Raw genomic sequence first — 55439 nt, 5'->3', positions numbered from 1 at the left:
GGCCGCATGCCTCGACGTCGGAGACGGCGCGACTGCACCTTGCCGCCATCCGCGCTGGGCTCAAGCAGGGGCGGTTCGGGCAGGCTGGAGCCGGCCATGCGTGACTTGTGTCTCTCCCGCCTGTCGCAAACAGCCGCCTGTGCTCGTGTTACCCCGGGTAACGCTCCGCAGTCCCGGCGTCTGTCCGTCGATCCTGCGAAAGGCTGTTTTCGGCCGGGATGCACAAAGCGCACGCATCGCTCCGTCTTTCTCCGCGCAGCCCGGCAATTGCCGCTGTTACCCTGGGTAACAGTCGTTGCGCGATTCGCGACTGCCGTACTGGAGGAATGCCTGTTACCCGGGGTAACAGCCCGGTAGCGACCCTGTTCCGTCGATTCTGAATCTGCTCATGAGGAGTTTACTTATGGACACGCAGCCAGCCGGCGTCGACCCGTCAGTCGATCCGTCCGTTGACGCCTTCGCCCGTTCATCCTCGTCGCCGTTTGCCGACGGCTACGACCTGGAATCCGAGCGCGCCGCGCTCGCCCATCTGATCGCTTCAGATGACCCCGACCCGGCCGATCCGTTTTTTGGCCGGTACGAGCTCTTTCTCGAACGCGAGGAATCGCTCGATCACCAGCAGCAGGAGCATGCGCTGCGTCAGGGTGGCGATGCCCTTGTCAGGCCACACGAGGCCAACGAGATCAACCGGATTGGTCAGCTCACAAGCGAGGGCGGCGACCGGATGCGGCTGCATACGCGCGATGCGATGCGCCTGTTCCTGGGGGCGCGCTGTCGCTCCGGGTGAAACCGGTCATGCCATGGCGGGCGGGCGACGCGTGGCGGCGGCGCTGCGCGCGCTCTGGTCCCTGTCAGGCAACGACAATCCCTATGCCGACTGGAAGCTCGTCGAGATTGCCGAACGGATCGCCGGCATCCGCCGCGCCAACGAGCTGGAACAGCAGCACGCACGGCAACTGCTGGATGCCGCGCGCGAGAAGGGGCTGGACTTCGCGGTGTTGCAGTCGCGCGAACCCGCACAGGTGTCGCTGGGATTTGGCTCTCCCTACGGCTACATGATCGTGATGCTGCTGGTCGAGATCGACTGGCTGGTGCGGCTCGTGCGATCGACCGTGCTGCGGGACCTGATGGCTTCCAGTGAGGGCGTGCGGCGGATTGGGTCGGCGAAACACCGCTGCCTGTCAGTGTTTCATTTCGCGGTGCACTGCCAGCGCGTGCTCACCAGCCCCGAGCTGCTGCCGCTTTCACGCGTTGATTTCCTGCCCAATGCGGATACTGCCGCAAGCCAGCGGGTCGAAGCGGCGGGGGCGCTGCTCGGTTTGATGCCCCGGGACGTCTTCACCGGCGAGCGCGAACCCCGCCACAGCCGCCGGCGTGTGAGGCGGCTGTCGGAAGCGGAACTGCGCCTGCTCGACAGCGTGCCGCTGTCCGGGGACGACGCCGGTGCGAAAGCTGCGGCAGACGCTCTGGTGCGATGACAGGAGGACTGCGGCAATGACAGACCGGCCTTCCCATCTGGATCGGCGTTCAAAGGCCTTTAAGGGTAAGGGGGAGCCTCTGGCCGAGCTGCCCGCTTTGCACGTCTCGCGTGTGTCCGGGCGAACCGCCTTCCGTGTGCTGCTGCGCTCGTACGAACACTGGCTCGATGAGACGGTGGCCGAGATGGACGCGCTCGCACGGGAGAGCGCGACCGCGGGGCTCGATGTGTCGCTGCGCTGCGTGCGCGTCGTACTGCCGAGCAGCGCGATGCGTCATCGTCTCGACTGGTTCATGCGAGGCGAGCCGCACACGGTGCCGTACCCGCGGGTGCAGTCTTGTTTCAGCCGGATACCGGCACCGTTGCGCGCCTACCTGCAGCAGTGCCATTCGCGCGCGAAAGAACTCAATGCGCTCGAATCGGTATTCCGTTATGCGGCCAGCCAGCTCGCAATGTATCTGGAGCACGGCACGGTCAAGGTTCGCAGGATGGACGACACCTGAGCCGTACGGCGACATTCGCCGATGGAATAACCGCGGGACGTTCAGGCTGACGCAGAGCAGCCGTTGACAACAGCAGGCGCGCGTTCGATTCACCGGGGCTACCCATGATGAACGGAGTCCGCAATGGGCATCTACGCAGAACTGGTCGGCAACGTACTCGCATCGCCGACGATGAAACAGGTTAACACCGCTGGTGGCGCGCGACGCATCGTCGAATTGCGCGTCATGTCGGCAAGCTATCGGCGCCTCGAGGATGGCAGGCTGGAACAGCGTGACGGGCGCACCTTTCCCGTCGACGTGACAATCTGGAACGAACGTCTCACCGAGCGCGTCCTGCAGCATATTCGCACCGGCGCGAGTGTCGTCGTGCGTGGCGATTTCTATGTGAGCCCGTGGGTCAACCGCGAGAATGAGGCCGATGCCGGTGCTCACATCGACGCAGAGTCCATCTCGCTGAACCTCGTACGCATCGATCAGGTGGTGTACCGGGCGCGTCAATCCCGGGAAACTGGGGAGCAGTCCCAGGATGGTGATGCATCGGGCAACCAGGACGACGATTCCGCCGAAAACGCCCACCTCCCGGAACCCGATCCGCCACAGGGCGATGCAACAGGCGAAGAGGCGAACGCATCCGGCCAGTCTGCTGGCCGGCGATCGCGTCGCGCGCCCAGTGCCTCGGCCCGGTAGTCCACGTGGCTATTCGTTGTCATTGCGCGCACGGCGGCTGAACGCTGCGTGCGCGGCTACCCCGCAGGAGGATGACGTGGAGCACACGAACGTGGCGTGGCCGGTCTGGCCGGACGCGCAGGAATTCAGGATGTTGCGGGCGCTGGTGCGCGAGGGTGTCGCCCGTATGGCTGCGGCCCGGTGTGGGCCGTATGCGGTTCAGTTTCATGGCTGGCGCATACGGGTCTGGCGGCGTGACGACGCTGTCCGGAATTCGGCCTATATCGACATCCGCTCCCGTGAAGGCGAGGTGTGGGTGCGCTTTGCCTGGGAGATCGCGTGTCAAGTTGATGATGAGGTGGCGTGATGGGCGGCATACGCTGGATCGATGCCTGTCACTTCGGCGACTGCCGAATGCTGATGACGCGCATGGCGGCGGGACGGAATACGCGTGCGGACGGTGGTGCCGAGTCCCTCATATTGCGGACTGCGATCGTATTTACCTGAGAATGAGTCCGCGAGGCAGTACGAGCTCGGGCTGGAACGCACGCCGCGCGAATATGTGACCCTGATGGTGGATGTCTTCCGGCATGTCCGCGCGTTGCTGGCCGACGATGGTACGGTTTGACTGTCAATTACCGACAGCTATGCGGCTACGGGAACGCGATCGTCGTCGCGGTGGCCGCCATCTTCATCGAAGCTTCGGACGACGCGGACGCAGAGCAATATGGACGACAGATATAAATCATAAGGATTCCATACCGAGTCGTGACGTAGAGGGATGGACCAGCCGGTCCGGGCAATCACAAGAACGATAACGACCGTTCAGAGAGGCGCGCGCGACCAGGGGAGCAGACCTTGTCCATCCGGAGGTCTGCATGAAGCTGTTCATTTGCGAAAAACCGTCCCAGGCGAAGGACCTTGCGCCGCATGTCGGCGCGCGCGGGCGCATCATCGGGGCGTTCACCGGCAACGGCGTGACGGTTACCTGGTGCATCGGACACCTCGTCGAGCAGGCGAAGCCAGAGCAGTATGTGCCCGCACTGGCGAGGTGGAATCTTGACCTGCTACCGGTCATTCCGCGGCAGTGGGCCGTGCAGGTCAAGCCGTCGGTCAGCGCGCAGTTCGACATTGTCGTGCGGCGGATCCGGGAGGCGCAGGAAATCGTCATTGCCACCGACGCGGATCGCGAGGGCGAGGTGATCGCGCGGGAGATGATGCAGATTGCCGGCTACCAGGGACAAGTTTCCCGACTGTGGCTCTCGGCGATGGATGCCGCGTCTGTGCGCAAGGCGCTCGCCCAGTTGTTGCCCGGCGCAAAGACAGTGCCACTGTATTACTCTGGGCAGGGTCGCGCGCGTGCAGACTGGCTTGCCGGCATGAACCTTACGATGGCGCTCACGACGGCGTTCGGTACGGGTGGGCGTGAAGGTACCTGGCACGTCGGTCGTGTCCAGACGCCGGTACTCGCGCTGGTCGTGCGTCGCGAGCGGGCGATCCGGGCATTCGTCCCGAAGACCTTCTACGATCTTCATACGGTTTTCAGTCTCGCGGGCATGCAGGTGCCGATGCAATGGGTCGTCCCACAGACACTGGCGGACGACGCAGGGCATGCGACGGACGAAGCGAAGGTGAAGGCGGTCGCTTCGCGTGTCGGGGAACGTACGGGGCAGGTCGAACGCGTCGAGACCACGCCGGAGCGTGAGCTTGCACCGCTGCCATTCAGCCTCGGCAGCCTCCAGCGTGAAGCGTCAGCCTGTTACGGTCTGAAGGCTGCCGCCGTACTCGATGCCTGCCAGGCACTCTACGAAACGCACAAGGCGGCAACCTATCCGCGTACCGACTGCGAATATCTTCCGGTATCGATGTTCACCGGCGCCCAGGCGACGCTGTCGGCTATCACGTCAATCGATGCAATGCTGCGGCCGCTCGCGGACCACGCGACGTTCGACAGCCCCGGCCGTGCATTCAATGACGCAAAGGTCACAGCGCATCATGCGATCATTCCGACCGCCAACAGCGCGGTCAGGCTCGCGGCCCTCAGCCGTACCGAGCGCATCGTCTACGACCTGATCTGCCGCCGGTATCTCGCGCAGTTCCTGGGCGACTACAAATATCTGAAAACCGTGATCAAGGTGACCTGCGAAGGTGAGCTTTTCCGCGCGACGGGTGCGACGCCAACGACCCAAGGATGGCGGCAGGCGCTCGATGCCGGGAAGGGCAAGCCTGCACCCGATGATGAAGTGCAGGAACCGCAGAAAACGGAAACGTCTGCATTGCCCGTCGTCGCGGACGGTCAGTCCGCCCCAAATGTCTCGTGCGAGGTGGCGCGCCGACAGACGAAGCCGCCGAAGCGCTACACAGAGGGTACGCTTCTCGCTGCGATGGAGTCGATCGACCGCGAAATCGTCGATGAGCGGCTGAAGAAGATCATGCGCACGAAAGAGAAGGCGGGTATTGGCACCGACGCGACGCGTGCCGGCATCATCGAAAACCTGTTTCACCGGACCTACATCGGCAACCATACGAAGCAGAAAAAACAGATCGTGCCGCTTGAGCGCGGCGATGCGCTGATCGCGCTGCTCGAGCGCGTGGCACCGGAACTGGCCGACCCGGTCCTGACTGCCGAGTGGGAGGACCGTCTGATGCAGATCGAGTCTGGGCAGCTTGAACTCGGACAGTTCGAGGCGGACGTCGGCACGTGGGTCAGGCAACTCGTCGCGCGTATTCGCGACCAGCGCGGCACCGTCGTCGATGGCGTTTCGCTCGGAACATCGACCGCGGGTGTGGCGTGTCCTGCCTGTGGCGCTCCCATGCGCCGGATCAAAGGTGCGCATGGCTATTTCTGGGGTTGCACGGCGTTTCGTGAGGGGTGCCGGGCCACATTGCCTGACGCTGACGGCGCGCCGGTGCCACGGAACACAACGACAGGGAACGCGAGATCAACGGTGGCAAGGACTGGGAAATGACTCTTGCCTGGAATGTGCTGCTACTTACGGGCGATCGGTCTCCTCGTTTTCAGACGGTGGGCGGGATGGTAATGGCGATGGATTCGTACCGCGGATGAAGCGCATCAGCGCATCGTCGGCCTCGATGATGGCGTGGGCGGGCGCGGTATCCAGTTGCCGGTCGTGCAGCACGAGAATCCGCTCGAAGAACGGATACCCGTCTTCGTCGAGATGCCAGGCGTCGGTGCCCACGCCGCGCCGGTTAGCGACCTCCATATATTTCTCTGCCTCGTGAAACTGTGCCAGCGACAGCTCGCCATATCCGGCGCGCTGGAGAAACCACGTGACGTACATCGCACGCGCCAGATCGACAAGATTCTCCCTGCATCCCGCGCCGAGACGAACCGTTACCAGGGCAGCGTGAAACTTCAGCGAACGGGCACGGGCCGCTTCACACGGCAGAGGAAGCAGCAACGCGCGCGAATGGCGACGTCGACTGCCGTTTCGATTGGGGATAGATCTGGAAGTGCGGGACATGCGAAGGGAACTGTGAGCGTACTGCGTTTCGTGGCGTGTGCAATATTACGCCAGTCCGATATTGCCGTTCCTGAAAGCCGAAGCGAGCCCGCGCCGGCCAGGCGCCATTCCGCTTCGCCTCACAGCGTCTGGCCGGGGCTTGCGCAGCCGGCCCGCTTCGCGGTACGGTACGCGCTTGCACGAAGATCCGTCAACCTTCAGGTAACCGTCTGTGGGATCACGGCTGGTCATTATTCATCGAGAGAGGAAGCAGGACATGAACAAGCAGGAACTCATTGATGCCGTCGCGTCGTCGACGGGCGCAAGCAAGTCCATCACGGGCGAGGCGATCGATGCGGTGATCGGGGCGATCACGAACGCAGTGGTCAAGGGCGACACCGTACAACTGGTCGGATTTGGCTCGTTCAGCCAGGGCAGCCGCGCAGCACGCACGGGCCGCAATCCGTCGACCGGCGAGGAGATCAGCATCGCCGCCACGAAGACGGTGAAGTTCACCGCGGGCAAGGCGTTCAAGGATGCGGTGAACGGCGCCCGCAAATAAGCGATGCGCCTAGCGATCCCTTTAGCGGATCATTCATCGGTTCGTGGCGCGCAGGAGTGGGGCGCCTGCGAGACGCGCCACTGACGCGATACCCTGCTGCTGGATTTCCGGGAGCGCCAGACCGGCGTCGAACCATCCGTTTGACAGGCTGATCACGATGTCGGGCTGGTCCAGCAGCATTCGCCAGTGTGGCCACCAGAGCAGGTCCTCATAGCAGAGCGACATCGCAGCACGCCGGCCGGCGATCGTGAGAAAGTGCTGGGTGAAGTCGCCTCGGATTGCGCTGATCTGTCCGCCGGGCTGCCATAACGCGACCGGGACAGGTTGCCGGCTGTCCATCCGGCCGCGTCCGGCACCCGTCACCACCGCGCTGTCGGTGTAACGGAAGGGCGTTGTGCTCACGCCAATATCCATTCCTATCAAGAGCGTCTGTCCGGCCGCGCGCATGCGTTCGATATCTGGGCGCCACCATAAAGTCATGGCCGGGCGCCACAAGCCCGCGATCTCTTCGGGCAGGATCACCACGCGGGCGCCCCCCGCGAATGCACGCTCAACGACGGCCCGTAACCACAGCGTTCGCGCGTAGAGAGACGGATAGGTGGACTGATCGAAGCGACCGAGCGCTGTATTCACAGCGGTCCATCGGACGGGTGAGTCGGGTGGCGTCCATTGCCAGTGAGCACACATGGACAGCGCAGCGAGCAGCGCGCCTGCGAGCCACACTTTGCGGGTCCATCGCGGCATGCCAGCCACTCCGAGCGCAGCCATACCGAGGACCATTCCAGCGAGCCGCCAGCCTGGATACAGCGCACTTGCCACATGGAGCGGAGAGAGCCACCCGATGACGCCAATGGGGGGGACGGTGACCGCCAGTGCTGCGAGCGCCACGCGCCACGCATGGTTCACTGCTGAAGCGGTCGGACCGCGTTTCAGTATGGTCCACGGAAGTGCCAGCACGAGGGCCTGCAGTAACCAGCAGGCGATACCGAGTGCGAACGCAACGGGCGCTTTGAGGTCGTGGTAGCCCGCGAAGAACCGCTCGCATACAACCGGAATATCACGTGCGCCTGTGAGGTAGTAGGCGGCCCAGAGCGTGAAGCAGGCAAGACGGCCGCGCGATTTCGACCAGGCGGCGGGCAGTGCGAGCAGCACGAGGGCGTCATGTCCCGGATACCACGCCAGAAACGCAACCATGATCCCGGTGGCGGCTGCGACCCCGCAACGCGAAAGCGGTATTCCGGCTTGCAATACGACTACGGCCTGAACCCGTAACAACAACGGAATCTTCTGCATGACGGTCAGCTCGCGGCGTAATGAACTGGCGACAGGTGCTGTCGCAGTCTCGGGTCGCGCTGCTGCCCGGTGAGCTGATCAAATGATTGTCAGCATCCGGTATCGTTGTGGCGTGCAACCTCATCTTAGGACATCCGCCTGCAGCCTGAGCGAGCTTTGCCTGGCGCATAGTAAAAAATGCCCCTGTCTCTTTCGAGGACAGGGCAGCACACCTTCCTTTGGCGGGCGATAGCGGACCAGGTCGTCATGTTCCCGGTCTGACCGCATTCAGATACAGATGACTCGCGTCGGCTCGAATTTCCAGATTGCACCGGTCATGGATGACCCGGTCAAAGACGGCGTCGTCCTGATCAAGGTACTCCGCGAAATCGTCACCGCCGAACTCTGTGCGTCCGCGATGCCACCACTCATCGAATGGACCGTGTCGGGGTTACATCCGACGGCATACGCGATCAGTCGCGGCTGACCATTGGCTGTGGCGTCGCTCTTCTCGGACATCATGTAGACACCCTGGTCCTTGACGAGAACGACGGAACAACCCTGGGACCTGGCTTCGATGAGCACAGGACGCAGATCGGAAGCGTTGAAACAGATCATGATGATGACCTCCAGAAGTTGGGGAAAGCGAAGCGGGTCGTCGGACCCGCATGCAGACAATGCGAGGGCTGCCACGTCACCGCGCCACATGGAATGATGAGTGGCCGCGGAGCCTGTGGTACCGGCTATTCCTGATTGATGAGCTGACGGGCGAGGGCGACTTCGATGCTTTCACCGCCCTGGTTGAGGATGTCGAGACCAGATTCCGGCATGTCGCCGGAAGTCGACTGCGAGACCGCGATTTTCTGTGCCATCAACTTCAGGCAACGCATCTGCGCCGTGCCTTCGTATCCGAGGAAACGCACCGTCACGTCGAGGGTCTGGCCAATTCGCCAGCTTCGTCGTGCCGCCTGTTGCAACGTGTAGACGTTGTAGCCCGACTGGAGAAAGGCGATGGTCGGGAATTCGAGCAGATCGAGCCCGGTCTTGACCAGCTCGGGGTTCGTGATGATGACCTCCGCACCACGCTCCAGCTGATCGGCGACCCAGTCCTCACGTTTCTCTGCGGCAACACTCGCGCGAAGCACCGAGGCCCTGACACCGGCGGCATCAAGCAGGTTCTTCAGCCGTACCGATGTATCGCGGGTGCCGGTATAGGTTGTGTAGACCAGCGTACGCCGGCGATTCAGCAGTTCGCCGCGAACAAGCCGCAACAGTTCGGCTTCCTTCGGACCGGGTTGGTCGTCACGCAGCAGGGCCGGGACACTGGCGAGAATCCGCTTCGTGCGTGGGTGTCGCACCAGCTCTGGACGAAAGCAGCATTCCGGCCACGCGAGCAGTGCGTTAAGCACGACACCCAGCAGGCTCTTGTCGCCGCAGCGCAGCGCGGCACGCAGTTCCGTCGTAAGCGTCGATTCGAGCGATCGATACGCTGCGGCCATCTCTTCCGACAACGCGACCGGCAGCAGGGACTCGTCGTAGGGCGGCAGAACATTCTGACCAATCTGCGAGAGCTTCAGGAAGGCGGTATAGGGGACGACGTACCGCATGATGCCCTTGGGGCCGAAGCCCGGGCCCTTGATCGTCGAGACGCTCTTGCGATCGCCCTTCGCGGTGCGGTGCGAACCTTCGTCGACCTGCCTGTGAATATCGATGAGCACGCCATGTTCACGCATGAAAGCCATCGTTGCGGCAGCCATCGAGCCGTTGCTGTTGTAGTTGAAGCCGTCCTCGATCAGCATTGACGGATTCAGGCGATAGAGCAGGTGATACAGATCATCCGCGTAGCCGCCCATCAGCGTGCCGGTGAGCAGGAGGGTTTTCGACGCCTTGCGGGCAAGGACGCCCATTGCCTGACCCTGGGCGGAATTCTCATTCTTGTACTCATGGCCTTCGTCGGCGATTAGCAGGCCGAAGTAACCCTGCGGGAGATAGCGTTTGACGAACTCCGACGCCTGATAGCCACCCTGCCCGAACGAGATTTCCGTGTGGGCCAGCGCGCGCTCCATGCGTCGGGCCTGCCGGTCGGAGAAGACGAGTTCGCCGCTGTCGTCCATCAGGTTGATGAACTCGAACACATTGTCCTGAAGCATGTCAGCGAGCATCGATTCGCCGAAACGCGAGAGCAGGCGTTCGGCGGTTTTCTCACCAACGGTGGGCATCTGCAGCAAGGCGCCTTTCACGAGCTCGCGCATCGATCGCGTGCCCTGGCTTTTGGGCGCCAGCGTCCACAGTCTCTCGCCGCAACCGCATGCGCGGCGCTTTTCGTTGAGCGCGGTACGGGCGAGGGTAGGTGTCAGCGGATTGCCGTCTTCATCGCAGACGAATTCCCCGCATGAAGGGCAGCATGCAAAGACGCGCGTGATCGCATCGGTTTCCATATCGAGTGTGGCAACACGGCGCGCGAAGGCAGGCTTCCAGTCGAATCCCATGCGCATGCGCACGCGGCCGAGGATAAAAAACTCCGGCACCGAAGGTTTCGAGTGCATCACGCGCAACTGCAGGAGCTTGCGCAACGTATCCGGGCCGTTGAGGATCCAGACGCGTGCACCGGGCACTGTGGCCTTGATTTCGCGTCGCCACTTGTAGACAAGGTGGGGTGGCGCGATGACGAGCGTGCGCGGAAAGCCGCAGTGATGCAGCAGGACGGCCACGCCGATGCCCATGAGCGTTTTGCCGGTTCCCATTTCCGCATTGATGACACCACCCGGTGCGTGCTGCGTGAGCAGTGTCGTGATCGCATGAATGACCTCACGTTGTGCCGGAAAAGGCTGGCGTGAGAGGCCATTGAGCAGGACGTCCCAGTGTGCGGGCCGTTGGCCGTCGTAGATGGAGGGATTCTGCTCACGTACGGTGTCAAGCAGGCCAGCACCAAAGTTCGAAATGAAATCCGGCAACGCGATGATGGACGTTTCGCCGGTTGAGGCTTCACCGGCCGATACTGCATCATCGGTCCCAGCGGAATTGCTGGCCGGTTCGGTTGCTAACTGGAGGGTTTCCATGAGAGACCTCATCTGGAGAAGAGGCGCCGGAAAACATCTCCCTGCGGGGGCGATGTCTGCCCGCGCCGGGTTGAGAAAGGAAAGGAGAGCGGAGCCCACGTTGGGCAGTAGTTAATCAGGATTGCTACTGGTATCCTGAAGCAATGTGTCCAACTGGATGGTTAGCGTTTCTCGCGCAACGTCGTCGCCTATACCGGCAAGCGTTTTTCTCACCATCGTGGCGAGCATCGTCGTGGCGCTGTCGATATCATCGGCAACCAGTGCTTCACGAAACCCACTTCCGAATTCGATCGGCTGGCGGCTGTCGCCGTAGAGGATCACCTCGCGACTGATGAACGTGCCGTTTCCACCGAATTCGAAGAGGCGGGGCTTGCTGCAGTGCCAGCAGCCTTCGAACTGAATAGCGCGCAGACCGTGGCCATCGTCGAAACAGAGCGCTATCGTGAATAGCGCTTCGAGGTCTGCTGTGTCTTCGAATGCATGGTGGTCGACGAGGTTGTTGAGCTCCCCATCGTTATCGACGCGGAAACGCCCAGCCAGCAGTTGCAGCAGGGTGGCCAGGGGGACTTCATCTTCCTCCGGGCAGGGAAGGTCGAGCTGCGCAGCGAGACCCATCAGCCCGTTGCGAATGTCGCTCCATGTCGCATCACTGGTTTCCGAAATCCGGGCGATGTAGGCCTGGCCGTTGCCAGGCCAGTCGGGGTCGAGCAGGAAGGCACCGAAGAGCGCGGAGATGACAGGGGTGACATGATCGAGCATGAGGACGCCCGTGCCGTCGTAGTAGTTGTTGGCCATGATGTGCTCCATAAGGCGCGGGCGACGCGTCTCGCCTGGGAGACGCGCACGTTCCGCAGGTTGAAAAGAAAAGACCGGCCGGCGAAGGCCGCCGGGATCACGCCCGGGCGGGTCAGTCAAGCCCGAGCGAGCCGTTGCGAACGAAGCCGGAAATCGCTTCGGCAAACGAGTCCGGAAGTGAGATCCAGGAGGCGTGGATACGCCCGATGGGCGCGTGGGGTGTCTGGTCGAGGCTATTGACCAGCCGTTCTCCGAGTGTGCCGAGGACCAGTGCACGCCAGTGCGGCAGCAGCGGTAGCGGGCTGAGCTGTTCGATCAGAGACCAGGTGCGGACTTCGAGTGACCCGACGTCGTGCGCCTGGGTTTCGCGGTCGATCAGCTGCCACGCTGAGCCGGTGGCCTTCGACGGATTGAGAAGCGCTTCGTCATAGATCCACGTGTGAACGAGATTGCCGAACAGGTTGTCCTTCGGTAGGCGGCCGCTGTACTTGTCGAGCCGCCGTGGATCGCCGACAGGAACCTCGGCCAGTGTCTGACCGGTGTCGGGATCGAGCAGGGTGATCTGGCGGATACCGCCTTCCTGGATACCCAGATGTAGCGACGCGTACAGTTGCTGGACGGCGCCATCACGGCCGAATACGGAAATGAAGGCGAGTTCGCCATCGGGGGCACGCACGCAGGCATCGACGAAGATGTCCTGCAGTTCCTTGACGGGATACAGCATGGGGATGCTCCAGCATGAATGTCCGGAGCACCTGCCGGGTGCTGGCCCGGACGGGTTGAAGGGAAATTCCGGGGCTTCCCGAAGGAAGCCACAGCCGCGCAGACGAAGGCGCCGGAAAGAAGCCGCGGGGGACAACGGAAGGTGTCGCGTAACGGGCGACGACGGGTCGGCTACCGGCAGACCAGCGGGGTATGCATGCTGTGAGTCGGGACCACGGAAACCGCTTTCCCCGAACGTCGCTCGTGACGCCCCGGGAAAGTGCCCTGGACAGGGCGCATAAGAGATTGAGATGCGGGATTGAAATGCGGGATTGAAATGCGGGATTGAAATGCGGGATTGAAATGAGCGCCGGCCGGTCAGCAGGCTGTCAGCGTTCCCAGCAGCGCGCGAAGCTCGCGCGCCTGGCCAACCGTGAGGGTCATCGTCAGCAGGGCATCGGGATGCCACGTCCTGATCGACGTTGCGAGGGGCAGCCGGCAGTCGACAAGGCGGACCAGTGCGAGCAGGCATGGAGCGGCGCTCCGCAGCTTCCAGGCGGCGACCGATTGATGGGCGGGCGGCCAGGTGTCGACCGGCGTGGCATCGAACTGCACGCTTTGCCCGTCGATCTCTTCATCGTCGTCGTAGAGCAGCGGTCTGTCGGGAGTGTCGTCCCAGAGCGTACCGGCCTTGTATGCCGCATGTGCTGTCGCACACGCAGCGCCGGAGTTCGCCGCCCGGATGCCGACGACAATCCGGTGTGTGCGATCGAGGCTGTAGCCCACCATGAAGGCGGGAAGGGGTTGCGCGGTAAGCGGTGTGTCAGTCATGGTGCATGTCCTGTCATCACGGAACCCGCCCCTGCGGGGCAAGGCCCCGCGGGGTTGAGAAGGGATCCGGTCTAGTGGATCGTGACGATGCGGCCAAGATTCGGGCCGGGTGTGAAGTCGATGCCAGCGATCGTCGGGACGAACCGGTCGCGCATCAGGATCGTGGTCCGGATGTCGCCCTTGTCGGTTTCCTCGATCTGGACCTCCTGTTCCTTCTGCTTGATGGTGTCGCCGCGGATCAACAGGCGCGTGCCGTCGGTGCCGGTCACCACACCGGTGATCTGGCCGGCCGCGAGCGCCAGGGCTAGGTGCCAGTCGGACAGGTCGCGTAGCGGTCGGCGCGGCACGACTGCCTTCGAAGCGAACATCGTGGCGAACTGCGGCCAGAGCGTGGCGCCCTGCAGGCGTTCCACTTCGTGCTCAAGCTGCGGCGCGTCGATCCGGGTAGACAGGAACGCGTGCTCGCCGGCGGTCGAAGGAATGCAATACGGGGCTGCCGGCCAGTGCCCGGGTAGTTCCGGTGGCAACTCGCCTTCGGTGATACGGGCGAGGCGTGTCGCCAGTGCACTGTCCACGCCATCGGCACGCCGTTTGACACCGAAGAGGACGATCTGTTTGAACGTCTGGTCGGGAGCGAGGAAGACCTCGACATGCGTGAAGTTGCGAGCGATCATGGTCGCGAACTCGCGATCCATGACGTAGTGCGGCACGATCAGCACGAGCACGCCGCCGAATGCGAGCCACGGGACCGTTTTCAGGTAGAAGAGCTTCTCGAGCCGGTTCGGCTGATGCTCGCCCGTCTGTGCCTTATCGGAAACGACGTCGCCGTAAGGCGGATTGAGGAACAGCAGGCCCATGCTGCGCGTCGTGATGAACATGTCGTGGACGTCGGTATGCGCCACGGTATCCAGCACGCCCTTCGCATGCCAGGCGCGCTCGCGGTCGTATTCGATGCCGAACGCCCGGATGGCATCTGGTGTCGCGGATAGTTCTGCGAGCGCAACCTTCAGGTCGTGCAACGCAGCCCCTTCGCCGCAGCACGGATCGAGCAGCCGGACCGGACGCTCAGGATCGGCCAGTGCAAGCGCGGGGACAATCCGGCCGAGCGTGACGACGTCAGTCGGGAAATAGCCGTTCCTGATGAAATTTCTGGCGAGGCGGGGGAAGATCAGGGCCATGTGAATCTCCTTGGGAGTGCAGAGGGACGGGCGTGCCGTGCGACAGAAGTCGCAGGGCACGCCCGCGATCGGGAAGTCACGCCTTCAGCCAGGTCTGCGTGGAGGCCTGGAAGGCGTAGCCGAACGCGCGAAGCTGGTCGCGCTGCTGACGAAACACGCCGCGGTCGACGGTAGGGTCGAGCTTCACAGGGTCGCCCGCGACGATGGCGTCGGCCAGTTCGGTGCCGAAGAGGTCGGGCAGATACAATTCACCGGACTCGCTTCCAGCGTGCGCGGTGACGGCCGATTCATCCGCGCGCGGTTTGGCTACCGTGTCTGGCACGCGTTCCTCGTCCGCCGGATCGGGTTCGGTCGAGGCGGGTACCTGCCCCATCTCGCTGAACGGTTCGTCGTTGTCGAGCTGGACGTCGGCGAGTCTTGCGCGGATCTCGACGGTGACCTTCCCGTACCAGACGTAGCTGTGCGGGTAGATCTTGTCGATCAGAAACGTGCCCGTGTAAGCACCGGGCTCGAACTGTTCGAGGACCTTGTCCTTGACCTTGAACTCGCCGACGGACGTCGTGAGTTCGCCAACCTGGAACGGGCCGTTGCTGCCCTTGATGGTGCGCACGTCGAGCGTGCCGGAAAGGGAAATCATGATGCCTCCACGAGGTGAGGCGGGATCGTCCCTGGCGGGCATGGCGTCCCGCCGGTTGGGAAAGATAAGGTGCGGATGAATTCCGTCTGCCCGTTCCGGATGTCGATGTCGGGCAGGCAGCCGCGCAGACAGTGGCGACGGAAAGCAGCTGCAGGGGTCGCTTAACGTGGCGACGCACGGATCTGCATCGGGCAGATCAGCAGGAACGGGTCATTCCAGGCGCGTGTTACACGCGCCTGGAATGACGCCTGGCATGGCAGCCAGGCGCAACGGAACGGCAAAGATGATTACCCGGCGGGTTGCGGAGCAGGTTCGTCTGCATGCCGCTGACCGGTGATGTGACGGAAAAGCCGCGGCGGAAAACGAAAGAGCCGACCGCCGCTTTCGACGATCCACGTGCGGCGCTGCCGGCCGACTACGACGGCTTCATCGATCGACAGTCCGCGGAGCGTCAGGACGTCACCCGGCGTGAGGGTGCGCGAGCGTGCGGCATGCCATGCGCGGACCTGATCACGCCATCCGGGTGAGACAGGTGGAACCATGTCGAGATAGGCCAGAGGACACGAGTAATAGAAGGGCTCCATGTCCTCGCACATATCCTTGTAGCCCCAGCCTGCGCAGCCTTTATCCCACGCGAGCAGATCGCAGCCGATGTAGCGGAACGGCAGTTCACCCGGTCGCGTAATTTCCCATACGGTCCAGAGCACGTTGCCACTGGTACAGTGTCGCAGGCAGCGGTGTGTCGTGCCGTTGTGTTCTTCGTAGCGGGTCAGACGTTCGATCAGTTGTGAGCGGGTCTGCCCATGACCAAAGAGCCATCCCATGATGCACCTCGTGGAGTGAAGCGGCGCATCATTCCCGGGCGGGGACGATACGCCGCGGGGAATGCACCGTTGTGCCGGTGCGGGAAGGAGTGATGTGAGTCGGCGATGCCGCGAGTCAGGTTACGACAGGGGCGCGGCTACACCCGTTGCTGCGAGCGAAGGTCGCGACCGATGACGGTGCGTACCGAACTGATGACGAAAACCGTCCAGTCGGCGAAGTACCGGTCATCGAACATGATTGCGCCGGAGGTGAGCCCGAGCTGGACCGGTAGTGCGAACCTGCCCGTGGGGACGTGACCGCCAGGCCCTGCGACGACTTCCATGTCGGGAAAGAACAGGCGGCCTTCGAATGGGTCAAGAAATTCGAGTCTCATTTCGCGCGCTTCGACCATATGGCAGTAGCGCAACCTGCCTATCAGGGGGCCATCGAAACCCGGTGCGAGCGATGCGCTGAACGGCTCGTCGCGTCCATTGAATAGTCCGAGATAGAGGCCGTCGGGAAGATTGACGTTCTGGTCCGTATAGCGCGGCAGCGATCGACCGTCGCGACACGCAAAGACCGGCCGCGGCGAATCGCTGTTCTCATCGGGCCAGCTCGCCGCATGGCCCAGCATGCCGGGCTCGGGCAGGGCGTATCGCGCGCCGGATGGCCGGGGAGCAAGGAGCGCACAGGTTGACATGGTTGTCTCCGGGAAGAAGCGCGGAGACGCGCCCCTGCGGGCTGCGTTCCGCAAGGGTTGAGGAGTGGACGGAGTCAGTCGATGGCGGCGAAGATCTCGCGCGCCTCGGGGTGAGAGGGTACGAAGGCGATGAGCCTGTGATAGAGATCGGTGAATGCGTCGTCTTCGGTTGACCACGCCATGGCGTTCAGCGCGAATAGCGTCGCGACAATGCCAGCCGCATCGCAACTCATTTCGCCCGCGTAGCCGTTGCCGTCGCAACTGATGTTCAGCTGACAATCCATGCGGGGGCTCATATAGAACGCGCTGTTAGACAGCTCGACATAGTCCCAGAACCCGCCGCGGTAGGCATCGCAAAGTGATTCCATTGCGGCGTAGACGGCAATCTCACCGCGGATCATGTGCCTGCCAAGGTAACGCGGGAGTATTTCCATACGGCGCTCCTCGGGCACGAGGGTGGCGACGATGGAACGTGTTTCAGCAGCCTGGTTCATGACATCCTCCAGAATGATGCGGAGGACGACTGCCCCTGCACGGGGAAGCGCATTCCCCGCGTGGGTTGAAGAAGACGAATGCCACCGGTCAGGCGGATGCTGGTCCGCGAGTAGGCGACAGGAAGGTGGGTACGAAAGGGCGCAGGGACTGCCTCGCTGATACGGGCCGTCGGCCATACGAACACCCAAAGCTGGGAAGGCTATCCGGACCTGGCTGGTTCACCAGGCGCAGCCGCGCAGACGGAGGCGCCGGACAGGGCTGCAAAATGCGTCGCCTGACGTGGCGACGGACGGGCCCGCAACTGGCAGGCCAGCAGTGAAGCGGTTATCCGTCATTGACCAGCGCGGTGACTCACGGATAACGCCTGGCAGATCGTGAACTGCCAGGCATCTGTCTGGCCGGGACGATCTGTCCGGCACAAACGTCACGGCGTGACGGGGCCACCGTGGACCCGGAGGGGAATCGGCGGGACCATACCGGCTTTCCGGAGCAGCTCACGTCTGTCGCTCCGGAAAGCCGGCTGAACGGCCGGGCGTAGAGATGAGTCCCCGCGCGGGGCGGGGACCATGTTGTTGCCGCTTACCGGTTGCCGGCAGCAGGTCGGCGGATGTTGCCGCCGCCCTGGCGGCGAAGTGGCGGATAGCGGTTGGTGCGCGGAGCGGCGGGTCCGGAGGTTGCGTCAACTGCCGGCGCACCTTCACCGGAGTCTTCATCCTTGCCCCCGTCGACCGGCTCTCCGACTTCAGGGGTGCCGCGGTCATCGCGATGTTCCGTCGATGACTCACGCCCGTCGACGATTTCGCGCGAGCTATCGGCACCCGCTTCGGTGTCGTCGCCTTCGTCTCGCCAGACTTCCTGGCCGTCGACCTTGATCCAGAAGAGCTTGAGAAGACGCCCTTTGAGGACGGAGCCCGTTTCGCCAGCGCGATTGCCGGTGCGTTCGAACGTACGGATATAGTGGTCCCCAGACCGGAAGGCGACGAGCACCTTCGCGCCCCGATCATTGGCGTCATCCATGACGGAGCGAACTGCTTCTTTTGCCTTTTCGCCGGAGACGATCAGGTCGAGCGGAAGATAGACGATGCCGTTATCAACGTTCGGATCGCCATGAAACGCGGAGATCGAGCATGCAAGAAAGGGTTTGGCCTTGCTGCGGCCATTGCCACGCGAGGCGACGTCGCGGACGCGGGAGAGATACCCGAGGCCACGCAGATGAAGATCGAAATACTTGCGGGGTTCGACAGACTGGTTCATGACGATTCTCCAGAACGAAAAAAGGGAATCGCCATACCCGCGTCGGGGAATGACAATTCCCCAGACGGGTCAACAAGGAAGCTTCCGGTCAGGTGACCTGCGGTGGTCCAGACGACGGGATGAAGCGCAACCGCAAAAGGTGTCGCACGGGCGACGGTACTGCAAAGGATGCTGGACGAATTCCAGCGGGCAACTTCAGTTGTGAATCGTAGCCGGCAACACCAAAAAGTCAAGGCAACCTGTTGTTATGGATTGTTCGTAGTCCAGATGAATATATCGGCGCTCAATGCAATCTCACGATATGTCACGCTGTTTCACTGTCTGATCCGTACCGGGTTCGTCGCGGGTGATCTATCCAGACGGCAGATCCGGTGAAAGCGAATACCGCGGGTAGCGCGCAGATTCAGGGCATGCCCAGATCGCCGCCGCGCGGGTGAGCATATAGGGAAACGGCGCACCGCTGGACCGTCGGTGTGGTTATGGGTTCTGTTTGCGCGGGCGCCGCTTGCCAGTGGCCCGGACATTCGTGGTCAGGGTGATGGCTTCATCCATGAGATGCTCGAGTGCATCCTGCTGGAGCGGGGTGAGTACCGAGAGCTTCTGATGGATGCGCATTGCGCGGTCGGCCGGACCGGTGGCGGTTTCCCCCAGAAAATCCGACAGCCGGCACTCAAGAATGCCGGCGAGCTGTGCAAGGCGTTCGAGGCTGGGGGACGTCACCCCACGTTCGATGTGAGAGAGCGATGCCTGAGCGAGACCAGCCGCTTCGGACAGCTGTTCCTGGGTCAGGCCGAGCGCCCTGCGTCGGGTAGAAATCGCCTTCCCGATTGCCTTGACCAGTTGTTCATGCTCGCCTTGCTGCCTTGTCACTGCCGCTCCCACCCTGAAATGCGGCAAGTGTGCGTGGACAGACGAAAGCAAAGAAGGACTTGAAAACTAATAATATGTGTAATACGTTATATTCGGGAATGCCGGCGGACTGGAGTGTGGCTTCCGGCCGGATTCGGGAATGAGCGAGAGGTCCGCTCGGTTGACTCTTTGAGCTTGAATCCGTGAGATTGGGACTTTGGCGGGAACCTGCAGTGTAATGTCACGTGAGCTCATCAGAATGCCGGATATGTTTCTGATTCGTTCACAATATCGTGTTAGTGAGTGTTGGATACCGACCGTGACAGCCGGTATTCCAGTCCGACAAAACTTCCTACCCGACGGGGAGCGCGGTGAGCCAACCGGTTACGAAACTTGAGCAGTTGCTGGCGTCGATGCAGCCGGAGCTGAACGATGGTGCCTACATCTTTTCATCCGTTCAGCCGGACAGGGACGTGTCGCGACTGGCGCCCGTGGCAACGTTTCGCGAGCGCGAAGGACTGACCATCATCATCGACGAGCAGACAGCATTACGTGAAGGCTTGCCGGTGCTTTTCCGCGCAGCGTGGATCACGTTAACGGTTCATTCCGATCTGGAGGCCGTCGGGCTCACCGCGGCGGTCGCCGAGGCGCTGACCCGGGCCAGCATCAGCTGCAATGTCGTGGCCGCCGCGTTTCACGATCACATTTTTGTACCGGTCGAGCGTGCGGCGGATGCGCTTGCCCAACTCGCTGGACTCCAGGCAAAAGCGCTGCGCGACGCGACGGCCTGATGTTCCCTCCCACGAAGTCGGGCTCCCGCTCACTGCGCGACATGGTTTTCGGCTATCCACAGAACATGTCTGGGGATTCCAGATATAAAGGGACCGAACGTGATGCCCCGAGGAGAGGGGTTCTCCCGACCAAAGCGCCCTGCGCGCTAACCAGTCAAAGCAGTCCGATTTGACTGTCATGCGGCATTGCCACAGCAAATCCGAGCCATCCGGGCCAGATTTTTCGACACCAAATACCGGAAATTGGTATTCTTGATGTAGGAGGTTCGGGCCATGAGCAAAAGTACGTCGTTCACACTCGGTGAACACTTTTCGGAATTCGTCGATGATCGCGTGCGCAGTGGCCGCTACAGCACGGCGAGCGACGTTGTGCGCGCCGGCTTGCGCCTGCTCGAGACCGAGGAAGCCAGGCTGGAGGCGCTGCGAAACGCCCTGATCGAAGGCGAGCAGTCCGGGCCGTCGCGCCCGTTTGATTTTCGCAAGTACATTGCAGGCAAGCGGAACAGAACCGCATGAAGGCTTATGTTCTCTCTCCTGCGGCCGAGCGTGACCTTGACGACATCTGGGATTACACGGCCGGGAGATGGGGAGAGACGCAGGCTGAGCATTACATCCTGGGCATCGAAAGCACCATTTCCGGGCTGGCCGATGGTACTCAGCCGAGTCTGTCCGCGGCAGATGTGCGCGAAGGCTACAGGAAAGCGCTGGTCGGAATGCATGTCGTGTTTTTCAGGGAGTCGACGGCACTGATTGACGTGATTCGCATCCTTCATCAACAGATGGATATTCCGGCGAGACTCGGGGACGACAACTAGGCTGGCGGAGTGATGTTTCCTCCAGACAGGGGTCACGACCTGTCGCGCGAATACGCAAGTATCGAATCTGATTGTCAGGCCCGGTCGGCAGCCGCGTCACCCGAAGCAACCCCACAGATAGACTGCGGGTGCGAGCCTGTGGGTCACGGCCGCAGACCCGTGGGGCTCGACAGTGTAAGGCGGCGCGGTCCCGCAGAGCCGAAATGCGCGCTCGCTGGCGGCCCATTGTGGCTCGCGCGCTCGGCACGCGCTATGCGATTTCCTTCCCGGAACACCAGCGCAATTTCCATTTGATCGACGACGACGTAGGGCGGGTCAGGGCGCCAACTCAGGAGCAATGGTCCGCCTGGCGTATCTGCCAGGATGGCGGGCACGCGCTTCGGATCGTCAAACTGCAGGTAGATCCGCTGGCCGTCGTCGAATACCTGGTATGGCCGGACTGCGGTGTCACCGTCCAGATGCCAGTCAAAATCGTAGACCGGACCCGTCGTGGTCGGTGGTTCGGCGCAGGCTGACTGAAGCAGACAGGCAGTGAGCAGCACGGTTGCAGAAAGCAGGGCGGTGAAGGTTTTCATCGATGGCAATTCCCGTCAGTGGTGCCGGGCGGCAGCAGCATGTCGCGCTGCGTGATGAACGTGATGCGCTGACCCGGTTCCAGCCGCAGCGTCGGCTGGATGTTCATGTTGCGTTGAAGGATCGTCTGCGTGGTCTGGGACAGCGATTGCGCGGCTGCCTCCGACAGATCGGTCGACACGCCGCCGTTGATGTTGATCGTCGTACCGTTCGACTGGCTCTGGTTGTGACCGATCCAGGCCGCTACACCTGCAATCAGGAACGTCGATCCGAAGATCCTGAAGAAGTGATTGTTGACGTCGGCGCTGACACCGGCTTCACCATCGGGGTCGTTGCCGGTCAGGCCGTCGAGCCGCATCGAGGCGTGGCGGAAGATCATCCGCGTGGCGGCCATCAGCATCAGGTCCTGACCGATCGCCACATCGTTATTCGTGCGACCCAGGATCCGCGTGCCCTTCGGAATCAGCAGGCAGCTTCCGTCGATGCTGTCGTAGATATCGCGATCGACCATCGCGCGGAAAGTACCGGGCATATCGCTCTTCGCGCCCTGCAGGATCACGGTGGGAATCGGTGTACCGCCCATCACCATGTAGGGTGAACCGACAGGGACCGGGAACAGCGGTGCGCTGTCGTCGTTTCCTTCGCCCTGCTGCCTGATCCAGTCGGCGTTCCGATGATCGGTCGCACTGGATACGCTCATGGAGGACCGTCCCGATGCGGGCGATTCGCCGACGCCGCTCGTAGAGGCGTGGTCCGCCGCCGTCTGCTGGTCCGGGCGTTGCGACGGGGTGCCCGCGATGCGATCGGGTAGGGAGACGTTGCTGGCGGCCGTGTTGCCGGCGCCGCTGCCAGTGTCTTCGTAGGCGACGAGCGACTGGCTCTGCATGGCCTCGATCTGCCATTGCAAGGCGAGACGATCGGCGTCGCCCGTTCCCGGAGCCTCACCACCATTCCGGTAGTTTCGGGGGAGTGGTCCGCTGTCGTCTCCGGGTGCGCCTTTTGGGATGCCGTCGAGTGGCGTGCCGCCCAGCGGGGCACTCGCACCCGATGCCGCATCACCCGCACGCGCCAGTGCCAGGTTGCGCTGGTCCTCGAGGCGCTTGCGGATCGCATCTGGCGAAGCCTTGGGCAGCCGGGCGTCCGCCTCGATCTGTTCACGCTCGCGCCGTTCGGCCGCGGTCTCGTGGGGATGGGACAGCGCATGGACGAGCACGATCGCCAGCAGCGCCGAGCACAGGACGATCAGCAGCGTTTTGGCGAGATTGCGGCGAATACGCGTGAGTTTCGTCGGTTCCTGCGTGAGCGGGGCGCTGCTGTTTTCGGGAGCGGCCATGGTCACGACTTCCCGTAGACGTTCTTCATGCGGGCGGAGTCACAGCCGAACAGGCCACACCCGTGACCGCGACCGTTGAAGACCCGGACTTCCTCCTTGCCGCGTCTTAGCAGCAGACCGTACGTCGTGATCTGCTGCACTTCAAAGAAGTCGCCCCCGAGCGGGATGAAGCTCGCGATCTCGGCCTGGCCTTTTTCATCCATGACGAGGATGGCAGGCAGCTCGGCATGGTGAGGAAACTGCAGGTACGTGAAGCGCCCGTCATCGAACACTGTCACCGGAGCGAACGGTGCGCTACCTTCGACCCGATAGTCGAAGTTCGCTTGATCGAGGGGGATGCGCGGGCCAGCCGCGCGCGCGTCGCCTGACGCGGATGAGTCCGCTGGTGCGCCTCCATCCGCCCGCGCCGCGGAATTGGCGCCTGGAACGTTGCCCGGGTATTCGATGCCGAAGGGCGAGACCTGTCCCGCGGTCATCTGCGCGTCGGTATCCAGATAGTGCCAGGAGACGCGTTGATACGCCGCGTCATGGTCCGACGAACGGAGGTCCAGTTCGTAGCGCCGGCGCGTCGTGATGACCGTCGCTGCATTGTCGAGTGCGGGCAGGCGCGCCTCGATGAATACGTCGCGCTTCGTGAGGGCCGTATGTTCGAGCCAGCGCTTGCCGGTGTCGGACAGGTAGACGCCAACGACTTCTTCGTCGGGACCGAACACCAGATGGGTCTCTTCGTTCGTGCGCACGAGGACGGGATACCGGTAATCCGGATCATAGTCATAGACCACCAGCGACGAATCATCCGGTGCAGGGTACGGGCCGTTGATATAAGCTCGGGACGCAGACGCGCGGGAAGTCGAGGGATGCGGGGCTCGTAGATGCGGCGCTGGCGTGGGCCTCGTATTCACAGTCCGCTGCGAGGTGATGGCTGTCACTGCACTGGCCGGCAGCGGTGCAGGGGGCGTTGGTTCTGACGCTGCGACCTGCGCCGCGGCTGGGCAGAAGCATGCGGTGAACAATGCCGCGCAGCACGCGGCGGAAACGACGGGATTCATTGCGTTGCTCCCGGATTGACGCCCGCATAGGGCGTGAGGCTGAAGTGGGTGATGCGCAGCCCGATCGGGTTGTCCTTTTCTTCGCCGGGTTTCAGCGTTTCGGGCGCGAGCAGGAAGCTGACCGTGAGCAGCATCTGTTTCGGTCGGGATGGTTTGCCGTTCACGCTCTCGATCAGCGTGAAGATCAGGTAAGCGACCTGACCATCCGGCGAGAACGACGTCGAGTTCTCGATGAATTCGCGCGTGAGGCCAGGCGTTTGCACGACGCGCTGCGGGACCGGATCGGTTACGGTGATGTACGTTTCGAGTTCCTGCGTCGCGGCACCCGACGTCCAGCCGAACGCTGCCGGTATCTGACGGGTGAGGGTATCCTGGCTGTCCGCCTCGATCGTGAACACGCGCGAGGCCCACTTCACGAGGAAATAACGCTCGTTCGCCGCGGTGACAGAGTAGGTTTCCGCATAACGGTCCGAAACCCACACTGCGCCGCTTTTCTCGTCGTGCTCGACAAAATAGGGGCGGGGACCGCTGTGTGCGCTCTGCACGATCAGCGCCGCGCATTCACCGGCGGCAATCAGCGCGAATGCGGCAGCCACCTTGATCGCGAGCCGCTTTTCCCAGATGGGTCGCTGGAATGCCGCAAACCAGGCTGAGACTGCCTCTCCCGTATTCTGTGGAGGCGAGAGCTCGGCACCCGATAACTCGGTGCCGGAAGAGGTGTGCACGCGTTTGCGCATCGCCTAGTCCCTCCGGCACGGGCGTGCCCGCAGTGCTACACTGGGATCCAGTTCACCTGCTGCGAGGGTGCAGCCATGGCCAAGCTCAAGATCATCCTGCTCTATTTCGTACTGCCGATCCTGCTGTTCGCGGCGTTCGTCGTGTATCAGGTCGGCGCACACCATTTTGGCGTCGCGATGATGCTTGCGGGCGCAATCGCATTCATTGCCTGGGCGTGGATCAGCACCACACCGAAGGAGAGAGAGGAGTCGCTTCGCGCCGACATGGAGCGGCAGCGGCGCCTTGACGATGAGCGGACAACCTACTATGTCATTCAGGAAAGTTCGAGGCATCAGCGTCATTGAATTCACCTTAACGGCTTGGGCGTAACGTTGCGGCCGAGTAACCCTTTGCCGAACCCAGCGGACCCGCCACCGCCACTGCCCGACACAAGAGCGCGTGCGATATCCGGCACCTGCCACATCATGAAAGCCCCGACACCGCAAACCAGCGCGAGCGCGAGCATCGCGAGGTAGTTCGTCGCGTAGTAGGCATCGCTGTTCGTGCCATTCTGCGCGGCGGCCTGCTGCACGAGGCTCTGGATACCCGGCAGTACACCGCTGTCGACGATTGCCATCATGAGCCACGCGACGACCTTGAAGAGTCCTGCGGAAATCGTGAAGCGAAGCCATCCGTTGAAAAGAAATTCGCCCGCTGGCAGGACATACCAGGGAATCAGCACCGGTCCAAGACAGAAGGCAATGTCGAGCAGGAACGAGCCGAATTGCACGACCACCACGAAGATCATCGTCATCAACGCAATGGCGATGACCGCGAGCGCTTTTGCCAGAAACGCGAGCAGGATCAGCGGCAGATTTTTGACCAGTGTCCAGATGGAGTTAAGGCCCGCGGAGTTCGCCCCGGCATCATTCGCGGCTCCGCACACCTGATGGTCGGTGTTCGGAATCACCACACCGTCGGGCGTGATGTCCGGCACCTGCTCGCACACCTGGGCCGCTTCTGTCCGCACACCCTGCATGATGGTCGAGGCGGCGTTGACGAGCGCGCGCAGCAGGTCGCCGGGATTGCCCTCGCCACCCGACACGCGGGACGCCATCGTCTGCATGTTGTCGACGAAATAGCTGTGCACGGTGCTGGACCAGGCCGTGAGCAGCACGAGAATCACCGCGCACCGGATCAGATGCCGGAACATGTTCGCGAAGAAGCCGGGGAAGTCGCCTTCGAGCAGCCACAGGAACACGTGCCACGTCGCCATGACGAGGCCGAGCGCAGCCAGCAGATCCATGCCGTCGGACAGAAAGAGCGTCTGCAGGCTCGTCCCCCTCGCCTGCATCGCAGCGAATAGGGTGTTGAGCACGGAAATGACGTCGTTCATGGTCGTGACGTGTTTGCACCCTGGCGAGCGGTTCGCTATCGCAGGGCGCCGCCGAGCCGCAGCAACGCGAGCAGCAGGGCAAGCGGCAGCGCGATCCAGGCCGCCGCAAAAACCTGTGGGCTCTCGACGTGCACGACCAGCAGTCCGACGAGTAGCGACAGCCGCGCGCTGCGGGTGATGCGGCGGTCGAACGACCAGTGCGGATCACGCTCTTCGAACGGCACGCGGCTGTGCAGGCGGTATTGCTGCAGGGCGTGGAGCACCACGCGCAACTCGGCGGGCGTCGCACAGAGATGGCGGATCAGCCAGCGCAGCAACATCCCTGGTTCTCCTACTGGTCCTGCAGCAGATCGAAGTCGGGCGCGCCCTGCGTCGTCTGCTGCTCCTGCTGGTTGGTCTGGCCGAGCGCGGCCGCACGGGCGGCAGCAAGCTGTGCCGCGTTGCCCTGGGCCTGCGACTGTGCGATCCTGTCCTGCATCTGCTGCGCAACCTGGCGCTGCACGAGTGCATGCAGGTCGACCATCTCGCCAGCGAGCACATTCGACTGCTGGTTCAGCATCTGCAGGCCCTGCACATTGCCCGTGACGCCTGGGATCTGTGACTGGATCTGCTGCAGGTTCTGCGCGCGCTGCGTGAGCGTGTCCAGGTTCTGCATGTCCTGTGTCATTTGTTGCTGATACAGACCGCCACGTGTCGAGGCAAGCGACGTGTAGGCCGACAGCCACTGCGAAGGCGACATGCCCGTCGTGTTCATCTCGGAGAGGCTGCGACCGAAGAGCCCATTCGTGGCAGTGGCCGCCTGCTGCAGTTGCGTGACGGCGGTCGACAACGACTGGAAGCTCGCAAGCTGTGTGCGGTAGGGAGCGATGGTCTGGTCGATCAGTGATGTGGGAACCTGCTTCAGGTTCTGGACCATCGTGACGTACTGCTGCAGGCGGGTGATCTGTGCCTGGACGTTCTGCTCGACCATCTGCGCCTGCTGGGCGACCGAAGAAGCCAGCTCGGCATGGTTCAGCAACTGCGTGACTTCGGTGGCGCCCCCGTCAAGGCCACCACCGGCGCGCGCCACACCCGCGTGCAGCATCATCGAAAGGACAGCGACGAGCGCCGCGCCGGGAATCGTTGGCTTACGCATGATGGGCTTCCTGTTCCGATGCTGAAATCGCACTCCCGCTGGACTGATTCATCGCTTCCTCGATGTAGCGATCTTTCCAGTCAGGGCGCCCGGAATGCAGATGCCGGTTGAACATGAGCTGGGCGCTCATCTCGGATCGCAGGATGGCGATCGACGTGGGGTCCAGTGGCACCGAGATGCGACGTGACGCGCCGCCCTGCTCGGTCACGAAGTAGTCGCGTTTGGCGACGAGCTGCTGGATCATGCGGATCTGGGCGTCGGACAGGCCGAAATCGCGTTGGTAAGCGGCTTTCGCGGACGGTGTGAAATTTTCGACCGGCACGAACACGCGCACGAGCACGTTGTCGCGGATCTGCGGCCAGATCTTCGAGGTCGAGACCTGCTCGGGGGACTGGGCATCCATCCACACGCAGCCGAGCTTCTTGCGCATCGTGACGATCCAGTTCCCGATCTGCGCGGCAAACGTATCGTCGTCGAGCAGGTTCCAGATTTCCGGAAGCATCACGAGCGTGGGACCGATGACACCCGCGGCGCGCCGCTGTTCGAGTGAATCCTGGATGCGGTACGTCACGTACGACAGGAACGGGCGGGCAATGGCCGTATTGGCGAGAATCCGGTCCGTCGCCATCGATACCCAGCGGCCAGCGTTCGAGTCATGGTCGAAGCTGTCGTGCACATTGTCGAAATAGTGCGCGTGGACGGCTGGACCAACCCACAGTGCCAGTTCGTCGGCAAGTGGACCGGCGGGCAGCGACGCGTGGACCGTACGCAGTCGCCACAGTCGCCGGTCGCTGCGGCTGCGCGTGGCGGCGAGCGCGGTTTCGAGCTCGCGGCGGTCTCCCGCCGTTACCCGGTAGGTGCCACGCTGCTGGACGAGCATCACGATCCATTCGACGAGGAATTCCCGGTGCCGGAGGTCCGCCAGCAGCACGAGCGGGTTCATCTGTGCACGTTCGTCATCGGAAGCGTCGGCTGCGTCATGATCGAACTGCAGGTATCGTCCGCCCTGGAGGATCGTCGGGATACGCATCGACAGATCCTTGTCGAACCCGTACAGCCACGCATCCGGATACTTGCGGAACAGCGTCGCGCACAGCAGCATGAAAATCGTTTTGCCGAAACCGGTGCGCCCGCAAATCAGCATGTGCCCGACGTCGGCGAGGAACGCAGTGAACCAGTAGGGCGTGCCGAACTCGGTCGGAAAGGCGGCCAGCGCGGGGCACACCGTGCCGGTCTCTTTCGTCAGATGCGCGTTGATCCGGTGCCCGTCCGACACGCCGCGCAGTGGCAGCAGTCGTGCCAATGCCGCTGTGTCGATGAACGACCATCGCGCGCATTCGCGCCACATGCCCGGGATGGTCGTCGCGAAGGCGGAGAAAGCGTGGAGGGTTTCGCGTACCGGTGTGAAGTGTGCCGCGCGCAGCGCTTCCTCGACGGCCCGGTGCGTCGTGACTGCCTGCGCCCACGCCGTTTCGACGGTGACGTCATCATCGAACGGCGTGGTCTCGAAAACGGGCGAGAAGGAAAGGACTGACAGGTTGTAGTACCCATACATTTCCTCGGCCATCTCGACCTTGCCGATACGCCGGTTGGCATCGTCCGCGGCAGTCGAGCGGGACTGGTTCTGGCGGGCGCCTGAGGTGTCGCCACCGCGTAGCGTGGCGGCCAGCAGCGAGCGCGTGTCGAGCCGCCGCCCCTCGTGATAGCGACGCACGCTGTCGATGAAGCGCATCGCGGCCGTCGGCGTGGTGAGCCGGAAGCAGTGACTGACCGTCAGTTCCCCGGGCACCTTCAGCAGGCCGTCGAGGCTCGCGGGTCGTACGCTGTCCGGCCAGAAGTCTCGCCGGGCAGGGATGCCGGCCGCGATCGCGAAGCGCTGGCGTCCGTGCGAGTAGAAGTGCAGATAGTCGTGACCGGGGCGGACCTCGGTATCGCACATCGCGAGATCCAGTGCGGGAATATCCGGTACCGGCACGGCAGCGACGTGGTCACCGGGCGGCGAGCAGCACGCGTGCATGAATGCACCCAGTGCGTCACCGCGAAGTCGACGGCAGGCAAGTCGCGGATTGCCGGCGACGAATCCGAACAGGATGTTCTCGAAGGTATCGACGACGGCAGCCAGTTCCGAAGCTGTATACGCGAAAAGGTACTGGTCGGAAAAGGTACCGCGCACCGCCTGAATCAGCGACTGCACGATCGGTAACCGGTCATGCGTCATGCCGTGCGTGACCTTGCCCGCAAACCGATCGAGTCCGACTTCGGGAGCCAGTGCGAACGTGACGAAGTGACGGTTCGCGTAGTTCGCACCGCGCTCGAACGTGTCGCGCCGTGCATCGTCAACGCGCTGCGAGATGGGGTCGGGCATCGGCGCGCTCAGATACCGGGCACTGCGGCGGCGGTGCACCGTCCACCACATCGTCACGGGCCGGCGCGCGATATCGCGCAGCGACGTGATGAGGTTGTCCATCAGTTCGAGCACGTGGCCGGTCGAGAGCGCATCGGCATCGGGGCCCGAGAACTCATACGTCGCCATCACCGACGAGTCCTTGTTGACGATCAGCGAGTCACTGAAGCGGAACAGCCACGGCACCATCTCGGCGGTGGAGCGACGGTCACCATCGGTACGCTGCGCGACCCGCGAAAGCGATTCCGCATCGTACGGAGAGAGGGGTAATGGCGAGAGCGTGACAGAGGGCTTCAGCACGGCATCCCCCGGGCAAAGCCTTTCGGTCGGGCGTTGATCTTCTGGCGCAGCAACTGGCGGGGCTCGTAGTAGTCGCCCTGACGGCTATATTTCGTATAGCAGCGGATCTGGTCGGGGTCGCGCCGGACTGCGAGCCAGAGCACGGGATGCGTGACCAGTGCCGCGAGCAGCACCCAGCCGTTACGCAGACCTGCTGCGAACGTGATGACGATGGCGCATTCGGCAATGCACCATTTGCGGTCGATCCCGAGCAGCAGGAACTGTTCGAGCATGGTCTTGCGGATTCGTGAGGCAAGCGGGTCGACCGGATCCTGCGGCTCGGGCTGTTCGCCAAAGGCGTCATGGCTGGCTGTGCGAAGTGTTTCCATACCGGACTCCCGTCAGATGCTGCCCGTGCATGCGGCACCATGGTTGAACACCTGCGCCCAGAGCAGCGGCATGTTCAGGATCGCCAGCGTGCCGAGCACGCCGCGCAGCACGTGCGTCTTGATGTTGCTGCGGCCGTCGTCGAGCAGCCACAGCACGATCGAGCCGACGAGCGCGGAGAGCGAGACGACCTCCAGCAGTTCGTTATCGAGCACGTCCTGGTAGACGGTGCACAGGCCACCGTTCCAGATGCCGGCATGCGCAATGGCGGGAATCGTGCCGAGCCAGAGGGCTGCGAAAATCAGGCGCACCGCCCGCTGGTGCCGGACGACGAGGGTTCGCCATGCATCGCGCAGATCCGCGCCGTGCTGGGAGAATGCGGAGATGACCCGGCTGGCGCTGCGTGGCAGGCGGGCGCGATGATGCTGATCATGCATGGACCATCTCCTCATGCGAAGCGAAACGGGAGAAGAGACAACGGGTCTGGTAGCGCCCATTCCCGGCGCCGAGCACTTCGCGGATTTCGACCGGGCCACGCACTGCACCCTGACGCTCGGCATGCACGAAGAACCGGAATGTGGAGGCGATCTTCTGGCGCAGGTCGTCGATCGACAGGAGCCGGCCTTCGTCGCTCATACGAATCAGCGATTCCAGCCGCGCGGGCGCGGTGTCGGACGAGTCGGCATGGAACGAGACGATGGAGCCGGGGTGTCCGGTGTTCAGCGCTTCCATCAGGTCGAAAGCTTCAGCGCCCCGGACTTCACCGACGATGATCCGGTCCGGGCGTACCCGCAGCGAGAAGCGCACGAGGTCGCGGATCGTAATGCCGAGATTGGTCTCGAACGCGACGTGATTGGGCGTATGCACCTGCAGCTCGGCCGTGTCCTCGATCGTGACGACGCGGTCTGCCTGCGGTACGGCATCGATCATCGCGTTGAGCAGTGTGGTCTTGCCGGAGGAAGTGGCACCGGAGAACGCGACATTGATGCGCTCGCGCATGACCCACTCGAAGAACTCGCGCAGGGCAGCGCCACCCGCAGCCAGACGCTCCAGCAGCGCGGTATGGCGGTGGCGCGCGGTGAGCGGCGACGCACCCCGAAGTACATCGAACGCGCCGCTGCGCTCATAGTCGGCAAGTCCAATACGTCGACGCGAATGCTTTCTGATCGACATCGTGTCGCCGTGTACGGCAACCGGATGACGGGCGGCAGCGAGGCGCAGGCCAGGCAGGCGCGCGTCGAGCAGCGGCGTCTGCTCCTTTGCATTGACGTTCGCGAGGATCGTGATGGCCCGGTCGAGCGCATCGGGATCGAGCGCGCACCCGGCGACGTATGCGACGCTCCCGTTGCGCTCGACGAAGATCGCGTCGGCGCGGTTGACCATGATTTCCTGCACGTCGGGGTCCGCGAGCATCGGTTGCAGCGGACCGAGGTAGTCGTTCAGTACCTCGATCGCGTATTCATACGTCAACCGGCTCATCGAACACCTCCCCATGTGAGAGGCTGGAACAGCTTCGTGATCAGCCCGGAAGCCGGCGCACCTTGCTGAACGATCGTGGGATCGGACGATGCAGAAGGCAGGTGTGAGGCTGCCGTGTTGAGTGCCCGATACACGCGGCGTGCGTACGCGATGCGCTTCTCGTGCGCCCTGGCGTTGTAGGCGCCCACGGCGTCCCAGTTCACGCCGAGTCGGTGAAGGTTCTGCGACAGGATCCATGCGCCGACATAGGCGTTGGTGCAGCGGTCATGAAGATCGGTGCGCGAGATGCCAAACCGCGAGAGCGTTGCGAGCCACCGGCTGTTGATCTGCATCAGTCCGATATCGATGCTGCCGTCGGCATTCAGATGGACGACGTCCGGACGCTGCCCGGACTCGACGGTGGCAATCGCGCGGACGAGCCGCACGTTCACGTGATGAGAGCGCGCGGCGTCATCGATGCAGTCGGCCCGGCAACTTAACGCCAGCCCGGACATCACTGCACCCACCAGAACGATCCACACACGCCTCACCATTGACCTCATCCGTTGTTGCCAGTCCCCACGTCGCGCCGATGATCACGAAAACCAGAAAAAGAGCCTGCCGGACGCGGGGAGCATCCCGGCAGGCCAACAGCGCGCGTCGGCCCAGGGGGAGCGGACCGACGGGTTCACTGTAGGCAGCGATGGCGCGCGGAGGGGCCGGATATCTGCCCGTGTGTGCGTCCGGGCCGGCAGGTTTTTGCGGACTGCCTGGTCGCCAGGTCGTTGCCAGAACAGAATGTCCAGCGCGATACAAAGGCGTTGACGGACGGCTGCAAAGGCAAGGGGAACAAAGGGCGACGAAAAGGGAAGGGCCTTATCCAAAGGCCGCGGGTGAAGCTTGGGATAAGTCGCTTCACCCGCTGAAAGGCTCAAAGGGTGAAGGGTAAAAAAGGCACTTGCAGCAAGGGAGAAAAACGCCGCGGCACACGCCGGGAAAGATCGGAAAGGGCCAGGAAAGGACAGCCCGGCTGACCGCGACTTCCGCTCTCCGTGCGTCGACATGACTGCATGCCACGTCCGCACGCCGTGCAGTTATTCCGGACCGGAAGTGAGGGCGACTGCGTACTGTGGGGACAGTTGAACCACTCACCACCTGTGAGCCCACATGGCACTAGGTACCGCCCTGACCTGGCTGGGACGCGTTTCAGCGGCCTCCACGAGGTTGTCCCAGCCAGCGTTGCCTGCTGCATCCGTCGCCGTTCCGACACCGCGGCGCTCGCAGCCGTCTGCGCAGCATCTGCCAGTACTCGCGTCTGGTGAGCTCCTTGTGCGAACTGGCATGCAGGGCACAGTGCGTAGTATCGGAAGCAGCCTGGGCCTGTCGGCTGGGAGTGAGCGCAGGGACGTCGAGCCGCTGATCCATCAACTCACCGAATTCGTGCAACTGCTGCCCGCATCGGAATCCCACCATCATGCACAGCCCGGTGGCCTGCTGATCCATCTGCTCGAGGTGGCGCGGTCTGCGCTGCATTTCCGCGAGGGCTACCGGCTGCCACTCGGCGCCAGTCCCGAGGACCAGATGCAGCACGGCGCGCGATGCAGTTATGCCGTGCTGGTCGGCGCGCTGCTGCACGACATCGGCAAACCCCTGGCAGACCTGAAGATTGAAATCGTGAGTGGTACGAACGCGCGGCCCTGGGTGCCGCTGGCGGGCAGCATGATCGGGCAGGGCGGCGAGTGGTACCAGGTAGATTTTCCGGAGCCGGCACAGCGCGACTATGCCGAGCACGCGCGGCTGTCCATCGTGCTGCTCCAGCGTCTCGTTCCCTCGGCATCGCTCGCCTGGCTCGCTCAATATCCGCCAGTCATCGATGAACTGGGAGCGTATCTCTCCGGCGACGCCAATGCAAAGGACGGGGCACTCGCGAAGATTGTGGGGGAAGCGGACCGGCGTTCGGTTGCGCAGAACCTGCTCTCGGGCCCTCGCACCCGCTTTGCGACAGCGCGCGCGGTTCCGCTGATCGAGCGGTTGATGGGCGGGTTGCGGCGGTTGCTCGCCGAAGGCGAGCTGCCGATGAACCGTGCGGGCGCCACCGGTTACTGCGACGGCGAATCGCTGTGGTGCGTTGCAAAGACGCTTGCTGAGGCCGTGCGGGCGTGGCTGGCCCGAAACGAACGGCAGCAGCCTGGTGCGGCCGGTATCCCGGCCGACAACAACCGGCTCTTCGACACCTGGCAGGAGTACGGCGCGCTCGTTCCCACACCAGAGGGCGGCGCTATCTGGACCGTCGAGGTGACGGTGGGAACCTGGAAGCAGACCTTTACGGTTCTCCGCTTTCCGCTCGACCGGCTGTACGCTGATCCGGGCCAGTATCCCCGTGCACTTCCGCCCGACGCGATTCAGGTCGTCGAAGCCGTCGAGGCTGGAATGGGCGCGGCGCCGCCGGTCGGGGATGCGTCACCGGCGCCGCCTGGCAATACGGTAGACGTCCAGTCCGCTTCGCCGGACGCGGACGAGCCGGATCAACCCGGACCCGCTGAGGCAACGGCTGTTCATGAGGGTGCGCCCACGGCGGGAACCGACGCAGCGTTGCCCATGCTGCTCGTGATGCCTGATCTGCCTGGCGCAGCAGTCGATAAGCCCATCCCGGTGCCAACGGCAACTGTCCCGCAGCCGGTTTCCCGCGTCGATTCACCTGATTTTCTGCCTGACGGCGAGAGCGCATCGACGTTGCAGGCCGAGGTCGTAGGCGGCGGGAAGCCGGACAGGGAAGACAACCCTGTGCCCGACCAGGTCGCCTCTCCGATGCGCCCGAAGCAGAAAGCGAAGGTGCCGGCACGGTCGGTGGCTGCACGCGAGGGTGGCCGGCAACGTCGACCGAACGCCGAGCGTTTCATGGCCTGGGTCCAGGAAGGGATTGCAACGGGAGCACTGCCTTACAACGAGTCGATGGCGCGGGTGCACTTCGTGCCGGAGGGCATGCTGCTCGTGACACCCGCAGTCTTCCGCGACTTCGCGCAGGCGCATCCTGGGGCGATTGAACAGACGCCGGCTGAGGACGGCAGAACACCCGAGCCGTGGAAGCAGCTACAGCGCGATTTCCAGAAGTCGGGCTATCCGGTGGCGGCGGATTCGGGTGGTGCCGCGCGATCCTACCTGCTTCATTACACGATCAAGGGTGCGGGCGGACGGCAGCTGTCCGTGATGCTTGTGCCCGAGCCCGAGCGCTTCTTTAACCCCGTTCCGCCGCCGAACGCGATGATCCAGTCGAAGCAGAAGCCGGCGCAGGACGACGGCGGTGACGGCGTACCGCATTCGTCGCGGACGTAGGCGCCGGGCGCGAGCGGACAGGCGATGGGCTATCCAGTCGAGAACCGCTTTCGCAGACCCGTCGAACTGCTGTCGTCGTTTGCCGCGCTTGCCGCAACGGGCGTCCTCTGGTCCCTCCCCGCGCTGTTTCTGCTCACCCCAGCGACCGGCGGTGTGACGACTCTCGGGTTGGTCGCCCTGGCCTGGGTGCGTGGCAGGCAGGCGTGGCAACTGATCCGTTTCCAGCGCAACCTGCGGCGGCTGCCGCAATACGTGATCCCGGCCGCGGTCATCCCGTGCTCCAGCAGGGAGGTATTTCTCGGCCGCGGTTTCCGGTGGAGAGGAATCCACACCCAGCGCCTGTATCAGGCCCGTCTTCCCGAGAACCGGCGACTGCTTGCCCGCAACGGTCTCTACGATCACGCACGGGACCACGAACGGCGCTATCCCGACGGCCGTCTTGCGCGTATCACGCGGCGGTACGGATGGTGGAATCCCGTGGCGCCACTGCCACCGGTTGGCGGCGATCCAGCGCTGCACGGTGTCGAACCGGAGGAGCGCGATGTCTGGTTTGATCTCGGCGAGCGTGTCGGTCATATGGCCGTGCTCGGCACCACGCGCGTCGGTAAGACCCGGCTGTGCGAGGTCCTGGTTGCGCAAGATATCCGCCGTGGCGATGTCGTGATCGTGTTCGATCCGAAGGGCGACGTCGACCTGCTGCTGCGCATGTATGCGGAGGCGAAACGTTGCGGTCGCGAGGGCGAGTTCACGTTTTTCCACCTCGGCTACCCGGACCGCTCCGCGCGTTACAGTCCGATCGGCACCTACTCGCGGATCACGGAAGTCGCGACCCGCATCGCGGGCAACCTGCCGAAGGAGGGCCAGTCGGCCGCGTTCCGCGATTTCGTCTGGCGCTTCGTGAACGTGATGGCCCGTGCGATGAGCGCACTGGGTATCCGTCCGACCTACGAGATGATCTACCAGAATGCGGTGAACATCGACGGGCTGGCGCTGCGGTATTTCCGCTTCTGGCTCGATCGTGACCACCCTGGTTGGGAAGATGGGCTGGAGCCACTCGAGAAGGAGGAGGCGAAGCAGGCGATGCGCCTGCAGCGCAACCAGGAAGTGCTCCAGGTCGCGAACCTGATCCGTCAGCAGGGCTGGACCGATCCAATTGCCAATGGCCTGCTGTCCGTGATCAGCAACGAGCGTTCTTACTTCGACAAGCTGATCTCATCCCTCTACCCCCTCCTGGAAAAGCTCACCACAGGACGGACGTCGGAGCTGCTGTCGCCCGATTACAGTGACCCGGACGACCCGCGCCCCGTGTTCGACTGGAACCGGGTGATGGACCGCGGCGGGATCGTATACGTCGGGCTCGATGCGTTGTCCGACTTCGAGGTTGCGGGCGTGGTCGGCAACGCGATGTTTGCGGATCTCACGTCAACGGCTGGCCGGATCTACAAGTATGGGCATGGTTACGGCCAGAGCACCGCCGGCGGCAGGCGCCGCGTGTCGATCCACGCGGACGAATTTAACGAACTGGTCGGCGACGAATTCGTGCCGATGGTGAACAAGGCAGGCGGGGCCGGTTATCAGGTGACGGCCTACACGCAGACGAGCGCCGACGTGGAAGCGAAGATCGGTTCGCGGGCCAAGGCCGAGCAGATCTTCGGCAACTTCAACACGCTCGTGATGCTGCGCGTGAAGTACGTGACGACCGCCAAGATCCTCACCGATCAGTTGCCGATGGTCGACGTGAAAACGCTGACGCTCGCTTCGTCGGCGACGGATGCGGTGCGACGCGGGGAGGGCGTGCATTTCACGGCGCAGACGCACGATCAGATTTCGGTGCGCCCTGTGCCGATGCTGCAGCCCTCCGACCTCACGCAGTTGCCGAAGGGGCAGGCCTTTGCGCTGATTGAGGGCGGCCAGCTCGTCAAGGTGCGACTGCCGCTGCTGGAGGAAAACGATCCGATCATGCTGCCGGGGCTGGACGAGGTGGTAGCCGATATGCGCGCGAAATACGCGTCCTATCTGCAGGCCGTATCGCCGTTCGATGATGCAGGTGGGGTGGCGCCGGACGTTATCGGCGGCGCGGTGGGCAGCTTCCTGCCAGTCGTCAGCCACGTGCAGCCCTCAGCCAGCGAACCCTGGGCGGTCGAGGGCAAGGGTGCCGGGTTCTGAGAGGAGTGGGTATGAGCGCGACGCGCCGGGATGGCAACGCGGAGGGTGTGAAGTCGTTCTTCTGGGTCGTCGATCTGGCTATCCATGCGGTGCTATGGCTGCTGCTGGCATCGCTTCTGTCGGTACTGGCTGACATCGCGGCAGCCCACTTTTTATGGCGGGACGATCCCGTGGGCGGGATCGAGACGCTACTTCGCTATTACCTGGAACAGACATCGGATCGCGAACTCGCAAGGTGTACCGCAGACCTCGCGTACTGGAGCTGGTTTGGCTGGACGGGCGTCGATGCCTCTGCGCGGGCCTGGCAGGCCGGGACCTCGCCGGCTCAGGGCCTTGGATCCATGCTGCGGCCCGCATTTACCGGATCAGCACGCGAGGTGTTGATCGTGGCGATGGTCGGAATGAAACTGTTTGGCGTTCGCGTCTCGATGTTGCTGATGACGATTCCACAGTTTCTGCTGGCTGTTGTGGTCGCACTCACGGATGGACTGGTGGCGCGTCACGTCAGGCGGGCGCAGGGCGGCCACGAATCTGCGACCCGCTACCATCATGCAAAGCGTGGACTTGGATTTGGAGTGATACCACTGACGGCCATCGTGTGGCTCGTCGCCCCGCTGTGCCTGCCTGTCTATCTCCTCTTCTGGCCAGTCTCGGTGCTGATGCTGCTCGCGGTATGGAACATGGCCAAATACTTCAAGAAATACACATAGGTAGTGAGGGTCACCCTATACTTCACTTCGACAATGAGAGAGAGGAAAGGCAGGTCATGCAGCGACGTGTGGTAGTCAGGCGCTCGCCCGTGCACGGGCGAGGCGTATTCGCGCTTCAGGCGCTCGAACCCGGCGAGCGGGTTCTCGAATACAAGGGTGGGCTGATCCCGTGGCAAACTGCGGTCAGGCAACACCAGAAGCAGGGCGTGTCTGGTCATACCTACTTCTTCGGATTGACTGATGGACGCGTCATCGATGGTGGCCAACGCGGGAACAGCGCGCGCTGGCTGAATCACTCATGCGATGCAAATTGTGAGGCCATCGAGGTGGACAATCGCGTGTTTATTCATGCGTCGGCCTCGATTTCACCCGGCGATGAACTGTTCCTTGATTATCAACTGACAATCGACGAGCCGGCCGACGACGAGATCAGGCTCAGCTATGTCTGCCGATGCGGTGCCCCCCGGTGCAGGGGTACGATGCTGGCGGCCAGCGAGGCCTGATTTCCCGCGCGGGGATCAGTGACGCTGAGGGACCGGCCGCGCCACTTGCTCGCTCGCCGCTGAGCGTTTCTCAAGCCATGCTTCCAGCTCGGACTCACGCCATCCTGTTGCACGCTCACCGATGCGGATGGGGCGCGGGAATTCTCCACGGCTGATCATCGAATAGATGGTTGCCCGGCACAGGCCGATTTTTTTGACGACGTCCTTCATGCGCATTACCTGGTCCATTTGCACGACTCCGGGATGCCTTGGTCATGTTCGATTATCCATGGAGCACGTCTCACTGCAATGGACGCGAACGATCGACGTCGTGATGGAACAGGTGGAACAGGGAGCTTGCCAAGCGTATCGATCGCGCGATGTGATAGTTCCAATTTACACTTTGTTACTGCTTTGGGGCGCAATTTAATGCCCATGGCGCATCGGGCATATCCCTTGTGCTGCAGCTTCTCTCCGACCGGAATGCAGAATCGCGTGAATATCGCGCCGGTAGACGTAGCCGCGGTATGACGGCCCCATAGTCGTGTAGCCTTCTCAGGCGGGTGCCGCCGGGCTGCGTTTCCGGCGTCGCATCGTGGCCGCCGCCGATTACGACTGGCTGACCATGCAGTTCGAGGTGACGCAGTAGTTCGGCAGATGCGCAGGGATGCGTCCATGTCGGTGAGCAATACCGCGCATTTTTGACCACTACGATCTGTCAGCTGGAACGGGTGGCTTTCAGTTTTGGGGGAATATTTTGGCGACGACGGCAGTCGAAAGGGCGATATCGAATAAGCTATTTCAAAATACTTAGAAAGCTTTGGCTCACCAATATTCGAGAAAATTGGTTTGCATTGCACATGACGGAAACCATACTGATCGTGTCTTCAACACGGGTACGTATCAAGAGGGTCAAGTCATGTCACAGTCGAAACAAATCACTATTGCCTCCGGTAGCTCCATGTTCTATCTGCCTTTGTACGTCGCGCGTGACGAAGGCCTGTTTGCCGCAGCGGGACTTGACGTCCAGTTTGCCGACGGCGATCTGAACTCGGCGCCCTCGCCGGAGAACGTGTTCGATCGGCTCAAGGAGAAGCAGTTCGAGGAGTGTCAGGCCGACACGTTCAATATTTGCGAGTGGGCAGGCGTCGATCGCGTGGAGCGTGGCCAACGTGGCGGTCGGGTGGTCGGTTTGCGCGCCGCAGTTGCCGCGCAGGCGATCGTGACGTTCGATCCGGCGATTCAGGAGCCACGTGATCTCGCGGGCGTGCTGGTCGGTGTCAACAACCGTGCAGGTTCGCATTACGCGACGGCTCAATTGCTGGAGGGTGCGATCCCGGCCGATCAGACGTTTATCGAGCACGCGGGCGCGCCTCAGGATCGATACGAAGCCCTCAAGTCGGGCAAGTTCAAGGCGGTGACGCTGATGGAGCCGTACATCAGCCTGGCGTTGAAGGAGGGGGCGCACATCGTCAACCTCACGTTCTATCGTGGGGCCGAGGTGGTGTCGGACGATCTGTCGGTCGAACAGCAGCGCGCGTATTTCGGTGCGATCGACAAAGCGGTCGATATCATCAACGCCGATTTCGACAAGTACAAGCACATCATCACCGAGCGGGTGGGGAACGCCCTCGCTCCGCACGAACTGGGAACGCAGTTCATCCGGTACGTCCACACGACGCCATTCACGACCGATCGCTTTGCCGACACCTACGAGAGCATGAAACGCTGGGGGCTGACCAGCGGGAATTCCACTTACTCGCAGCTTGCCTCGGTTTTCTGATCGGGGTTGATATCAGGGCATTCGTGATGACGTATCAATCGGCAAAGCAGTTTCTCGGGCCGGAGCGGGAGCGCCTGGTTGTCCCGCGCGGGGACGATCGGGCTATGTCGCCGGAAGAGTGGGAGACCAGGGTCGCGCTGGCAGCCTGCTATCGTGCCGCAGTCCTGTATCGATGGACAGACCATATCTATACTCATTTTTCTGCGCGTATTCGGGGGGCCGAAGAGCATTACCTTGTCAACGCCTATGGGCAGACGTTCGACGAGGTGACGGCATCCAGCCTGGTGAAGCTGGATCTGGACGGAAACATCATTTCCGATCCCACCGGCCTCGGCGTCAATGCGGCAGGGTTCGTGATTCACAGCGCGATCCACCGGGCGCGTCCGGACCTGCACTGCGTCCTGCATACGCATACACCGGCTGGGGTCGGCGTATCCGCGCAGAAGAACGGCCTGCTAATGATTACCCAGCATGCGATGCGCTACCAGGGCAGGATTGGCTACCACGACTACGAGGGGTTCGCGCTTGACCTCGGGGAGCAGGCTCGGCTTGTGAAAGACCTCGGTCCGCACCGGGTGCTTATCCTGCGCAACCACGGACTGCTTGCCTGCGGCGAGAGCATTCCGCGGGCTTTCCAGGAACTGCATTTCATCGAGCGCGCCTGTGCGGCGCAGATTTCGGCGCAAGCCGGCGGCGCTTCGCTGAGCGTGCCGCCGGCGGAGATCGCCGAGCGTGTGGCGGAACACATCGAAAAATCCAGTGGTGGATTCCGGACCCAGCGGCATTGGGATGCGGTTCTCCGTCAACTGGACCGTATCGACTCATCGTACCGGCAATGAAGTATCCCAGGAGGAAGCTGGCGCTGGGGCTGTTTCTTCACGCAGCCGGTTATCACACAGCCGGCTGGCGACATCCGGCCGCTCGCTCCGATACGGAGGACATCGGGTATCTGGTGGACCTTTGTCAGCGTGCCGAGCAGGGAAAATTTCACTTCGCGTTTGTGGCTGACGGACTGAGTACTGGCCGCCACGCAAGCCCTTCCGTTGTGGCGCGGCTGGAGCCCCTTACATTGTTGAGCGCGGTGGCGCTGAGAACAACGCATATCGGGCTGGTGGCGACTGTTTCCACGACATATAGCGAGCCTTACACTGTTGCCAGGCAGCTTGCGTCGCTGGACCATATCAGCCGTGGGCGGGCAGGATGGAATATCGTGACGTCGTCGAGCGAGTCCGCCGCGCTCAATTATGGAACGGTGCGCCTGCCCGATCCGGCGCAGCGGTACTCCCGCGGCGAGGAATTCGTCGACGTCGTATGCGGCTTGTGGGACAGTTGGGAAGACGGAGCATTCGTTCGCGACAAGACCAGTGGCAAGTATTTCGAGCCGGACAAGCTGCATTCGCTCGATCATCGAGGCGAGCATTTCGATGTCGCCGGGCCGCTGAATGTCTCGCGCTGTCCACAGGGGCGTCCGATTCTGATCCAGGCGGGTTCGTCCGGGCCGGGAAAGAGGCTGGCGGCCAGGGTTGCGGACGTCGTGTTCACTGCGCAGCCGGAAGCGGACGAAGCCCGGCGTTTCGCCGCTTCGTTGAAGGAGCAGGCTGCGACCGGGTTCGGGCGCACGGGAAGGGTTCCCATTGTGATGCCCGGCATTGTTCCTTTCGTTGGGCGTACTCGCGAGGAGGCGTTTGCGCTTTACGAAAGTCTTCAGGAAAAGATCGATGCAGGCCGTGCCTATGCTGCCCTGTCTGAGCGGTTCGGGCAGGACGTTTCCCACCTCGCTCTGGATGCGCCTGTCCCTGACGAACTGCTGCAGAGCCATCTTTCCAGCCGTGTGACCTTACTCAAGAGCCTTGCGGACAGGAAAGGGCTCACGATGCTTGGGCTGTACCGGATCATGGCGGGTACAAACGGTCATTTTCCCGTAATCGGCACGCCGTCCGATATTGCCGACCATATCCAGTCGTGGTGGCAGACGGGGGCAGCGGATGGTTTCAACGTGATGCCGCCGTATTTTCCCGGCGGGTTGCAGGACTTTATCGATAGCGTCGTTCCGTTGCTGCAGGAGCGCGGTATTTACCACGAGGACTATGATCCGCTGGGGCTGCGGGCCGATCTCGGGCTGGACGTTCCGGCGAACCGCCACACTGCGCAACGGATCACCGAGGCGGAACATGGCTCTTCCATTTAGATTGTTCGCGCTTCGCTATGCAACGAATCCGAAGCGCCGGACGGTATCGAATTTTCTTTCGAACGCCGATCTGCACGATGGTCCCATGCCGATGGATTATTTCGTGTGGCTCGCCGTCAATGACACTCATGCGGTCGTCATCGACAGCGGGATGACGCAGGCGGCCTGCGAAGCGCGGGGGCACACGTTTTTATGCGATCCGGTAGCGGGTCTGGCGCAACTGGGAGTTGCTCCGGAAAAGGTGGCGCAGGTCGTCGTGACGCATCTTCATTATGACCACGCGGGAAATCTCGACAAATTTCCAAATGCGCATTTCCATATTCATCCGGCGGAATTAGGTCATGCCTGCGGGCCTTACATGCAGCATGCGTCGCTGCGACGGCCGTACCGCGTCGATCAGATTTGCACCGCGCTCAGACTGCTGTACGGGGACCGGCTTCATTTCACGGCCGAATCAACGGAAATCGTTCCGGGCATCACCAGTCACTGGGTAGGCGGTCATACGCCGGGGATGCAGGTTGTACGGGTGCTGACCGAGCGGGGCATGGTCGTGTTGGCCTCCGACGCGATGCACTACTACGCCAATCTCGAGCGCCGCAATCCGTTTCCGATCCTCGTCGATACCCTCGCGTATATCACCGCGTGGGATCAGCTTCTCGCGCTGGCGGACAGCGTCGACCATATCGTTGCCGGACATGATCCGAAAGTGATGGCGCTATACCCGAACGCCGCGCCGGATCGTCCTGGCTTTGCCGTTCGCCTCGATCTGCCACCAGTTGCATAGCGGGTTGGTATTTCGAAATGCTTTTTCGGTAAAAGCATTTTGAACGGTGTTTTTCTTGGTTCTTCCGCTGTTCTGCGCTGGGTAGACTGCAAGGATTCGACGCATATGTTGACCTGCATCAATGCCCAATACGATTCCCATCCCCGCTGTCGTGCTCGTCAATCTCGCCACAGGCGAAGACGAGTTGTTGCGGGCGTGTGCGGGGATGGAGGCGATTGAGGCCGTGCCTTTCCGGCAGGGCGATGCGGCTGCCCGCGATCTGGCGAGAGCATCGGTCTTTGTCACAAGCACGCAGGAATACCACCCCGAAACGGCGAAACGTCTCGTCAACGAAGCACGACGACTCGAATGGATTCATTCGCCCAACACCGGACTGGAAAACTTCCATCGGTATGGCGTGCCGGCAGGCGTGCGGCTGAGTCACATGCCCGGACGGGCCGCGGCACAGGTCGCGGAGCACGCAATGGCCCTGATGCTGGGATTGGTGCGCGGCTTGCCGCTGCTCGAGCGTAATCGCGCGAATGCCGCATGGGCGCGCGAACGGATGGTCGCGTCCATGTCATCGTTGATCGGCAGGCATCTGTGCCTGGTCGGTCTGGGGGCAATCGGGCGGCAGGTGGCCCGACGCGCGCGGGCTTTCGGCATGAAGATCACGGCCGTGGCAACCACGGCTCGCGACGACGCGGACGTGGATCGTGTGGTCGCGGTGGCGGAGCTCGACGCTGTTCTCGCTGACGCCGACGTTCTCGTGCTTGCAGTCCCCATCGACAGTTCGACTTTTCATCTGCTGGATGCACGGCGGTTGTCCCTGCTAAAACCGTCTGCGATCCTGGTGAATGTGTCGCGCGGAGCGGTCGTTGACAGCAATGCCCTGGTGGATGCGTTGCGCGCGCGACGTCTGGCGGGAGCCGGGCTGGACGTATTCGAGACGGAGCCGTTGCCGAAGGAGAGCCCGCTCTGGCAGTTAGCGGAGGTATTGATCTCGCCGCACGTGGCCGGTGTCGGCGGCCCGGAGGAGTTGCGCGTTCGGGCGTTGCAGATCCGTCAGGTGTTGCTGAACGGTATCTCGGGTTTGCCGCTTCCTGGTTCGGCGCGCTGGGTGCCGGACGTCCGTAACCCGTTTCAGCCGGACCTTCGGGGAACCTCGAGCGCAGGGGAGGGACCATGACGGGAGAAGAGGCGCTGCCCGTCGTCGATGACCTGTTGTGGGCGGAGGTGCAGAAACTTCTGCCGGACCAGGTTCTGCGCTCGGCCGGGCGTCCGCCTACGGCCGACCGCCTGGTGCTGAACGGGATTCTCTGGGTACTGACGGCCGACGTGGCCTGGAATTCGTTGCCGGTCCGCCTCGGTTACGGATCGGGCTCTGCCTGCTGGCAGCGGCTCAGGGCCTGGCGTGCCGCGGGCGTCTGGCCTCAGATTCTCGACGTGATCCTGGCGCGATGGCGTGCCGGTGGACGCAATGAGCTCGCAGCGGTTCTCGAGCGCAACTGGCGTAACCGGGAGGCGCTGAACAATCTGGTCGCGACGAGTCGAAACATGCGATTCGGAGGCTCCATCCAGCTGGTGATCGGATTCACCGGGGGGCTCTCGGAGTCGGTCGCGCGGATGCTGTCCGACCCAATCGGAGACTTGTTGCGTACCCGCGTGGACGTTGTCGCGATGAGCGAGCGCAGTGCGGGCGGTGTGCAAGGTCTCAGTGATCCGGGCACGCTGCCGCTTGTGTTGGGCGGTGCGTGGAGCAGCCGGACTGCTGGAGCGCTGGCGGGAAGCCCGGTCAACGTGGCGGGCAATCCGCTGGGGCCGACGTTGGCCATTCCCCTTGCGATTGTCGTGCCGGCGCGTTCCGCGTACGCAGGTTGGCATGCGTTGCGGGAAGCGTCGCGGCAGCCAGGGCGCCCGCTGGTTTGTAGTACGCCACCCGTTGGAACGAAAGCCCATAACTGGTTCGAGCGATTGCAGGATGCTGCCCGATGGTATCCGCAACTGAATGTATGCCCGGGAGGCGGTGCGCAAACCCAGGCCCTGCTGACGGGGGCATCCGATGCCGCCGTCATGTCGATGGTGACGGCGGGGCCGTTGCTCAAGCAGGGGCTGGTGAAAGCCATTGCGTTTTCCACCACAAGCCGTTTGCCGGCATTTCCCGACGTGCCCTCAATCGCGGAATTCGGTTATCCGGGACTGGAAGAGCAGACGTGGCTCGGGCTGTTTCATCCCGACAATCTGGAAGCGCGGGTGATCGAGCGTATTGCACGGGAGACGGCGACGGCTTTTCACGCCCCGGCGGCACGCGATTTCATGGCGGAGGTCGGCGCAACGCTTCGCATCGCCAGGCTTGCCTGACAGATGCGGCTACGAGAAGTTTTTCCCTGCTAGGGCAGTGATGCAATGAATACCTTCACCGGTGCCGCAATGGACGGTGATGGAGTTTGGGTCAGTCAACGTAAATGAACCGAGATGAAAAATTTCACCAGAAGAGGGGCAGCCCGCTGGCTTATGTTCTGGGCGCTATGCCCATTCTCAGGCGCTCATGCGCAGGATGATTATCCGCAGCATCCGGTCTGGCTGGTAGCCGCGTTCAGCGGAGGTCTTTCATCGCTCGCGGCGCAGAGTATCGCACAGAAAGTCGGGCCTGCACTCGGACAGCGTATCGTGATCAATTCGCTGCCTGGCGCGAACGGCAATATCGGCTTGCGCGAGGTGGCATCTGCAAAACCGGATGGCTATACGCTGCTCGTCGGCGGTCAATGGCTGACAACCAACTGGGCCCTAAATCCGGCTGGCTGGAGCGATCCGAACCTGAACATGACGCCGATTGCACCCATTCTCGAAGTGCCCTATGTGATAGTGACGGCGCGTTCTCATGGGATCCATACGTTCAAGGATCTGGTGAACAAGGGCAAACAGGCTGCGGGTGGTGGAGGTCTGTCGATCGGGATTCCGGGGATCGGTACCGCGGCCCATCTTTATGGCGTGTCCCTGGGCAAGGCTGCCGGTATCAAGCTGTTGCCGGTCGCCTATAAGGGGGGCGGAGGCGAGCTCGTCGGCGTTCTCAGTGGGGAGGTCGATTTCGGCGTGTTCTCGCTCATCAGCGCATTGCCGCAGATTCAGTCGGGTCAGCTCGTCGCCCTGGCGGTTACTGCGTCGCATCGGGTATCGGCGTTACCGGATGTTCCCACGATCGCCGAGGCCGGTTTTCAGGGCTTCGAGACGAGCACGTGGTTTGCACTTTTTGGACCGAGGAATTTACCACCTGCCGTCGTGGAAAAACTGAACAGGACAATGGCCTCCGTCTACGGTTCGCCGCAGGGGCTTGCATGGGTCAAGTCTATCGGCGCGGAGCCTATGCCGGAACAGTCCCCGGACGAACTTCGGGCGCTCACGGAGCGGGAGTCGCTGCGCTGGCAGAAGGTGGTGCGTGATCTGGGCATAGCCAGAGCGCCTTGAGTGTCCCCGGTACGGGCGCATCTTCCCGCTGTTCTTCATGCGTTCGTTTGCAGAACGTGTCCGGTTCCCCGGTGGGGCATCGGATTATTGAGACCAGAATCAATTAAACCCTCATGAGATTAATAAAGCTTGTTTCCGCCGTCGTATCGTTGCTGATATATGTGCCTGTTGCCGTCAATGCCGCATCAGACGATTTTCCGCAGCATTCAATTCGCCTTGTCACCGCCTTTAACGGCGGGATTTCGGACACCATTGCACATACGTTTAGCAGTTCGTTCAGTAAGGCGCTTGGTCAATCTGTGATCGTGACAACCCGCTCCGGCGGCGCCGGCAATGTCGGTGTGGAGAGTACCGCGACGGCGGTCCCCGACGGCTATACGCTTCTTCTGGGCGGAGGGTGGCTCTACACCAATCATCTGCTGCAGCCGACCGCGTATAACGATCCCGACCGGAGCCTGACCGCTGTTGCACCGATAGTCTCCGTCCCTTACGTCTGGGTCGCGAATCCACGCTGCGACTGCCATGATCTGAAAGGGCTCGTGCAACGAATCAAGGCAACTGCCCAGCCGGTGAGCTATGGCAGTCCCGGGATCGGGACGCCTCCGCACCTGCTTGTCGAGGCATTCAGCCGGGACATCGGCAAGCCGTTACTTCATGTTCCATATCGGGGCGGCGGCCCGCTGACGGTGGCGATACTCTCCGGCGAAGTGACGTTCAGCCTGATTTCGTTGCCGACCGCGTTACCGTATATCCAGCGCGGCAACCTGATTGCGCTGGCGGCAACGTCGCCGACGCGTTCCCCACTCCTGCCCACGGTGCCGACCGTACGGGAGGAGGGCTTTGCCGATCAGGAGGTGACGACGTGGTTTGGCCTGTTTGCTCCGGCGAAGCTGCCGGACCCGGTCCGACGACGTCTGGTTCAGGCGACCAACGACGCACTGGCACAGACCGCACCGCGTACGACTTTCTCCAGTCTCGGCGCTTCCGGATTCTCGCCGCGCGAGATAGATGCATTCCCGAAACTCCTGAGTGACGAACGGAATCGCTGGCAGTCTCTGGTCGCGCCTCTCGCGGCCGGAGTCAACCCGTCGCGGTGAGGCTATGAGCATGAGTCATCCTGCGAGACGAGATTTGTGCGGGGGCGTTCTGATGACCCTGATCGGCCTGGGCGCAGCCTGGGGCGGTTCGTCGTATCGGATTGGAACGGTGGCAAGCATGGAGGCGGGATTTTTCCCGACGGTCCTCGGGATTCTGCTAACGGGGACAGGATTGCTGCTGGTTCTTTCGGCCTGCAGGCGCGCGAAGGAGCCATCCGCAGGTGCCGATCGCGGCGAGGTTGGTCTCGAGCGGGTGAAGCTGGAATTCCGCGGAATCGCCAGCATTATTCTCGGGATCGTCGTGTTCCAGCTATTCGCGCGGTATCTCGGGCTTGTCCCGGCGACCTTTGCCATTGTGTTCATCTGCGCGATGGGGCGTCGGGATAACGGCGTCCTGGAGGCATTGGCGTTGGCGTCGGCGTTGACGGTCGTTTCGGTACTGTTGTTTCATTGGGCGCTGCAATTGCCGATGCCCCTGTTCCAGTTTCCCTTCTGAGAGCGACGCCATGCTGACTGCCCTGCATGACCTGACCTATGGCTTTGGTGTCGCGTTCCAGCAGAACAATCTTCTCTGGTCCTTTCTCGGCGTGCTGATCGGCAACGTGATTGGCGTGCTGCCAGGCATGGGTGCGTTGACCACCATCTCGATCCTGATGCCGCTGACCTATGCAATGCAACCGGTGCCGGCGATCCTGATGATGGCAGGCATCTTCTACGGGTCGCAGTACGGCGGGGCCATCGGGGCAATATTGCTGAATTTGCCGTCGCATCCTCCACACGCGGTGACGTGCCTCGATGGCTATCCGATGGCACGCAGCGGCAGGGCAGGGACGGCGCTTGGCCTGACCATGTTCAGTTCGTTCTTTTCCGCCTCAGCCGGAATCCTGATCATGGTCTTTGCGTCTCACTGGCTGGTCCGGATCGCACTGGACTTTGGGGCGGCGGAGATTTTTTCGATCATGTTCCTGGGCCTCGTCGCCGGCTCTACGCTGTCTCCCAGTTCACCCCTCAAGGGAGTGGCGATGACGCTGTTCGGCTTGCTGTGCGGAACAGTGGGAACCGACGTCAACAGCGGCGTACTGCGATTCAACCTGGGTTTTGCCGAACTCAGCGACGGACTCGAACTGGTCGCGATTGCAATGGGACTGTTCGGCGTAGCCGACTTCCTGCTGCACTCTGGCCGCGGACGGGACCAGTCGCTGCCGAGCCCGCGGATTTCGGTACGTGACATGCTGCCGGGCAAGGCGATCCTGAAGCGTGCCGTGGCGCCGATGCTTCGCGGCACGGGCGTTGGCATACTGTTCGGTGCCATGCCGGGTACCGGGTCGACCATTACGACATTCTTCGCCTACGCGATAGAACGCCGCATTTCCCGAACACCGGAAAAGTTCGGAACCGGGATGATCGAAGGGGTGGCGGCGCCCGAGGCTGCCGCCCATTCGAAAACGCAGGTTGATTTCATCCCGACCATGAGCCTCGGCATTCCCGGTGACGCTGTCATGGCGCTTCTGCTTGGCGCATTGACGATCCAGGGGATCCAGCCGGGACCGCAACTGATTGTGAACCATCCCGATATCTTCTGGGGACTTGTCGCTAGCTTCTGGGTCGGGAATGTGATCCTGATGCTGTTCAATATCCCGCTCATCGGGGTATGGGTCAGACTGCTGCGCGTGCCGTACCGATATCTGTTGCCGTCGGCGATGTTCTTCATCGTGGTGGGTGTCTACAGCACGCAGAACGATCTGTTCCAGGTGTGGGAGGTGTTGGCATTCGGGCTGATCGGAGCAGTGCTGCTGTACCTCGAATTTCCGATGGCCCCGATCCTTCTGGGTTTCGTGCTGGGACCCCTTGTCGAGGAAAATTTCCGTAGATCGCTTTTGATCTCGCACGGAAGTTTCTGGGTTTTCTTCGAACATCCGATCAGTTGCGTTTTCATGGTGGCAGCGTTGTTGCTGCTCCTTGTTCGCGTAGTGGCTGCTTTGAGGGGGGCTCGCGGGATACGGCTTGCATCGACTCCGGCATGAAGAGCGGAGACACAGCGCATGTGGCGTTCTTCGGGCTTGCTGATGAATGGTTTAAGAAAATCTTAAAGTCAGAATGAATTTCAAAATACTTCGTTAGGCTGATTGTTATCAATTTCCCATTTATTCGTTCGTGATTGTTGCGTCATTCCATAGAATTTGACCTGGATCAAAATTGTTCCAGTGCTGACAATAAATGGAAATATCATGAATAAACTCTTGGGAAGACGGCTTGCCGGGTATCTTCCGATTTTTTTGGTTCTTTCTGCCGGAATGTCGAACGTGGCTCACGCTCAAAACAGTGTGACGCTTTACGGTATTCTGGATGCAGGTCTGGCCTATTCGCATAACGCAGTCGATGCGAGCGGACGAAATCAATCGACTTTATTCAAGCAGATCAGCGGCGCGGTGTCGAGTGTGCGCTGGGGCATGAGAGGACGCGAAGATCTGGGTGGAGGACTGGCGGCCATTTTCACAATCGAAAGCGGTTTCGATCTCGGCAGTGGGGCTTCCAGGCAAGGCGGGCGCTTGTTTGGGCGGCAATCTCTCGTGGGCCTTTCGGATACGCGGTGGGGTACCGTAACGATCGGCAGGCAATATGACCCGACGGTTAATGCCATATCTGAGTTGACGGAGAACGGGTATTACGCTGCTTTCTCACCGCCGGGAAATCTCGATAATTACGATGCCGGGGGGCTGAGAGTCAGTAATTCGGTTAAGTATGTGAGCCCGGTTGTTGCCGGGCTGCGCTTCGAGGCCCTTTATGGTTTTGGCGGTGTTGCCGGATCACTTGGGAATGGAGAAACATATGCCTTCAGCCTAGACTACAAGCATGGTCCGCTGAGGCTTGGCGCTGCATATTTTAATGCGAATGGCGGAAACACAACGTCGGGCGGGTATCGCACGTGGACAGGCAGTTCAGACAGCCTTCCCGGTTTCTTTAGCACGCCGGTCACGCAGGGCTTCGCCACAGCGAAGTCGATCCAGATTGCCCGGGTCGCCGGTGATTACACTGTTGGTGCGTCGAGAATAGGTATTGCCTATTCGAATACTCAATATGTGGGCGATGGCCTTTCCCGTTTCAAGGGAACAGCCAGATTCAATAATGGTGCGGCGTTCTACGAATATCATTTTGCGCCTGGTGCGAGCGCTGCCTTGGGCTATAACTACACATCACTGACGGGGCCGACTTCGGCGCATTACCATCAAGTGAACCTGGGGTTCGATTACTTGCTGTCGAAGCAAACGGATCTGTATGCGGCGGTGGGGTATCAGCACGCCTATGGCAAGACTTTAGACGCGACAGGCACAGTTGTCGACGCAAGGGCAGCCGTGGGGGATCTGGTCATCAACTCCGGAGCAAACAGTCAGCTTCTAACCGTAGCGGGGATTCGGCACCGGTTTTGATTCATGCAGTACAACTAGTCGCCTGCGTCATTGATTTGGTATCGGGCGGATCCGAAGTGAAAGATCCTCATACTTCCGCTTGATCGGCTTCGGATTCTTGTCGTGCTCGCGGATGATGCCGGAGTCTGCAACATCGGCGTGCTACCCAACGAGAGCAGTCGTGCGCAGTTGGCAACGCATTCGGCGGTCTTGGTCTTCAGAAGACGTTCGCGGATGTTCTGTGGGGCGCTTACCAGCAAGGCCCGCAACTGATTGATCGCCTGCGTCTTTGCTTTTACGGCGCTGCGGCGAGCAACCGACACAGCTCGCATCGCTTCGGCCGCCCCAGACTGCTCTTTGGGAATCGCTGTTGCCTTTCCGGCGAGGACAGCACGCGCGGCGTTTTCCGCATCGGTCGGATCGAACTTTCCACGCGATCGACGCGCAGCCCGATCAGGACGGTTGACCTCAAGCACCTGGATCTCGTGATCGCGCAACACGCGGGAAAGGCCTGCGCCGTAGGTGCCGGTTCCTTCAACGCCAGCCCGGCGCAGATGCCCGAGAGAATTCGCCCAGGTCAGCAGCTTGAGATATCCCGCCGTTTCGGCCGCCACCGAGAGGGTTCCGAGGAGCTTTCCAGTTTCGCTGACTACGGCCCCGACATGCGTATCGAGATGCGCGTCGACGCCCAGGAGGACTTCGTATTGTTCCATGCGTGTTTCCGTCGTGGTGGATGCATCGCCAACCCCACTCGCTGGACAAGACACTCACGGTGTAGGACAAAGCTCCTATCAGGTCACAAACGCTGGTCTCGGCAACGCTCGGGGAACGCCGGAGTCCGATCGACAGGTCAACGCCAAGGCAACTCGACCAATCCCAGCACGGGTCAAATCGGTCCGACGTTCAAGGCGTATTGGGACTGAGTGACGCTCCTATGTCAAGAAGCGCGGGCCGAATCGGCCAAGTCGGCCAGAATGAGCGGGTACAACTCCCTGACGATATAGCGCTTCAGGCAGCGGTGAATTTCCTTGTTCGACATGCCTTCCTTGGTTCGTCGCTCGACGTACGCCCGGGTTCTCGGATCACTGCGCATGCGCACCATGGCGATGGTCCACAGGGCGTTGTTTGCAGCACGGTCGCCTCCGCGGTTCAGGCGATGCCGGACCGTTTTGCCAGAGGATGCTTGCAATGGGCTCGTGCCACAAAGCGCGGCGAGTGCAGCATCGCTTTTCAAGCGTTCCGGATTGTCGCCTGCAACGGCAACAAGCACAGCCGCCGTTTGAGGCCCAACGCCGAATCGTTCTCGAAGCCGTCTGGCATGCTTGAGGGTCAGGCGTTCGAGCATCGCGTCGAGCGTCTTGAGCTCTTCCGCGAGCGCGAGGTAGCGCTTTGCCAGCAAGCGCAACGTGGTTGCCAGAGTCTGCAACATAGGCGTATCACCCAACGAGCGCAGCCGTGCGCAGCTAGCAACGCATTCGGCAGTCTTTGTCTTCAGAAGACGCTCGCGGATGTCCTGCGGCGCGCTCACCAGCAAGGCCCGCAACTGATTGATCGCCTGCGTCTTGGCCTTGACGGCGCTACGACGAGCAACGGAAACAGTTCGCATCGCTTCGGCCGCTCCAGATTGCTCTTTGGGAATCGCCGTTGCTTTTTCGGCGAGGACCGCTCGCGCAGCGTTTTCCGCATCGGTCGGATCGGACTTTCCGCGCGATCGACGCGCAGCCCGATCAGGACGATTGACCTCCAGCACTTCGATCTCGTGATCGCGCAACACACGGGCAAGGCCTGCGCCATAGGTGCCGGTTCCTTCAACGCCAGCGCGGCGCAGATGACCAAGAGAATTTGCCCAGGTCAGCAGCTTGAGATATCCCGCCGTTTCGGCAGTCACCGACAGGGTTCCGAGGAGCTTCCCCGTTTCGCTGATTACTGCACCGACATGCGTATCGAGATGCGTGTCGACGCCAAGAATGACTTCGTGTTGTTCCATGCGTGTTTCCGTCGAAGTGGGCGCATCGCCAACCCCATTCGCTGGACAGGACACTCACGGTGCAGGACAAAGCTCCTATCAGGTCACAAACGCTGGGCCCGGCAACGCTCGGGGAACGACGGAGCCCGATCGACAGGTCAACGCCAAGGCAGCTCGGCCAATCCCAGCACGGGTCAGATCGGTCCGACGTTCGAGGCGTATTTTGGACTGAGTGTCCCAGCAATCACCACGACGACTCATGCTACAGGTAATGCCTTCCTGCCGGAGTAGCGACTGGAAGTCCTCGCTGGTGTATTGGCTGCCCTGGTCACTGTGATGTATCAATTGTTGCAGATGATTCGGCGCAATACCGTGAGCCGCCGTGGCCCCTGAATTGCCGGGCATCCGTCTCACCGACTTCAGCGTAGCTTGCGCCGGGGCTCCATTGTCTCGGTGGCTTCACACCTTGCCGTTACCAGCAACGCATGCACCGATAGACTACGGGCGACGGAACGCCCGGTTTCCTACCGCCAACTTCAGCGATGAAACAACGAATCTGGCGACTTTCACGTCGCACAATCCAGTAGACACCCGTCGACTCCATCGCGACCGTGCGAATCCCGACCTGCTTGAGCCAGTCGGCAAGCTCGTGAAGCTCTTTTGTGAAACTGCGGAACGAACGCACGGGTTCGGCATCGCGTTCGGGGCCAACCGCGACCACGTGAAACTGCGCGCCGATGTCGATCGCTGCTGCGTGCGGGTGAACTACGGAAATTTGCGCGGCGCTACTCGCGCGTCGGGACTTCGTTGCCAGCATATTCGCCCTCCGCCATCAGAATGGTCAGGTCGAAGGGCGGGACTGCGGGTTTGATCACCTTCCTGAACGGGATCGCCTTGCGGCGTCACCAATGCTGAGTCCGCATCGGTCCCTAGACCACGTTTTTTAACGGGATGAATCACCAAAAAGCGAACGGCCGCTCCCTTCAACGGCGCTTAGTGTAGTACTCCGGCCAGAGTTTCTGCTCTTCGGGGAGGGGCGGGCCCTTGGGGATGTTTTTAGAATGTCGCGCTCCATCGTGACCCGCCTCAACTCGCACTGCAAGCGCTGCACTTCGGAAAGCGCCTCCGCTCGCAGCGGCTTGCTGGTATCCATTTCAAGCGCACCGCGCGCCAGTCTGACCCAGCGACGCAACAGTTCTCGCCGATACCGAGGTCGCGCGCTATCTGGGTTACGACAGCTCCTGGCTCGTTGCATAGCCGGACCGCTTCGCGTTTGAATTCGTCGGTGAAGTGCCTTCTTGTTCTGCTCATTCCATCCTCTCCAGATTACGTCAGCTTAGCTGATGTGTCCGGGAGAACGGGGGAAGGCCAGATCGCTAAAGTCACCGCTCCAGATCGACTTAATGGCATGTTTGCTCTTGCTGCCCATTGATAGGACCGCGGTCAGTTTCGCTGATTGATGCGTGTCCAGCGTCTCCAAAGGGAGTTTGGAGTCGATATTCGCCGACGGCAGGCAGCAAATGACAGCACGAATCCCAACCCGCGCGACGGCGATGCGACCGGCTACACCTGATGGCCGGGCAGCGCGCGGGTCGCCTTGAACTGGCTCGGCGTGGAGCCGAAGGCGCGCTTGAACATGGTCGAAAATGCGGCCGTGTCGGAATAGCCGAGCTCGGTCGCGACGGTCAGCATGGGCGTTCCGCGACTGATCATGTCGACGGCGTGGGAGAGCCGGGCCTGCTGCCGCCACGCGCTGAAGGTCGTATTTAGTTCGGTCTGAAACAGCCGCGCGAGCGTGCGTTCGCTCGCCCCGATCTTCCTCGCCCAGTCGGCGAGACTGTGCGTCGAGCCGACGTCCTCCAGCAGCGCATCGCAGAGCGCCCGAAGCCGGCGTTCGGAGGGCATCGGCAGCGCGACGGAGCGCTTTTCCGCGCTGCTGATTTCTTCGACCAGCAAATCCATCATCATCTGCTGCCGACGCGAGTCCGGGCTGTAGCTTTCAGACAGCGCCTGAATGATCTCCCTCATCAGCGGGGAGACGTCGAGAACGCTGCATCGCGGCGTCGCGCCGATGTGCAGCGTGCCGTCGACGAACAGCGCGTGGTATTCGACCGAACCGAGCATTGTCAGCTCGTGTGCGATGCCGGCCGGTATCCAGATGGCGCGGAACGTCGGCACGATCCATGTTGCGTCGACTGTCGTCACGCGGATGCTGCCTTGCGACGGATACGTCAGTTGTCCCCACTCGTGTACGTGGTATTCGACCACGCTATTCGGCGGCGGCTTTCTGAGGTGCGCGGCAACCGGATGAGCCGGAACGGGGGACCGGCGGCCGGGGGGTAAAAAGAAGGGGCGTGACATGTTCTCAAAACAAATTGACTGACTGGCCCTGCGTGCTGAGCCGCAACCCCATCTATCATTCAGGAAACGCCTGACAGACGTCCGGGGATCGGGAGAAACCGGGCACCCAGTTTCCCAGCAACCTGCCAGATCG

At 62.2% G+C, this 55439-nt stretch carries 56 protein-coding genes and 4 pseudogenes (1 of these 60 cut by a window edge); 27 read left to right on the top strand and 33 right to left on the bottom strand.

The window, feature by feature from the left end; all coding sequences use genetic code 11:
- From QFZ94_RS22920 to QFZ94_RS22890, 7 genes are all read left to right on the top strand, one after another.
- Positions 1 to 104 carry the 3' portion of a hypothetical protein gene (locus QFZ94_RS22920; RefSeq protein ID WP_429459727.1) on the top strand. Its footprint begins 1462 nt before the window's first position, so only the last 104 of its 1566 coding nucleotides appear in the window; the start codon falls outside the window, past its left edge; its stop codon occupies positions 102 to 104.
- 299 nt (positions 105 to 403) lie between these two features.
- Positions 404 to 787, top strand: a complete 384-nt coding sequence (locus QFZ94_RS22915; protein ID WP_429459725.1) for a hypothetical protein — start codon at positions 404 to 406, stop codon at positions 785 to 787.
- Between the two features lie 31 nt (positions 788 to 818).
- Positions 819 to 1478 (top strand): AcaB family transcriptional regulator, encoded by a 660-nt coding sequence (locus QFZ94_RS22910; protein ID WP_429459723.1) that lies wholly within the window; start codon positions 819 to 821, stop codon positions 1476 to 1478.
- A 16-nt stretch (positions 1479 to 1494) separates the two neighbouring features.
- Positions 1495 to 1980 carry a hypothetical protein gene (locus tag QFZ94_RS22905; RefSeq protein ID WP_429459721.1) on the top strand — a complete coding sequence of 162 codons (486 nt, stop codon included), beginning with the start codon at positions 1495 to 1497 and terminating at the stop codon, positions 1978 to 1980.
- Positions 1981 to 2103: 123 nt separating this feature from the next.
- Positions 2104 to 2667 carry a single-stranded DNA-binding protein gene (locus QFZ94_RS22900; protein ID WP_429459719.1) on the top strand — a complete coding sequence of 188 codons (564 nt, stop codon included), beginning with the start codon at positions 2104 to 2106 and terminating at the stop codon, positions 2665 to 2667.
- Between the two features lie 76 nt (positions 2668 to 2743).
- A complete protein-coding gene (locus tag QFZ94_RS22895; protein ID WP_429459717.1) occupies positions 2744 to 3013 on the top strand; it encodes a hypothetical protein in 270 nt (89 codons plus the stop codon).
- Positions 3014 to 3524: 511 nt separating this feature from the next.
- The gene (locus QFZ94_RS22890) at positions 3525 to 5615 is read left to right on the top strand and encodes a DNA topoisomerase 3 (RefSeq protein ID WP_429459715.1); all 2091 of its coding nucleotides are present in this window, start codon (positions 3525 to 3527) and stop codon (positions 5613 to 5615) included.
- A gap of 24 nt (positions 5616 to 5639) precedes the next feature.
- Here QFZ94_RS22890 and QFZ94_RS22885 read toward each other — a convergent pair whose 3' ends face one another.
- Positions 5640 to 6131 carry a hypothetical protein gene (locus QFZ94_RS22885; protein WP_429459713.1) on the bottom strand — a complete coding sequence of 164 codons (492 nt, stop codon included), beginning with the start codon at positions 6129 to 6131 and terminating at the stop codon, positions 5640 to 5642.
- A gap of 256 nt (positions 6132 to 6387) precedes the next feature.
- Here QFZ94_RS22885 and QFZ94_RS22880 point away from each other — a divergent pair, with 256 nt between their 5' ends.
- The gene (locus tag QFZ94_RS22880) at positions 6388 to 6672 is read left to right on the top strand and encodes an HU family DNA-binding protein (RefSeq protein ID WP_429459711.1); all 285 of its coding nucleotides are present in this window, start codon (positions 6388 to 6390) and stop codon (positions 6670 to 6672) included.
- A gap of 33 nt (positions 6673 to 6705) precedes the next feature.
- Here the strand turns inward: QFZ94_RS22880 and QFZ94_RS22875 are convergent, their stop codons facing one another.
- The 13 genes and pseudogenes from QFZ94_RS22875 to QFZ94_RS22815 all read right to left on the bottom strand — a co-directional run bounded on the left by QFZ94_RS22875 (position 6706) and on the right by QFZ94_RS22815 (position 19269).
- A complete protein-coding gene (locus tag QFZ94_RS22875) occupies positions 6706 to 7965 on the bottom strand; it encodes a conjugal transfer protein TraB (RefSeq protein ID WP_429459709.1) in 1260 nt (419 codons plus the stop codon).
- Positions 7966 to 8209: 244 nt separating this feature from the next.
- A pseudogene (locus QFZ94_RS22870) lies at positions 8210 to 8317 on the bottom strand (DUF3085 domain-containing protein); the annotation flags it as partial.
- A gap of 370 nt (positions 8318 to 8687) precedes the next feature.
- On the bottom strand, positions 8688 to 11003 hold the full coding sequence (locus QFZ94_RS22865; RefSeq protein ID WP_429459707.1) for an SNF2-related protein: 2316 nt from the start codon (positions 11001 to 11003) through the stop codon (positions 8688 to 8690).
- Between the two features lie 111 nt (positions 11004 to 11114).
- Complete coding sequence (locus QFZ94_RS22860; RefSeq protein ID WP_429459705.1) at positions 11115 to 11798, bottom strand: hypothetical protein; 684 nt, start codon at positions 11796 to 11798, stop codon at positions 11115 to 11117.
- A gap of 112 nt (positions 11799 to 11910) precedes the next feature.
- Positions 11911 to 12522 (bottom strand): hypothetical protein, encoded by a 612-nt coding sequence (locus QFZ94_RS22855; protein ID WP_429459703.1) that lies wholly within the window; start codon positions 12520 to 12522, stop codon positions 11911 to 11913.
- Positions 12523 to 12878: 356 nt separating this feature from the next.
- Positions 12879 to 13331 carry a hypothetical protein gene (locus QFZ94_RS22850; RefSeq protein ID WP_429459701.1) on the bottom strand — a complete coding sequence of 151 codons (453 nt, stop codon included), beginning with the start codon at positions 13329 to 13331 and terminating at the stop codon, positions 12879 to 12881.
- A gap of 71 nt (positions 13332 to 13402) precedes the next feature.
- Positions 13403 to 14509, bottom strand: a complete 1107-nt coding sequence (locus QFZ94_RS22845; protein WP_429459699.1) for a DUF6094 domain-containing protein — start codon at positions 14507 to 14509, stop codon at positions 13403 to 13405.
- Between the two features lie 76 nt (positions 14510 to 14585).
- Positions 14586 to 15146, bottom strand: coding sequence for a DUF3275 family protein (locus QFZ94_RS22840; protein WP_429459697.1), 561 nt, complete (start codon positions 15144 to 15146; stop codon positions 14586 to 14588).
- 287 nt (positions 15147 to 15433) lie between these two features.
- A complete protein-coding gene (locus QFZ94_RS22835) occupies positions 15434 to 15970 on the bottom strand; it encodes a hypothetical protein (protein WP_429459695.1) in 537 nt (178 codons plus the stop codon).
- Positions 15971 to 16107: 137 nt separating this feature from the next.
- On the bottom strand, positions 16108 to 16650 hold the full coding sequence (locus QFZ94_RS22830; RefSeq protein ID WP_429459693.1) for a hypothetical protein: 543 nt from the start codon (positions 16648 to 16650) through the stop codon (positions 16108 to 16110).
- Between the two features lie 74 nt (positions 16651 to 16724).
- Positions 16725 to 17144, bottom strand: a complete 420-nt coding sequence (locus QFZ94_RS22825; RefSeq protein WP_429459691.1) for an antirestriction protein — start codon at positions 17142 to 17144, stop codon at positions 16725 to 16727.
- A 580-nt stretch (positions 17145 to 17724) separates the two neighbouring features.
- On the bottom strand, positions 17725 to 18399 hold the full coding sequence (locus tag QFZ94_RS22820) for a DUF3577 domain-containing protein (protein ID WP_429459689.1): 675 nt from the start codon (positions 18397 to 18399) through the stop codon (positions 17725 to 17727).
- 477 nt (positions 18400 to 18876) lie between these two features.
- The gene (locus QFZ94_RS22815) at positions 18877 to 19269 is read right to left on the bottom strand and encodes a helix-turn-helix domain-containing protein (protein WP_429459687.1); all 393 of its coding nucleotides are present in this window, start codon (positions 19267 to 19269) and stop codon (positions 18877 to 18879) included.
- Positions 19270 to 19619: 350 nt separating this feature from the next.
- Here QFZ94_RS22815 and QFZ94_RS22810 point away from each other — a divergent pair, with 350 nt between their 5' ends.
- The 3 genes from QFZ94_RS22810 to QFZ94_RS22800 all read left to right on the top strand — a co-directional run bounded on the left by QFZ94_RS22810 (position 19620) and on the right by QFZ94_RS22800 (position 20854).
- The gene (locus QFZ94_RS22810) at positions 19620 to 20039 is read left to right on the top strand and encodes an ACT domain-containing protein (protein ID WP_429459685.1); all 420 of its coding nucleotides are present in this window, start codon (positions 19620 to 19622) and stop codon (positions 20037 to 20039) included.
- A gap of 273 nt (positions 20040 to 20312) precedes the next feature.
- Positions 20313 to 20555 (top strand): type II toxin-antitoxin system ParD family antitoxin, encoded by a 243-nt coding sequence (locus QFZ94_RS22805; protein WP_410850855.1) that lies wholly within the window; start codon positions 20313 to 20315, stop codon positions 20553 to 20555.
- Positions 20552 to 20854: a type II toxin-antitoxin system RelE/ParE family toxin gene (locus QFZ94_RS22800; protein ID WP_429459683.1), complete on the top strand. Its 303-nt coding sequence runs from the start codon at positions 20552 to 20554 to the stop codon at positions 20852 to 20854. Before QFZ94_RS22805 ends, QFZ94_RS22800 begins: the two co-directional genes overlap by 4 nt.
- A 143-nt stretch (positions 20855 to 20997) precedes the next feature.
- On the opposite strand, the gene QFZ94_RS22795 is transcribed toward QFZ94_RS22800, so the two are convergent.
- The 4 genes from QFZ94_RS22795 to QFZ94_RS22780 are packed head-to-tail and all read right to left on the bottom strand — an operon-like array spanning position 20998 to position 24546.
- A complete protein-coding gene (locus QFZ94_RS22795) occupies positions 20998 to 21429 on the bottom strand; it encodes a TrbG/VirB9 family P-type conjugative transfer protein (RefSeq protein WP_429459681.1) in 432 nt (143 codons plus the stop codon).
- Complete coding sequence (locus tag QFZ94_RS22790; RefSeq protein WP_429459679.1) at positions 21426 to 22760, bottom strand: TrbI/VirB10 family protein; 1335 nt, start codon at positions 22758 to 22760, stop codon at positions 21426 to 21428. Before QFZ94_RS22790 ends, QFZ94_RS22795 begins: the two co-directional genes overlap by 4 nt.
- 2 nt (positions 22761 to 22762) lie before the next feature.
- Entirely contained in the window at positions 22763 to 23809 is a 1047-nt protein-coding gene (locus QFZ94_RS22785) for a TrbG/VirB9 family P-type conjugative transfer protein (protein WP_429459677.1), read from the bottom strand.
- Complete coding sequence (locus tag QFZ94_RS22780; protein ID WP_429459675.1) at positions 23806 to 24546, bottom strand: VirB8/TrbF family protein; 741 nt, start codon at positions 24544 to 24546, stop codon at positions 23806 to 23808. Before QFZ94_RS22780 ends, QFZ94_RS22785 begins: the two co-directional genes overlap by 4 nt.
- Before the next feature lie 75 nt (positions 24547 to 24621).
- Here QFZ94_RS22780 and QFZ94_RS22775 point away from each other — a divergent pair, with 75 nt between their 5' ends.
- Complete coding sequence (locus QFZ94_RS22775) at positions 24622 to 24891, top strand: hypothetical protein (protein ID WP_429459673.1); 270 nt, start codon at positions 24622 to 24624, stop codon at positions 24889 to 24891.
- A 2-nt stretch (positions 24892 to 24893) separates the two neighbouring features.
- Here QFZ94_RS22775 and QFZ94_RS22770 read toward each other — a convergent pair whose 3' ends face one another.
- From QFZ94_RS22770 to QFZ94_RS22735, 8 genes are all read right to left on the bottom strand, one after another.
- Positions 24894 to 25922 carry a type IV secretion system protein gene (locus QFZ94_RS22770; protein ID WP_429459671.1) on the bottom strand — a complete coding sequence of 343 codons (1029 nt, stop codon included), beginning with the start codon at positions 25920 to 25922 and terminating at the stop codon, positions 24894 to 24896.
- Positions 25923 to 25957: 35 nt separating this feature from the next.
- A complete protein-coding gene (locus QFZ94_RS22765) occupies positions 25958 to 26242 on the bottom strand; it encodes a hypothetical protein (protein ID WP_429459669.1) in 285 nt (94 codons plus the stop codon).
- A gap of 11 nt (positions 26243 to 26253) precedes the next feature.
- The gene (locus QFZ94_RS22760; protein ID WP_429459667.1) at positions 26254 to 27057 is read right to left on the bottom strand and encodes a conjugal transfer protein TrbJ; all 804 of its coding nucleotides are present in this window, start codon (positions 27055 to 27057) and stop codon (positions 26254 to 26256) included.
- Entirely contained in the window at positions 27050 to 29650 is a 2601-nt protein-coding gene (locus QFZ94_RS22755) for a VirB4 family type IV secretion system protein (RefSeq protein WP_429461890.1), read from the bottom strand. Before QFZ94_RS22755 ends, QFZ94_RS22760 begins: the two co-directional genes overlap by 8 nt.
- Positions 29651 to 29754: 104 nt before the next feature.
- The gene (locus QFZ94_RS22750) at positions 29755 to 30129 is read right to left on the bottom strand and encodes a VirB3 family type IV secretion system protein (protein ID WP_429459665.1); all 375 of its coding nucleotides are present in this window, start codon (positions 30127 to 30129) and stop codon (positions 29755 to 29757) included.
- A gap of 12 nt (positions 30130 to 30141) precedes the next feature.
- On the bottom strand, positions 30142 to 30564 hold the full coding sequence (locus tag QFZ94_RS22745) for a hypothetical protein (protein WP_429459663.1): 423 nt from the start codon (positions 30562 to 30564) through the stop codon (positions 30142 to 30144).
- Positions 30557 to 31606: a CpaF family protein gene (locus QFZ94_RS22740; RefSeq protein ID WP_429459661.1), complete on the bottom strand. Its 1050-nt coding sequence runs from the start codon at positions 31604 to 31606 to the stop codon at positions 30557 to 30559. Before QFZ94_RS22740 ends, QFZ94_RS22745 begins: the two co-directional genes overlap by 8 nt.
- A complete protein-coding gene (locus QFZ94_RS22735) occupies positions 31603 to 32139 on the bottom strand; it encodes a lytic transglycosylase domain-containing protein (protein WP_429459659.1) in 537 nt (178 codons plus the stop codon). The genes QFZ94_RS22740 and QFZ94_RS22735 overlap by 4 nt, the downstream gene beginning before the upstream one ends.
- 787 nt (positions 32140 to 32926) lie before the next feature.
- On the opposite strand from QFZ94_RS22735, the gene mobH reads away from it, so the two are divergent.
- Genes mobH through QFZ94_RS22715 form a run of 4 tightly spaced genes read left to right on the top strand, consistent with a single transcriptional unit; the run spans position 32927 to position 38297 of the window.
- A complete protein-coding gene (gene mobH, locus QFZ94_RS22730; protein WP_429459657.1) occupies positions 32927 to 34918 on the top strand; it encodes a MobH family relaxase in 1992 nt (663 codons plus the stop codon).
- A 24-nt stretch (positions 34919 to 34942) separates the two neighbouring features.
- Positions 34943 to 37084, top strand: a complete 2142-nt coding sequence (gene traD / locus QFZ94_RS22725; RefSeq protein ID WP_429459655.1) for a type IV conjugative transfer system coupling protein TraD — start codon at positions 34943 to 34945, stop codon at positions 37082 to 37084.
- An 11-nt stretch (positions 37085 to 37095) separates the two neighbouring features.
- A complete protein-coding gene (locus QFZ94_RS22720; RefSeq protein ID WP_429459653.1) occupies positions 37096 to 37794 on the top strand; it encodes a DUF4400 domain-containing protein in 699 nt (232 codons plus the stop codon).
- A 56-nt stretch (positions 37795 to 37850) separates the two neighbouring features.
- Positions 37851 to 38297, top strand: coding sequence for an SET domain-containing protein (locus QFZ94_RS22715; protein ID WP_429459651.1), 447 nt, complete (start codon positions 37851 to 37853; stop codon positions 38295 to 38297).
- A gap of 15 nt (positions 38298 to 38312) precedes the next feature.
- On the opposite strand, the gene QFZ94_RS22710 is transcribed toward QFZ94_RS22715, so the two are convergent.
- Complete coding sequence (locus tag QFZ94_RS22710) at positions 38313 to 38525, bottom strand: helix-turn-helix transcriptional regulator (protein ID WP_429459649.1); 213 nt, start codon at positions 38523 to 38525, stop codon at positions 38313 to 38315.
- Between the two features lie 571 nt (positions 38526 to 39096).
- Here QFZ94_RS22710 and QFZ94_RS22705 point away from each other — a divergent pair.
- The 11 genes from QFZ94_RS22705 (at position 39097) to QFZ94_RS22655 (ending at position 51000) form a co-directional block, all read left to right on the top strand.
- A complete protein-coding gene (locus QFZ94_RS22705) occupies positions 39097 to 40059 on the top strand; it encodes an ABC transporter substrate-binding protein (protein WP_429459647.1) in 963 nt (320 codons plus the stop codon).
- A 26-nt stretch (positions 40060 to 40085) separates the two neighbouring features.
- A complete protein-coding gene (locus QFZ94_RS22700) occupies positions 40086 to 40898 on the top strand; it encodes a class II aldolase/adducin family protein (protein WP_429459645.1) in 813 nt (270 codons plus the stop codon).
- Positions 40895 to 42247: an LLM class flavin-dependent oxidoreductase gene (locus QFZ94_RS22695; protein WP_429459643.1), complete on the top strand. Its 1353-nt coding sequence runs from the start codon at positions 40895 to 40897 to the stop codon at positions 42245 to 42247. Before QFZ94_RS22700 ends, QFZ94_RS22695 begins: the two co-directional genes overlap by 4 nt.
- A 1-nt stretch (position 42248) precedes the next feature.
- Entirely contained in the window at positions 42249 to 43031 is a 783-nt protein-coding gene (locus QFZ94_RS22690) for an N-acyl homoserine lactonase family protein (protein ID WP_429459641.1), read from the top strand.
- 121 nt (positions 43032 to 43152) lie between these two features.
- Positions 43153 to 44199: a D-2-hydroxyacid dehydrogenase gene (locus QFZ94_RS22685; RefSeq protein WP_429459639.1), complete on the top strand. Its 1047-nt coding sequence runs from the start codon at positions 43153 to 43155 to the stop codon at positions 44197 to 44199.
- On the top strand, positions 44196 to 45371 hold the full coding sequence (locus QFZ94_RS22680) for a tripartite tricarboxylate transporter substrate-binding protein (protein ID WP_429459637.1): 1176 nt from the start codon (positions 44196 to 44198) through the stop codon (positions 45369 to 45371). Before QFZ94_RS22685 ends, QFZ94_RS22680 begins: the two co-directional genes overlap by 4 nt.
- A gap of 114 nt (positions 45372 to 45485) precedes the next feature.
- Positions 45486 to 46475 carry a Bug family tripartite tricarboxylate transporter substrate binding protein gene (locus QFZ94_RS22675; protein ID WP_429459635.1) on the top strand — a complete coding sequence of 330 codons (990 nt, stop codon included), beginning with the start codon at positions 45486 to 45488 and terminating at the stop codon, positions 46473 to 46475.
- 113 nt (positions 46476 to 46588) lie between these two features.
- Positions 46589 to 47572: a Bug family tripartite tricarboxylate transporter substrate binding protein gene (locus QFZ94_RS22670; protein ID WP_429459633.1), complete on the top strand. Its 984-nt coding sequence runs from the start codon at positions 46589 to 46591 to the stop codon at positions 47570 to 47572.
- Positions 47573 to 47624: 52 nt separating this feature from the next.
- Positions 47625 to 48068 (top strand): tripartite tricarboxylate transporter TctB family protein, encoded by a 444-nt coding sequence (locus tag QFZ94_RS22665; RefSeq protein ID WP_429459631.1) that lies wholly within the window; start codon positions 47625 to 47627, stop codon positions 48066 to 48068.
- 10 nt (positions 48069 to 48078) lie between these two features.
- Positions 48079 to 49596, top strand: a complete 1518-nt coding sequence (locus QFZ94_RS22660) for a tripartite tricarboxylate transporter permease (RefSeq protein ID WP_429459629.1) — start codon at positions 48079 to 48081, stop codon at positions 49594 to 49596.
- Positions 49597 to 49866: 270 nt separating this feature from the next.
- Positions 49867 to 51000 carry a porin gene (locus QFZ94_RS22655; RefSeq protein ID WP_429461888.1) on the top strand — a complete coding sequence of 378 codons (1134 nt, stop codon included), beginning with the start codon at positions 49867 to 49869 and terminating at the stop codon, positions 50998 to 51000.
- Between the two features lie 122 nt (positions 51001 to 51122).
- Here the strand turns inward: QFZ94_RS22655 and QFZ94_RS22650 are convergent.
- The 6 genes and pseudogenes from QFZ94_RS22650 to QFZ94_RS22625 form a co-directional block, all read right to left on the bottom strand.
- Positions 51123 to 51692: pseudogene (locus tag QFZ94_RS22650) on the bottom strand (IS110 family transposase); the annotation flags it as partial.
- A 224-nt stretch (positions 51693 to 51916) separates the two neighbouring features.
- Positions 51917 to 52966, bottom strand: coding sequence for an IS110 family transposase (locus tag QFZ94_RS22645; protein WP_368587999.1), 1050 nt, complete (start codon positions 52964 to 52966; stop codon positions 51917 to 51919).
- A gap of 213 nt (positions 52967 to 53179) precedes the next feature.
- A pseudogene (locus QFZ94_RS22640) lies at positions 53180 to 53290 on the bottom strand (DDE-type integrase/transposase/recombinase); the annotation flags it as partial.
- A gap of 127 nt (positions 53291 to 53417) precedes the next feature.
- The gene (locus tag QFZ94_RS22635) at positions 53418 to 53762 is read right to left on the bottom strand and encodes a hypothetical protein (protein ID WP_429459627.1); all 345 of its coding nucleotides are present in this window, start codon (positions 53760 to 53762) and stop codon (positions 53418 to 53420) included.
- A 225-nt stretch (positions 53763 to 53987) separates the two neighbouring features.
- A pseudogene (locus tag QFZ94_RS22630) lies at positions 53988 to 54256 on the bottom strand (transposase); the annotation flags it as partial.
- A 252-nt stretch (positions 54257 to 54508) separates the two neighbouring features.
- A complete protein-coding gene (locus QFZ94_RS22625) occupies positions 54509 to 55069 on the bottom strand; it encodes an AraC family transcriptional regulator (RefSeq protein WP_429459625.1) in 561 nt (186 codons plus the stop codon).
- Between the last annotated feature and the right edge of the window lie 370 nt (positions 55070 to 55439).

The sequence above is a fragment of the Paraburkholderia sp. JPY465 genome, from assembly GCF_050436725.1.
Lineage (GTDB): Bacteria > Pseudomonadota > Gammaproteobacteria > Burkholderiales > Burkholderiaceae > Paraburkholderia > Paraburkholderia youngii.
This window is presented reverse-complemented; position numbering and strand designations above follow the sequence as displayed.

Excerpts from the sequence above, each read along its gene's own strand:
- QFZ94_RS22655 (WP_429461888.1), top strand. The coding sequence starts at position 49,867 with ATGTCGAACGTGGCTCACGCTCAAAACAGTGTGACGCTTTACGGTATT.
- QFZ94_RS22875 (WP_429459709.1), bottom strand. The coding sequence starts at position 7,965 with ATGCAGAAGATTCCGTTGTTGTTACGGGTTCAGGCCGTAGTCGTATTG.
- QFZ94_RS22720 (WP_429459653.1), top strand. The coding sequence starts at position 37,096 with ATGAGCGCGACGCGCCGGGATGGCAACGCGGAGGGTGTGAAGTCGTTC.
- QFZ94_RS22735 (WP_429459659.1), bottom strand. The coding sequence starts at position 32,139 with ATGGTGAGGCGTGTGTGGATCGTTCTGGTGGGTGCAGTGATGTCCGGG.
- QFZ94_RS22680 (WP_429459637.1), top strand. The coding sequence starts at position 44,196 with ATGACGGGAGAAGAGGCGCTGCCCGTCGTCGATGACCTGTTGTGGGCG.
- QFZ94_RS22685 (WP_429459639.1), top strand. The coding sequence starts at position 43,153 with ATGCCCAATACGATTCCCATCCCCGCTGTCGTGCTCGTCAATCTCGCC.
- QFZ94_RS22795 (WP_429459681.1), bottom strand. The coding sequence starts at position 21,429 with ATGAAAACCTTCACCGCCCTGCTTTCTGCAACCGTGCTGCTCACTGCC.
- QFZ94_RS22915 (WP_429459725.1), top strand. The coding sequence starts at position 404 with ATGGACACGCAGCCAGCCGGCGTCGACCCGTCAGTCGATCCGTCCGTT.
- QFZ94_RS22660 (WP_429459629.1), top strand. The coding sequence starts at position 48,079 with ATGCTGACTGCCCTGCATGACCTGACCTATGGCTTTGGTGTCGCGTTC.
- mobH (WP_429459657.1), top strand. The coding sequence starts at position 32,927 with ATGCAGGGCACAGTGCGTAGTATCGGAAGCAGCCTGGGCCTGTCGGCT.
- QFZ94_RS22840 (WP_429459697.1), bottom strand. The coding sequence starts at position 15,146 with ATGATTTCCCTTTCCGGCACGCTCGACGTGCGCACCATCAAGGGCAGC.
- QFZ94_RS22670 (WP_429459633.1), top strand. The coding sequence starts at position 46,589 with ATGAGATTAATAAAGCTTGTTTCCGCCGTCGTATCGTTGCTGATATAT.
- QFZ94_RS22835 (WP_429459695.1), bottom strand. The coding sequence starts at position 15,970 with ATGGGATGGCTCTTTGGTCATGGGCAGACCCGCTCACAACTGATCGAA.
- QFZ94_RS22825 (WP_429459691.1), bottom strand. The coding sequence starts at position 17,144 with ATGAACCAGGCTGCTGAAACACGTTCCATCGTCGCCACCCTCGTGCCC.
- QFZ94_RS22775 (WP_429459673.1), top strand. The coding sequence starts at position 24,622 with ATGGCCAAGCTCAAGATCATCCTGCTCTATTTCGTACTGCCGATCCTG.
- QFZ94_RS22780 (WP_429459675.1), bottom strand. The coding sequence starts at position 24,546 with ATGCGCAAACGCGTGCACACCTCTTCCGGCACCGAGTTATCGGGTGCC.
- QFZ94_RS22665 (WP_429459631.1), top strand. The coding sequence starts at position 47,625 with ATGACCCTGATCGGCCTGGGCGCAGCCTGGGGCGGTTCGTCGTATCGG.
- QFZ94_RS22645 (WP_368587999.1), bottom strand. The coding sequence starts at position 52,966 with ATGGAACAACACGAAGTCATTCTTGGCGTCGACACGCATCTCGATACG.
- QFZ94_RS22830 (WP_429459693.1), bottom strand. The coding sequence starts at position 16,650 with ATGTCAACCTGTGCGCTCCTTGCTCCCCGGCCATCCGGCGCGCGATAC.
- QFZ94_RS22905 (WP_429459721.1), top strand. The coding sequence starts at position 1,495 with ATGACAGACCGGCCTTCCCATCTGGATCGGCGTTCAAAGGCCTTTAAG.
- QFZ94_RS22675 (WP_429459635.1), top strand. The coding sequence starts at position 45,486 with ATGAAAAATTTCACCAGAAGAGGGGCAGCCCGCTGGCTTATGTTCTGG.
- QFZ94_RS22760 (WP_429459667.1), bottom strand. The coding sequence starts at position 27,057 with ATGCGTAAGCCAACGATTCCCGGCGCGGCGCTCGTCGCTGTCCTTTCG.
- QFZ94_RS22635 (WP_429459627.1), bottom strand. The coding sequence starts at position 53,762 with ATGCTGGCAACGAAGTCCCGACGCGCGAGTAGCGCCGCGCAAATTTCC.
- QFZ94_RS22850 (WP_429459701.1), bottom strand. The coding sequence starts at position 13,331 with ATGACTGACACACCGCTTACCGCGCAACCCCTTCCCGCCTTCATGGTG.
- QFZ94_RS22890 (WP_429459715.1), top strand. The coding sequence starts at position 3,525 with ATGAAGCTGTTCATTTGCGAAAAACCGTCCCAGGCGAAGGACCTTGCG.
- QFZ94_RS22885 (WP_429459713.1), bottom strand. The coding sequence starts at position 6,131 with ATGTCCCGCACTTCCAGATCTATCCCCAATCGAAACGGCAGTCGACGT.
- QFZ94_RS22750 (WP_429459665.1), bottom strand. The coding sequence starts at position 30,129 with ATGGAAACACTTCGCACAGCCAGCCATGACGCCTTTGGCGAACAGCCC.
- QFZ94_RS22755 (WP_429461890.1), bottom strand. The coding sequence starts at position 29,650 with ATGGTGCCGTGGCTGTTCCGCTTCAGTGACTCGCTGATCGTCAACAAG.
- QFZ94_RS22715 (WP_429459651.1), top strand. The coding sequence starts at position 37,851 with ATGCAGCGACGTGTGGTAGTCAGGCGCTCGCCCGTGCACGGGCGAGGC.
- QFZ94_RS22855 (WP_429459703.1), bottom strand. The coding sequence starts at position 12,522 with ATGCTGTATCCCGTCAAGGAACTGCAGGACATCTTCGTCGATGCCTGC.
- QFZ94_RS22765 (WP_429459669.1), bottom strand. The coding sequence starts at position 26,242 with ATGTTGCTGCGCTGGCTGATCCGCCATCTCTGTGCGACGCCCGCCGAG.
- QFZ94_RS22745 (WP_429459663.1), bottom strand. The coding sequence starts at position 30,564 with ATGCATGATCAGCATCATCGCGCCCGCCTGCCACGCAGCGCCAGCCGG.
- QFZ94_RS22860 (WP_429459705.1), bottom strand. The coding sequence starts at position 11,798 with ATGGCCAACAACTACTACGACGGCACGGGCGTCCTCATGCTCGATCAT.
- QFZ94_RS22770 (WP_429459671.1), bottom strand. The coding sequence starts at position 25,922 with ATGAACGACGTCATTTCCGTGCTCAACACCCTATTCGCTGCGATGCAG.
- QFZ94_RS22625 (WP_429459625.1), bottom strand. The coding sequence starts at position 55,069 with ATGCTCGGTTCGGTCGAATACCACGCGCTGTTCGTCGACGGCACGCTG.
- QFZ94_RS22805 (WP_410850855.1), top strand. The coding sequence starts at position 20,313 with ATGAGCAAAAGTACGTCGTTCACACTCGGTGAACACTTTTCGGAATTC.
- QFZ94_RS22820 (WP_429459689.1), bottom strand. The coding sequence starts at position 18,399 with ATGAACCAGTCTGTCGAACCCCGCAAGTATTTCGATCTTCATCTGCGT.
- QFZ94_RS22790 (WP_429459679.1), bottom strand. The coding sequence starts at position 22,760 with ATGGCCGCTCCCGAAAACAGCAGCGCCCCGCTCACGCAGGAACCGACG.
- QFZ94_RS22785 (WP_429459677.1), bottom strand. The coding sequence starts at position 23,809 with ATGAATCCCGTCGTTTCCGCCGCGTGCTGCGCGGCATTGTTCACCGCA.
- QFZ94_RS22695 (WP_429459643.1), top strand. The coding sequence starts at position 40,895 with ATGAAGTATCCCAGGAGGAAGCTGGCGCTGGGGCTGTTTCTTCACGCA.
- QFZ94_RS22710 (WP_429459649.1), bottom strand. The coding sequence starts at position 38,525 with ATGGACCAGGTAATGCGCATGAAGGACGTCGTCAAAAAAATCGGCCTG.
- QFZ94_RS22700 (WP_429459645.1), top strand. The coding sequence starts at position 40,086 with ATGACGTATCAATCGGCAAAGCAGTTTCTCGGGCCGGAGCGGGAGCGC.
- QFZ94_RS22900 (WP_429459719.1), top strand. The coding sequence starts at position 2,104 with ATGGGCATCTACGCAGAACTGGTCGGCAACGTACTCGCATCGCCGACG.
- traD (WP_429459655.1), top strand. The coding sequence starts at position 34,943 with ATGGGCTATCCAGTCGAGAACCGCTTTCGCAGACCCGTCGAACTGCTG.
- QFZ94_RS22740 (WP_429459661.1), bottom strand. The coding sequence starts at position 31,606 with ATGAGCCGGTTGACGTATGAATACGCGATCGAGGTACTGAACGACTAC.
- QFZ94_RS22880 (WP_429459711.1), top strand. The coding sequence starts at position 6,388 with ATGAACAAGCAGGAACTCATTGATGCCGTCGCGTCGTCGACGGGCGCA.
- QFZ94_RS22865 (WP_429459707.1), bottom strand. The coding sequence starts at position 11,003 with ATGGAAACCCTCCAGTTAGCAACCGAACCGGCCAGCAATTCCGCTGGG.
- QFZ94_RS22845 (WP_429459699.1), bottom strand. The coding sequence starts at position 14,509 with ATGGCCCTGATCTTCCCCCGCCTCGCCAGAAATTTCATCAGGAACGGC.
- QFZ94_RS22800 (WP_429459683.1), top strand. The coding sequence starts at position 20,552 with ATGAAGGCTTATGTTCTCTCTCCTGCGGCCGAGCGTGACCTTGACGAC.